Raw genomic sequence first — 57,671 nt, 5'->3', positions numbered from 1 at the left:
CCTGGGCGGGGGCCGGCCGCGACGAGGAGGCGGCGCGGCGGCCGGCCGTCCTGGAACACGGCGGGCTGCGGCTCGGCGTCGTCGGGGTCACCGACCACCCGCACGACTTCGCGGCAGGTCCTGACCGGCCGGGAGTCGCCTACGCGCACCTGGACGCCGGCGCCCCGGACTGGCTCCTGCGGACCGTCACCGCGCTGGACACGGACATCACCCTCGTCACGCCGCACTGGGGCCCGAACATGACCTCCGGCCCGGCCGACTACATCCGCCGGGCCGCGCAGCAGTTCCTCGCCGCGGGCGCCACCCTCGTCGCCGGGCACTCCGCGCACGTCTTCCACGGCGTCCAGGACCGCGTGCTCTACGACCTCGGGGACTTCATCGACGACTACGCGACGGACGACCGGCTGCGCAACGACCTCGGCCTGCTCTTCCTCGTCTCGTTCGACGGCACCCGCCCCGTACGCGTGGAAGCGGTGCCCCTCGCGCTCGACTTCTGCCGTACCCGGCTCGCCGACGCGGCGGAGACCGGGTGGATCACCCGCAGGTTCCGGCGGGCCTGCGCGGCCTTCGGCACGGACGTCGTGGAGGAGAACGGCCGCCTGGTGGTCGAGTGGCAGCCCGCGTAGCGACGGACCGGCCTGACCGCCTGCTTCCGCAGCTCGCGAAGCCCTACCATCGGGCACACCTTCGCTCCGGCGCGCAGGAGGTCCGGATGGCCGAGCCCCTTCCCCTGACCGCGCACCTCTACTTCGATGCCGAGACCGGCGAGGAGGAGCGCAGGTCGCTGACCGACGGGCTGGCAGGGCTGGGGCTGGAGACGTACAGCGCGACGCTGGGGGCCTTCAGGGGCGAGACGCTCACCTGGCTGGTGCTCGTCGTGCTGCCGCTCAGCGGCTTCCTGCAGAACGTCGGGCAGATCCTCGCCCAGGACGCCTGCACCGCGCTCAAGCGGATCCTGGGAGGCGCGCTGCGGCGCTCCCCGGGCGAGCCGCCCGCGCCGCCTCGCCCGCTCCTGCTGGAGGACACGCGCTCGGCCACCCGGATCCTCGTCGAGGCCGACCTGCCCGTCGCCGCCTATCAGCAGCTCCTCGAACTGGACCTGCAGTCCTGCACGGGCCGGACGCTCTCCTACGACCGGGAGCGCAACTGCTGGAGCGGGCCCGGGCCCCGGCCCTGAGTTCCGGCCCCCCGGGCGCGCGCCTGCCGGGTGGTGACCGCCGTCGCCACCCGGCACCGCCATGTCCAGCCCGCTTCTCCCCCTTCACAGGGCTCCCCTTCTGCCACGCCGTCCGCTACGTTCGCCTCGCGTACCGCGCCCCGTCACACCGACGACACGGCCCCTTCCCCGGCACTCGCTGCTCTTGGAACACCCGGCTCCAGCCCCGACTCCCCAAGAGGTCCTCACACTCATGCCTGAACTCAACCGGCGGCGATTCCTCCAGATCGCCGGCGCGACCGCGGGCTACGCCGCCCTGTCGAGCAGCATCGAGCGTGCCGCCGCCATCCCCGCCCGCCGCGCTGCCGGCACGATCCAGGACGTCGAGCACATCGTCGTCCTGATGCAGGAGAACCGCTCCTTCGACCATTACTTCGGCACGATGAAGGGCGTGCGCGGCTTCGGTGACCCGCGCCCGGTGTCCCTGCCCAGTGGCAAGCCGGTGTGGTACCAGTCGGACGGCTCCAAGGAGGTGCCGCCCTACCACCCGGACGCCGAGAACCTCGGCATGCAGTTCATCGCGGGCCTCAACCACGACTGGGCGGGCGGGCAGAAGGCCTGGAACCAGGGCCGGTACGACCAGTGGCTCCCCGCCAAGGGAACGGGAACGATGGCCTACCTGACGCGGCAGGACATCCCGTTCCACTACGCGCTCGCCGACGCGTTCACCGTGTGCGACGCCTACCACTGCTCGTTCATCGGTGCCACCGACCCCAACCGCTACTACCTGTGGACGGGGCACACGGGCAACGACGGCAAGGGCGGCGGGCCGGTCCTCGGCAACGAGGAGGCCGGCTACGACTGGACGACGTACCCCGAGCGGCTGGAGAGGGCCGGCGTCTCGTGGAAGATCTACCAGGACGAGGGCGACGGCCTGGACAAGGCCGGCTCCTGGGGCTGGATCGAGGACGCCTACCGCGGCAACTACGGCGACAACTCCCTCCTCTACTTCAACAACTACCGCAACGCCAAGCCCGGCGACCCCCTCTACGACAAGGCGCGCACCGGCACGAACGTCAAGAAGGGCGGCGGCTACTTCGACGTCCTCAAGGCCGACGTCAAGGCCGGCAAGCTGCCGCATCTCTCCTGGATCGCCGCGCCGGAGGCGTTCTCCGAACACCCGAACTGGCCGGTCAACTACGGCGCCTGGTACATCTCCCGGGTCCTGGACGCCCTGACCTCCAACCCGGAGGTGTGGAGCAGAACGGCCCTGTTCATCACATATGACGAGAACGACGGCTACTTCGACCACGTCCTGCCGCCGTTCCCGCCCGCCTCCGCCGCCCGGGGCGCCTCCACCGTGGACACCGCGCTCGACGTCTTCGCCGGGAACGCGCGCTACGGCCCCGGCCCCTACGGCCTGGGTCAGCGCGTGCCCATGCTCGTGGTCTCCCCGTGGAGCACGGGCGGCTTCGTGTGCTCGGAGGTCTTCGACCACACCTCGGTCATCCGCTTCATGGAGCGCCGCTTCGGGGTGCGCGAGCCGAACATCTCGCCGTGGCGGCGTGCCGTCTGCGGCGATCTGACCTCGGCCTTCGACTTCCGCCTCGCGGACGCGCGGCCCGCCGCGCTGCCGGACACCGCTGCCTACGAGCCGCCGGACCGGGGGCGGCACCCGGACTACGTGCCGAAGCCGCCGTCCGGCCCCTCGCTGCCCAAGCAGGAGAAGGGCTCGCGGCCCGCGCGCCCGCTGCCGTACGCCCCACTGGTGGACGGGGCCGCGACCGCCTCGACCGGGCGCTTCACCCTCACCTTCGGCGGGGGCGACGCAGCGGGCGTGTGCTTCACGGTCACCTCCGGCAACCGCACGGACGGCCCCTGGACGTACACGGCCGGAGCCGGCAAGAAGCTCTCCGACACCTGGAACACGGCCTATTCGAAGGGCGTCTACGACCTGTCCGTCTTCGGCCCGAACGGCTTCCTGCGCACCTTCCGCGGGCCCGGCAGGGCCGCCGGCCCGGAGGTGACCGCCCGCCACGACGCCCGCACCGGCGGCGTCAGCCTGACGATGACGAACGCGGGCGGCAGCGACTGCCACCTGACGCTCACCGACGCGTACGCCGGGAAGCGCGAGACCTTCACGGTGCGGGCGGGCGGCCGGCTGGTCCACACGGTGGACCTGCGCCGCAGCAAGCGCTGGTACGACCTGACCGTGGTGTCGGACACGGACGGCAGCTTCCTGCGCCGCTTCGCCGGGCACGTCGAGACCGGTGAGACGGGGATGAGCGACCCGGCCATCGCCACGGTCTGAGCCCGGCCCCCGTTCGCGCCGCGGAAGAGAGCGGGGTAGACATGGGATATGGCCCGAAACCGGGACCGCTCCTCGGGGCCCTCGGGCCGCTGGTTCACCGGTCGGCGCCGAGACAGCAGGCGTGAGCCGGGGCAGTCGCGCAACGGCTCACGGGCGCCGTCGGCCGGACGTCTCCGGTCGGTGGTGCGCAGCCGCAGCGTCGCCGGTCAGATGTTCCTGCTGCAGCTGCTGATCGTTCTGCTGCTCGTCGTCGCCGCGGTGGTCACGCTGGTGCTCCAGGCGCGGAGCGACAGATTCCAGGCGGCGCGCGACCGATCGCTCGCCGCCGCACAGGCGTTCGCCCACAGCCCCGGCCTGGTGGCGACCCTGCGCGGTCCCGATCCCAGCAAGGTGCTCCAGCCGCTGACCGAGGCCGCCCGCAAGGAGGCGGGCGTCGACTTCGTCGTCGTGACCGACCGGGACGGCGTCCGCTACACGCACCCCCGGCCCGAGCTCATCGGCCAGCAGTTCATCGGCACCATCGGCCCCTCGCAGGCCGGCCACGTCACCGTCGAGAGCGTCCACGGCCCCCTGGGCGAGGAGGTGCAGGCCGTCGTCCCGGTGCAGGACGACCACGGCAACGTCGTCGGCCTCGTCTCCTCCGGGGTGAAGGTCAGCGCCGTGAGCAGCGCGGTCGACCGGCAGCTGCCGCTCCTGCTCGCCGCCGGCGGCGCCGCGCTGGTCCTCGCCACCGGCGGCGCGGCCCTGGTCAGCCGGCGGCTGCAGCGCCAGACGCACGGCCTCGGCCCGGCCGAGATGACCCGGATGTACGAACACCACGACGCGGTCCTGCACGCGGTGCGCGAGGGCGTCGTGATCGTCGGCGGCGACGGCCGCGTGATGCTCGCCAACGACGAGGCGCGCCGGCTCCTGGGCCTGCCGCAGGACGTGGAGGGGCGGGCCGTCGCCGAGCTCGACCTCGAGCCCCGGATGGCCGAGCTGCTGGAGTCCCGGCGCGTCGCCAACGACGAGGTGCTGCCCGTAGGAGACCGGCTGCTGGCCGTGAACAACCGGCCGACGGACCGCCGGGGCGGGCCGCCCGGCAGCGTGGCGACCCTGCGGGACTCCACCGAGCTGCGCGCCCTCGCCGGAAAGGCCGAGGCCGCGCGCGAGCGGCTGAAGCTGCTGTACGACGCGAGCGTGGCCGTCGGGACGACGCTCGACGTCCAGCGCACCGCCGAGGAGCTCACCCAGGTGGCCTCTCCCCGGTTCACCGACTACGCCACCGTCGACCTCGCCGAGCCCGTCCTGCGCGGCGACGAGCCGCGGTCGGGGGTCGGCAGCGACGCCCCCGAGCTGCGGCGGGTGGCGCTCAGCGGCGTCCGCGACGACCACCCGCTGTACCGGGCGGGCGAGCTGCACCGGTTCGCCGCGCCCACCCCGCAGGCGACGGGCTTCCTCAGCGGGCAGGCCGTCCTCGTACCCGACCTGGCGGTGTCCTCCGGCTGGCGCACCCAGGACGTCGAGCGCACGCAGGCGATACTGGACTACGGCTTCCACTCCCTGATCACCGTGCCGCTCAAGGCGCGCGGCGTGCTCATGGGCATCGCCAACTTCTGGCGGACGGGTGACAGCGCCACCTTCGAGGAGGACGACCTGTCCCTGGCCGAGGAGCTGGCGGCACGGGCCGCCGTGTGCATCGACAACGCCCGGCGCTTCACGCGCGAGCACGCCATGGCCGTGACCCTGCAGCACAGCCTGCTGCCGCGCGGGCTGCCCGAGCAGAACGCCCTCGACGTCGCCTACCGCTACCTGCCGGCCCAGGCCGGGGTGGGCGGCGACTGGTTCGACGTGATCCCGCTGCCGGGGGCCCGGGTGGCCCTGGTCGTCGGCGACGTCGTCGGGCACGGCCTGCACGCCGCCGCCACCATGGGCCGCCTGCGCACCGCCGTACAGAACTTCTCCGCCCTCGACCTGCCGCCCGACGAGCTCCTCGGGCACCTCGACGAGCTGGTCGGGCGCATCGACATGGAGTCGGCGGGGATCGGCGGGGAGGACGCGATCGCGGGCGCGACCTGCCTGTACGCGATCTACGACCCGGCCACGGGCGTCTGCGCCATGGCCCGGGCCGGCCACCCGCTGCCGGCCGTCGTCGACCCCGAGGGCACGGTGGACTTCCCCGAGCTTCCCGCCGGGCCGCCGCTGGGCCTCGGCGGGCTGCCCTTCGAGGCCGGGGAGCTGCAGCTGCGCGAGGGCAGCAGCCTCGTCCTCTACACCGACGGCCTCATCGAGGACCGCAAGCGGGACATCGACGCCGGCCTCGCGATCCTCACCGCCACGCTCGCCCACGCCGGCCGGACTCCGGACGAAGTCTGCGAGGAGGTGCTCAACGCCCTGCTTCCCGCCCGGCAGCGCGACGACATCGCCCTCCTCGTCGCCCGCACCCGCATCCTGGACCCCGACCGGACCGCCGAGTGGGAGCTGCCCTCCGACCCCGCGGTCGTGGCGCGCGCCCGCGCCGAGGTCACCCGGCAGCTGACCGAGTGGGGCCTGGACGAGGCCGCGTTCACCACGGAGCTGATCCTGAGCGAACTCGTCACCAACGCCATCCGCCACGCCTCGGGCCCGGTCGGCGTCCGTATCGTCCGCGACCGCGCCCTGATCTGCGAGGTCGCCGACGGCAGCAGCACCTCGCCCCACCTGCGCTACGCCGCCGCGGAGGACGAGGGCGGCCGCGGCCTGTTTCTCGTCGCCCAGCTGGCGGAGCGCTGGGGGACGCGGTACACGCCGGAGGGCAAGGTGATCTGGGCGGAGCAGCCGCTGGCGTGACATGCCCGCTCACGCCGACAGGACGGGCTGGTGTCTCCAGCCCGTCCTGGGTTCTACCGGTGGTCGTACGCGGTCAGCGGCCGCGCAGGTTCTTCTTGGCCTTCTCCGCGGACTCCTGGACCTTGCCCGTCACCTTCTCGGCGCGGCCCTCGGCCTCCATGCGCCGGTCGCCCGTCACATTGCCCGTGGTCTCCTTGAGCTTGCCCTTGACCTGCTTGGCCTTCGCCTTGCCTTTGCCCATGACCGGGCCTCCCTGTGTGTGCAGTGAAGGGGTTTCTCCCGGAATCCACCCTGTGGCGGGTCCACGGGGTCCGCAACCGACGCGGCGAAGGCGGCGAGGACGAAGACCGCCTCTTCCGCGCGCGTCGCGGCGGCTGCCGTGGCGCGGGCGCCGAGGACGAGTGCCGTGAAGGACACGACGGTGGCGGGGTTCAGCAGGGTGATGCCCAGCAGGGTGACGTACGCGCGCAGCGGGCCGGACGGGGTTTCGTCGGCTCGCCCGGACGGCTGACGTCCGTGGTAGCGGCCGACGGCGGTGACGCCGGTGCGGGCGGCGAGTGCGCGCCGCTCACGTCAGGGCGGTGCGTGAGGTCATGGACCGATCGTGGCGGCGACGGGGTCGGCCGGGCAATGGATTTTCGCGTGGCCCGCGCCTTCCGTACGGGCGCCCCGGGCCCCTGCTCACTGCCGCAGCCGGGACCCGGAGCGCTCCAGCCAGAGGTCGAGCAGCGGCTCGTCGCCGAGGATCTCGACCCCGCGGTGGTGCCCGGCGCCGGGCCGGTCGCGTGGAAGTGCAGCGTGCGGCCGGGCCCGAGCAGGGAGGACCTGCCGGGTGCCGCTTCGACGGCCTCGGGGAGCGAGGCGAGCGTCATCCACTCGTCCAGGGCGTCGAGCGCGAGCTCCTCGTCGAGGTCGAAGCCGGCGCCGGCGGCGAGCGCCGCGTCGGCACGGTGGATCGCCGTCTCGTGGACCGTCCGGCGGGCCCAGAAGGCCGCGGACGGCGACCCGGCGGCGGTCCGTGCCGACGCGCGGGGCCCGGCCTCGCGCAGCGTACGCACGAGGCGGGCCGCGCCGTCAGCGAGCCGGCGGTCGAGCACGCCGCCGTTCCCGTCCGTGCAGCCGGAGACGTCGTCGAGCACAGGGCCGGGCGCGGCTTCCGCCGCCCTGGTGCGCACGATCTCCTCGACCCGGCGGTGGGTGCCGCCGACGTGGCGGAGCAGCCGGCCGAGGTCCCAGCCCGGGCACGAGGGGACGGGGGCCCTCATGTCGGCGCCCTTGACACACGACCTCAACAGGTCGGTCTGCGCGAGGATTTCGGCGCAGAAGCGGTCGAAGCTCAGGGGGCTCATGCGGCCACGGTACGCGCGGGACGGGAATCCCTACGACCGGGCGCGACCGGGCCGGGCCGCTCCCCCGCCCGGGGCGCTCCGCTCCCCCGCCCCGGGCTCCGCGCCCGGCTCCTCGGGGGTCAGGGGTTCCGCGTCGCGCCACTCCTCGGTCCGGGTGGGCCGTCCCGACCGGGTCAGCTCCTCCACTTCCTTCTTCAGCTCGTCGTCCCGCTTGGCGCCGTGCTTGCTGCTTCCCCGGTCCATCGTTCGTGCCTCCTGCTGATCAGGTGCTGGAACCCGTCGGGTGCCCGGACTTTTCCTGACTAAACCAGTCGCCGACCCCCTCCCGGGACCAAGATTTAGTTAGGTTAGGCTTACCTCACTTTCTGCAGGTGACGTGAGAACCGGGAGCCCTTTATGAGGCTGGGTCCGCTGACGGTCCGTACAGGAGAGGGCCGTCCGGCCCTCCCGGCAGCGGGCGGCGTACGGGCGGCGCGGGCCGCCGACGCGCCCGGGCTGTACGCCCTGTCGGAACCCTTCATGCGGACCGGTGCGCTGCGCCGCCGCACACCGCACGTCTACGCGGCACGGTTCGCCGAGTTCTTCGTGGCGGAGGACGTTCGGGGGACCCTCGAAGGGTGCGTGGCCCTGCGCACGTTCCCCGGTGACGGCCTGTCGGCCACCGGGGCGGCGGGCGTGCTGCACAACTTCTGCGTGCGGCCCGGCCGTCAGCGCCGCGGCATCGGCTCGCGGCTGCTGACGGCGCTGCTGCTCCACGCCTCCGACCGGTCGGTGACCGAGGTGTTCGCGGCGACGACCGGCGACGGCGAGGCCTTCCTCCGCAGCGGCTTCCGCGAGACGGACACCTCGCGGGCGCCGCGTACGTGGGTGGCCGCCCTCGATCCCGCCCGCGGCTCCCGCATCTTCGCCCGGCCGCTGCCCGGGACCCCGCTCTCCGAGGGGAGCGCTCCCGTTCAGCCCTGGCCGGCGCGCCACTGCCGGGCGAGCACGTACACCAGGTAGCAGCCGCCGACGACCCCGGTCAGGACCCCCACGGGAAGCTGCGTGGGGGCCAGCATCCGCTGCGCGGCGAGGTCGCTGCCCGTCAGCAGCAGGGCGCCCAGGACGGCCGACGGCGCGAGGTTCGGGCCCGGGGAGCGGGTGAGCCTGCGCACCACCTGGGGCGCCACCAGGGCGATGAACGGCACGGGACCCGCGACGGCCGTGGCCAGGGCGGTGAGCCCCACGCCGACCACCAGCGCCGCGGCCTTGACCCGCTCGACCCGTACGCCCAGCGCCGACGCCGTGTCCTCGCCCATCTCCAGCATGCGCAGCGGCCGGGCGAGGAGCAGGGCCGCAGGAGCCAGGACGGCGAGTGCGGCGGCCATCGTGCCCGCGTGCTCCCAGCCGCGGCCGTTGAGGCTGCCGGTGAGCCAGACCTGGGCGCTCTGCGCGTCGGTGAAGGACGCCTTCGCGATCAGGTAGGCGTTGGCCGAGGAGAGCAGCGCGCTCACCCCGATGCCGACGAGGACGAGCCGGAAGGTGGCCGCGCCGCCCCGCCAGGCGAGCAGATAGACGGCGGCGCCGGTCACCGCGCACCCGGTGACCGAACCGGCGGCGACCGAGGCCGTGCCCGCGCTCAGCACGAGGATGGTGACGAGGGCACCGGTGGCGGAGCCGACGGTGAAGCCGATGACGTCGGGGCTCCCCAGGGGGTTGCGGGCGACGTTCTGGAAGAGCGCGCCGGACAGGCCGAGGGCGGCCCCGACCAGAAGGGCCGTCAGCAGCCGGGGCAGTCGCAGTTCCTCGACGATGTACGTGTACGCGGGGTTGCCGTCGCCGGCGAGGACGTGCAGGACGTCGGGCACGGGGATGCGGAAGTCGCCGGTGGTGAGCGTCCACACGCCCGTGGCGGCCGCCGCCAGGAGCAGGCCGAGGCAGACGGCGGCGGCGCGCGGGTCCCAGCGCACGGAGAGGGCGGGGCGGCCCGGCAGCGGCAGGCGCAGGGCGCGCAGACGCAGGGGCCGCGAGGGCGCGCTCGGCGGCTGCTCCGCCGGACGGGGGCGCGCAAGCGGGGTACGGCTGGTCACAGTTCGCTGATCCTCTTGCGGCGGACGAGTGCGATGAACAGGGGCGCTCCGAGGAACGCGGTGACGACTCCGGCCTCCAGCTCCTGCGGGCGCAGCACGACGCGGCCGAGGATGTCGGCGGCGAGCAGCAGCGCGGCGGCGAGGACGGCGCTGTAGGGCAGGACCCAGCGCTGGTCGGGCCCGGCGATCAGCCGTGCCACGTGCGGAACGGCCAGTCCGACGAAGGCGATCGGGCCGACGGCGGCGGTGGCGGCCCCGCACAGCAGGGTGACGGCGAGCATGGTGGCGAACTGGGTGCGGCCGGGGTGGGCGCCGAGCGCGCGGGCGGTGTCGTCGCCCAGGGCCACGGCGTTCAGCGGCCGGGCCAGCAGCGCGGCCAGCAGCGCGCCCGCGGCCAGGAACGGCAGCACCTGCCGGATCAGGGCGCCGTCCACGCCGCCGAGGGTGCCGATCTGCCAGAACCGGAAGCGGTTGAGGGTGAGCGGGTCGAGCAGGATCAGGCCGTTGACGACCGCCGTGAGGACGGCGGTGACGGCGGTGCCCGCGAGGGCGAGGCGCACGGGGGTGGCCCGGGAGCGGCCGCGGGTGCCCAGCAGGTGGACGGCCGCGGCGGCGACGGCCGCGCCCAGCAGCGCGCACCACACGTAGGCGCTGAAGCTGCCGAGGTCCAGCAGGGCGGTCGCGGCGGCGACGGCGGCAGCGGCGCCGGCGTTGACGCCGAGCAGCCCCGGGTCGGCGAGCGGGTTGCGCGTGAGCGCCTGCATGAGCGCACCGGACAGGCCGAGGGCGATGCCGACGCCGATGCCGAGGAGGCTGCGCGGCAGCCGGGAGGTGCGCACGACGATCCAGTCGTCGTTGCCGGGGTCCGGGTGCAGGAGGGCGTGCAGGACGTCGCCGGGCGGGATCGTCTTGGCGCCGATGCCGATGCTCAGGACGGCGAGGACGGCGACGAGGGCGGTGCAGGCCAGCAGCCCGGCGGCCCGCCGCGCGTGCTGAGCGCGGCGGGCCGGGGGCCGCCCCCCGCCTGCGGCGTTGCGCACAGGACGGGGGCCGTCGGTGGTGGTGGGAGCGGCAGTGGTGCTCACGCGTGCTCGTGCTCTTCGTCCGAGTGGTGGTCGTGGTTCTCCACGCCGCGCTTCCAGTAACCGTCGATGTCCACCTGCTCCTTGGCCATGCCGAGGTCGCGGCGCAGGTAGCGGCGGATGGGCTTGAGGGTGCCTGCCTCGCCGGCGATCCAGGCGTAGCCGAGTCCCTCGGCGGGCAGTTCGGCGGCACGGATGGCCTGCTCCATCAGGTCGCCCGTGCCGGCCGGGGCGTCCCCGCGGTGCAGCCAGGTCATGGTGCAGTCGGCGGCGGTGGTGAAGTGCTGTTCGTCCTGCGGGCCGGGCACCTCGGCGAAGGCGAGGACGCGGACGCCCGCGGGCAGCATCTCCAGCCAGCGGCCGAGCGCGGGCAGGGCGGTCTCCTCGGCGGCCAGCAGGTACCAGTCGTGGACCATCGGCAGGATCTCGGAGCCGCGCGGGCCGAGGACGCCGAGCCGCATGCCCGGCTCCGCCCGCGCGGCCCAGGCGGAGCCCACGCCGTCGCCGTGCAGGACCATGTCGACGTCCAGCTCCTGCGCCTCGGGGCGGTAGTAACGGACGGTGTAGTCCCGGGTGATGGGCTCCACGGGGGCGTCCATCCAGGTGTCGTTGCTGATGACCGGCTCGACGGGCAGTTCGGCGCCCGGTTCGGCGAAGCAGAGCTTCACGTGGTCGGTGGGCGCCTGCTCGCAGAATCCTTCCAGCGCGGGGCCGCCGAACGTCACCCGCACGGTGGAGGGGGTGAGCCGGTCGACCCTGCGCACCTCCAGCAGGCGGTACTTGAGCGGATGGCGGACGATGCGCATGCGCGGCGGGAGCGTCTCAATGGTCATCGATCATCCCAATCTGGCCGGGGTGTGCCGCGGGACCGGCACCGCGTTGCGGTGGCCCCCGCGCGGGCGCGCGAGGGCCACCGGGCGTCACGTGTACGGCCGGAGGACCCCTCCGAACCGAAGTTAGGCAACCCTAACCTAACTCATCGTGTAGATGCCATCGTTCCCGCCACCCGGCCTCCGTCGAGTGCGATCACCCGCGGCAGCCGGGCGATGGTGGCGGGCCGGTGCGCGACGACGATGATCGTGCGGTCGCTGCGCATCCCGTCCAGGGCGTGCTCCAGCCGGCCCGCCGTCACCGGGTCGATGTCGGCGGTCGCCTCGTCCAGGACGAGCACCGCCGGGTCGGCCAGGGCCGCCCTCAGCAGCCCGACGATCTGCCGCTCCCCCGCCGACAGGCGCGAGCCGCGCACGCCCACCTCGGCGTCGAGGCCGCCCAGATCGCGGATCCACTCCTGAAGTCCCAGCTCGGCCACGGCCCGTTCCATCTCGGCCCGGCCCGGGGCGCTGTGCACCAGCTCCAGGTTCGCCGCCACCGTGCCCGTCACCATGCGGACTTCCTGCGGCACCAGCACCACGCGGCGGCGCAGCTCCGCCTCCGGGATCTCCCGCAGGTCGACGCCGGCGAAGCGCACGGTGCCCCGGTCGGGCGCGTAGAGGCCGCACAGCAGCTTCGACAGCGTCGTCTTGCCCGAGCCGGTCTCGCCGACCACGCCGCTGCGGTCTCCCACCGGGAAGCCCAGGGAGACGCCGCGCAGCACCTCCGTGCCGTCGCGGTAGGAGTAGCCGAGGTCCTCGCAGGCGAGTTCGCCGCGCAGGGGCAGCCCGGCGGCCGGGCCGTCCTCCCGGGGCGTCTCGTCCGCGGCCCGGTCGGTGGCCGCCAGCAGGTCCAGCAGCCGGGCCAGGCCCGTACGCGCCGTCTGCACCTCGCCCACGAGCTGCGAGATGTCCGAGAAGGAGTCGAAGAGGTTGCGGCTCGCCAGGACGAAGACCACGACGGTGCCGACGCCCATCGCGCCGCGCGAGACGGACCAGCCGCCGACGAGCAGCAGCACGACCAGGGCGAACCCCTCGATCAGGCCGACCAGGTCGATGCGGTTCTCCACCCGGATCGCGCGGCGGGCGGCGCCCACGGCCGCGGTGTTCTCCCGGTCGAACCGGCGCAGCCAGCCGGGCAGGCCGCGGGCGCTCTGCAGCGCCTCCCGTACGTTCAGGGTCTCGGTGAACGTCGCCGCGACCGTCGCCTCCGCCGCCGCCTTCCCGCCGAACGCGCGCGGCGCGGACCGCTGGAACCAGCGCATCACCAGCAGCGTCAGCGGCACGAAGACGGCGAGCTGCACCAGCGCCAGCTGCCACGAGTAGCCGAAGAGCACGACGAGGGTGAACAGGAGCGTGGCCGTCGCCGACACCAGCCGGCGCAGGTGCATGCGCACGAAGGAGGCCAGGGCGGCCACCTCGCCCGTGGTACGGCGCAGCAGATCGCCCGTGCGGTGCGACTCCAGGAACCGCAGCGGCGCCGACGCCAGGTTCTCCACGCACTTCTCGCGCAGGCTGCGCACCACGTTCTCGCCGGCCTTCGCCAGCAGCAGCTCGCCCGCGCGGGCGAGACCGAGCTGGAGGACCGCGAGGACGACGAGGACCACGGCGGCGGTCAGCAGCCCGCCGCGGTCGCGGTCGAGCAGGGCATCGGTCGCCTGCCCGATCAGCGGGGCGACGGCCACCAGCGCGGCGGAGTCGGCCAGCCCGACGACGAGGGCGACGGCGAGCGCGCGCCGGTGCGGGCGCAGATAGGGAGCGGCGCGACGCAGCACGCGCCGCTCGTCGGGCTGCTCATCGAGCAGAACCGGCTCAGCCACGGGGGCCCTCCGGGGTGGTGACGGGGACGGATGCGGGGGCAGGGGCGGGTGCGGCGGCGGGGCCGACACCGGAGCGGCCTTCGGCCTCGGGGTCGGGGATGCCGGCGGCGTCGGCATCGCCTGCTCGGGGCGCGGCCGTCAGTGTTATGACGCGGTCCGCCGTCTCCAGGACCGCGGTGCGGTGTGTGGCGAAGACGATGGTGCGGGCCGCGGCCCACGTGCGCAGGCGGTCGAGGATCAGTTGCTCGGTGGTGGTGTCCAGGGCGGACGTGGAGTCGTCGAGGATCAGCACCTCCGGCTCGCCGAGCAGCGCGCGGGCGATGGCCAGCCGCTGGACCTGACCGCCCGACAGGGCGGTGCCGCTCTCGCCGAGTTCGGTGTCGTAGCCGTCGGGCATCGCGGCGATCTGGTCGTGGATGCCGGCGGTTTCGCAGGCGGCGTGCAGGGCCTCGTCCGGCAGGTCGCGGCCGAGCCGCAGGTTCTCGGCGACCGTGCCGGACAGCAGCATGGGCCGCTGGGCGACGTACGCGATCCGGCCGCGGATGTCGTCCAGGGCGGCCTCGCGCAGGTCCGTGCCGCCGTAGCGGACGGCCCCCGTATCGGGGTCGTCGAGCCGGACGGGCAGGCGCAGCAGGGTGCTCTTGCCGGAGCCGGTGGCGCCGTTCACGGCGACGAACTCCCCGGCGCGGACGGTCAGGTCGAGCGGCGCGAGGACGGTGACGCCGTCGCGGACCGCGCTGACGCCGGTCAGCTCCAGGTCGCCGCCGGAGGTGAGCGCGACCGGCTCGGCGGGGTCGGTGACGGTGGCCGCGATGGACAGCGCCTCGTCGATGCGGGAGGCGGCCACGTCGGCCTGCCCGCGGGCGAGGAGCCGGTCGACCAGGACGCGGGTGGCGAGGGTGATGCTGGCCATCCAGGACGTGAAGGCGACCAGGCCGCCGATGGTCAGCCGGCCGTCGAGGACGGCGAGCCCGCCGAAGCCCACGCCGATCGCCACGGCCATCCGTGGCACGAAGGGTGCGACGGACGCCCAGGAGGCCTCGATCCGGGCCGCCTTGACGGTGCGGTCGGTGACGGCGGCGCTGGCCGCGTCGTGCCGGGCCACCAGCGGGCGGTGGCCGCCCGTGCCGCGCAGGCCGGTGCCGAGCTGGAGCAGGTCGGCCACGGCCTCGGCGCGGACGCCGTGCGCCTCGGCCAGGGCGCCGCTGGCCGCGCCGAAGCGGCGCGGGAAGTACAGGTTGACCCAGACCAGGAACGGCAGCATGCCCAGCGTCACCAGCAGCAGCGACAGGTCGAGCACGCCCATGCCGGTCAGGACGCCGATGAAGGTGGTGGCCAGCACGACCCAGATGGCCAGGCCGTGCACCCACTCGCGCACCAGGTCGGTGTCCCGGCCCGCGCGCATGGCCAGGTCGCCGTGGCCGCGGGAGGCGAGCGCGGCGCGGTCCAGGCCGGCCAGGTGCCGCAGCAGCCGGGAGCGCAGGTCGGCTCCGACCTTGGCGTCGGCTGAACCGGCCCAGTACTGCCAGCCGTAGAGCCCGGCGAACTGGATGCCCGCGGCGCACAGGGCGGCTGCGGCCCACACCAGCAGGGCGTGGTTGTCCTTGGCCGTGACGCCGTCGTCCAGCGCCTTCTGGATGCACCACGGGACCGCGAGGAAGGCGATCTGCCGGACTCCGGCGGCGGCCATGGCCGCGCCGACCGTCGCCCAGTGCGGCCGCAGGGCGCCGCGCAGCAGGGCGCGGGCCCGTCGTCGCCGTTCGGGCGAGAGGTCCCGTGGGCTCTGCTCTTCCTCCTCCGGGGCGTCCTCGGCGGGCGGGACCTCCTCGGCAGTCGGCGGGCCCGGGGGCTCGTCGGCGGTGCCGGGGTGGTGCTCCGGCTTGGCGTGTTGGGTGCTCACGACGTCAGGTATCCGCTCTCAGCAGGTCGGCTCGGCCGTGGCGGGCGGACCGGGTGGGTGCCCGGTCCGCCCGCCGCGGCGGGTCTTCGGGAGGGGCCGGTCAGGACCGGGCGACGAGGCTCGCCGGGCGCATGTCGGTCCAGTGGGCGTCGACGTAGTCGGTGCAGGCCTGCAGGGAGTCCTCGCCGTGGACGGCGGTCCAGCCGTCGGGGACCTCGGCGAAGGCGGGCCACAGGGAGTGCTGGTTCTCGGCGTTGACGAGAACGAAGTAGCGGGCGTCGTCGTCCTCGAACGGGTTGGTGGCGTTGCTCATGGCGGAATGCTCCTTTGTACGGGTGAGGTGATGGACGGGTGAGGTGATAGTGGGTCAGGAGGGATGAGAAGCCGCGGGTGCGGCCTCCCGGAAGCGGGCGGCGAGTTCGGCGACGGTGGGCCCGGCGAACAGGTCGCCGATGCCCGGTCCGGCCTCGCCGGTGCCGAAGGCCTCGCGGATGCGGTGCAGCAGTGTCATGGCCAGCAGCGAATGGCCGCCGAGCTCGAAGAAGCTGTCGTCGACCGCGACTTCGGGCAGCCCGAGGACGTCGGCGAAGACGTCGCACAGCGTCTTCTCCGCCACGTCGCGCGGGGCCCGGCCCGAGCCGCCGGCGGCCATGTCGGCGGCGGTGGGTGCGGGGAGCGCCTTGCGGTCGAGCTTGCCGTTGACGGTCAGCGGCAGCGCGTCCAGGACGACGAACGCCGACGGGACCATGTACTCCGGCAGGGACTCCGCCAGCGAACGGCGCACCGCGGCGGCGTCGACGTCTGCGGCGTCGGCGGGCACGAGGTAGGCGGCCAGGCGCTTGACGCCCGGGGTGTCCTCGCGGACGACCACGGCGGCCTGGGCGACCGGGGGCAGGCCCGTCAGGGCGTCCTCGATCTCCCCGGGCTCCACACGATAGCCGCGGATCTTCACCTGGTCGTCGGCCCGGCCCAGGAAGTCCAGCAGGCCGTCCCGGCGCCACCGTACGACGTCGCCCGTGCGGTACATCCGGGCGCCGGGCTCGCCGAAGGCCGCGCCGAAGGGGTCGGCGACGAACCGGCCGGCGGTCAGGCCCGGGCGGTCGAGGTAGCCGCGCGCCAGGCCGACGCCGGACACGTACAGCTCACCGGGGACGCCCACCGGCACGGGCCGCAGCGCCGCGTCCAGCACGTAGGCGCGCGTGTTCCAGATGGGGCGGCCGACGGTGGCGGTGTCGCTGTCGAGCGTGCCGCCGCCGAGCGTGTTGATCGTGTACTCGGTCGGGCCGTAGAGGTTGTAGCCCATGAGGCCGGGCGTCTCGCACAGCCGCGTCCACAGCGACTCGGGGACCGCTTCGCCGCCGAGGAGGACCAGGACGGGGCGGTGCCGGTCCTCGTCCAGCAGGCCGCATTCCACGAGCGCCTGGGCGTACGACGGCGTCACGTTGATGACGTCGACGGCCTGCTCCGCGCAGTAGGCTGCCAGGCCTTCGGCGTCGCGGCGCAGCGACTCGTCCAGGACGTGCACCTCGTGTCCTTCCACGAGCCACAGCAGCTCCTCCCACGACATGTCGAAGGAGAACGAGACGGTGTGCGCGATGCGCAGCGTCCGGCCGCCGGCGGAGGCGACGACGGGGTTGAAGATGGCCTCGCGGTGGTTCAGGAGCATGTTGGTCAGGCCGCGGTAGGGCGTGACCACGCCCTTGGGACGGCCCGTGGAACCCGAGGTGAAGATGACGTACGCGGCGGCGTCGGGATCCACCCGCGTCTCCACCGGCCCCTCCGGCAATCCGGCCAGCTCGGCGGCGACGGCAGCGTCGTCCAGCTCCACGCGCGGGACCCCGTCGACCTCCGGCATCCGGGCGCGCGCCGTGGAATCGGTGAGCAGGACGACGGGTGCGGTCTCCTCGACCATGTACGCGAGGCGGTCGACCGGGTAGTCCAGCTCCAGCGGCAAGTACGCGGCGCCGGTGCGCAGCACCGCGAAGAGCGCGGCCACCATGTCCAGCGAACGCGGCAGGCCCAGGGCCACCACCTTCTCCGGGCCCGCGCCCCGTGCCAGCAGCAGCCGGGCGAAACGATTCACCCGTGCGTCCAGCTCGGCGAACGACCAGACGCGGTCACCCGCCACCAGGGCCACCGCCTCCGGCGTACGAGCGGCCTGCTCGGCCAGCAGGTCCGCCACCGAGGCGTCCGGCAGCTCGTGCCCCGTGTGCGCCCACTCCCCCAGGACCGCGTCCCGCTCCTCCCGCGTGAGCACGTCGAGGGTGCCGATGCGGCGGGCCGGGTTCTCGGCCACCTGGGCGAGGAGGGACAGGAGCCGCTCCACGAGGGCCTCGGCGGTGGAGCGGTCGTAGAGGTCGGCCGCGTACTCGAAGGCGATGTCGATCTCTTCGGTGCTCGGGGTCTCCTCGAAGTTGAAGTCGAGCTCGAACTTCACGGCGCCCAGCTCGAACGGGAGGATGCGGCTCTCCAGCCCGAGGAGCCGGCGGGCCTCGCCGTCGCTGTTCCGGTACCCGAGCATCACCTGGAACAGCGGGTGACGGCCCGGGACGCGCGGCGGGTTGACGGCCTCGACCAGGCTGTCGAAGGGCAGGTCCTGGTGGGCGAAGGCCGCCAGGTCGTGCTCCCGGACGCGGCCGAGCAGCTCGCTGAACGCCGGGTCGCCGGAGAGGTCGTTGCGCAGCACGAGCGTGTTGACGAAGAAGCCGACGAGCCCGTCGAGCGCGGCGTCCGAGCGGCCCGCGACCGGGGCGCCGAGGGGGATGTCGTCGCCGGCGCCGAGCCGGTGGAGCAGGGTGGCGACGGCCGCCTGCAGGACCATGAACGTCGTCGTGCCCGTGGCGGCCGCGGCGTCGCGCAGCCCGCGGTAGACGGCCTGCGGCACCCGGGCCCGTACGGTGTCGCCGCGAAGGCCGGTGGCCGGGGTGCGCGGGCGGTCGGTGGGCAGGGCCAGCTCCTCCGGGATCCCGGCGAGCGCCTGCTTCCAGTACGCGGCCTCCCGGCTGTGCAGGCTCTGCTCGTCCGCGGGGTCGCCCAGCAGGTCGCGCTGCCACAGCGTGTAGTCCGCGTACTGGACGGGCAGCGGCTGCCAGGCGGGGGCGGTGCCGCCGGCGCGGCTGGTGTACGCCGTGGTGAGGTCGTCCACGAAGGGCAGCATCGACCACTCGTCCCCGGCGATGTGGTGGAAGAGCAGCACCAGGACGTGGTCCATGGGGCCGATGTCCAGCACGGTGACGCGCAGGGGCAGTTCGCGCGAGAGGTCGAAGCCGTGCCGGACGGCCGTCTGCACGTCGGCCTCCAGGGCCGCCTCCGTGGTGGTGACGACGTGCAGCGCGTCGGCGGGGGCCGGCGCGTCGAGGATGCGCTGGACGACGCGGCCCTCGTGCTCGGCCACGACGGTGCGCAGGCTCTCGTGGCGGGCGGTCACGTCGGCCACCGCGAGCCGCAGCGCGTCCGTATCGAGGACACCGCTCACCCGGACGACGAGCGGGACGTTGTACGTGGCGCCGGAGGCGTCGAGGTTCTGCAGGAACCACATGCGGCGCTGGGCGTGCGAGAGGGGCAGCTCGGCCGGGCGCTCACGGCGTACGAGTGCGGGCCGGTCGTCCGTCGCCCCGGCGGTGCGCTCGGCGAGCGCGGCCGGGGTCGGCGCCTCGAAGAGGTCGCGGATGGCGAGGTCGGTGCCGAGGGCCGTGCGGATCCGGCTGACGAGGCGGGTGGCCAGCAGGGAGTGGCCGCCCAGGTCGAGGAAGTGGTCGTCGGGGCCGACGGGGCCGGTCCCGAGCACCTCGCCGAACAGGGCGCACAGCTGCTCTTCCCGGGGGGTGGCGGGAGCGCGGCCGGTGCCGGTCGCGCCGAGGTCCGGTGCGGGCAGGGCCTTGCGGTCGAGCTTGCCGTTGACGGTCAGCGGCAGCGCGTCCAGGACGACGAAGGCCGACGGGACCATGTACTCCGGCAGGGACTCCGCCAGCGAACGGCGGACCGCGGCGGCGTCGACGTCTCCGGCGGTGGCGGGCACGAGGTAGGCGGCCAGGCGCTTGACGCCGGGGGCGTCCTCGCGGACCACGACCGCGGCCTGTGCCACGGAGGGCAGTTGTGCCAGCGCGTCCTCGATCTCGCCGGGCTCGACGCGGTAGCCGCGGATCTTGATCTGGTCGTCGGCGCGGCCGAGGAAGTCCAGCAGGCCGTCCCGGCGCCACCGTACGACGTCGCCCGTGCGGTACATCCGCCCGCCCGGCTCGCCGAAGGGGTCCGCTACGAAGCGGCCCGCCGACAGGCCCGGACGGTTCAGGTAGCCGCGGGCCAGGCCCACGCCGGACACGTACAGCTCGCCCGGGACGCCGACCGGGACCGGGCGCAGCCATGCGTCCAGCACATGGGCCTGCGTGTTCCGGATGGGGCGGCCGACGGTGGCGGTGTCGCTGTCGAGCGTGCCGCCGCCGAGCGTGTTGATCGTGTACTCGGTGGGACCGTAGAGGTTGTAGCCGATCAGGCCGGGCGTCTCCTTCAGCCGCTGCCACAGCGACTCCGGTACCGCCTCGCCGCCGAGGAGGACGAGCACCGGCCGGTGCCGGTCCTCGTCCAGCAGGCCGCATTCCACGAGCGCCTGGGCGTACGACGGCGTCACGTTGATGACGTCGACCGCCTGCTCGGCACAGTAGGCTGCCAGGCCTTCGGCGTCGCGGCGCAGCGACTCGTCCAGGACGTGCACCTCGTGTCCTTCCACGAGCCACAGCAGCTCCTCCCACGACATGTCGAAGGAGAACGAGACGGTGTGCGCGATCCGCAGGCACCGCCCGCCTGCCGCCTCCACCACGGGGTTGAAGATGGCTTCGCGGTGGTTCAGCTGCATGTTGGTCAGGCCGCGGTAGGGCGTGACCACGCCCTTGGGACGGCCCGTCGAGCCGGAGGTGAAGATGACGTACGCGGCGGCGTCGAGATCCACCCGCGCCTCCACCGGCCCCTCCGGCAGACCCGCCAGCTCGGCCACCACGGCAAGGTCGTCCAGCTCCACGCGGGGAACGCCGTCGACGTCCGGCATGCGGTCGCGTACGGAGGAGTCCGTGATCAGGACGACGGGTGCGGTCTCCTCGACCATGTACGCGAGGCGGTCGACCGGGTAGTCCAGCTCCAGCGGAAGGTACGCCGCACCGGCGCGCAGCACCGCGAAGAGCGCCGCCACCATCTCCAGCGAACGCGGCAGGCCCAGGGCCACCACCCGGTCCGGTCCGGCGCCGCGGGTGAGGAACAGCCGGGCCAGGCGGTTCACCTGCGCGTCCAGTTCGGCGAAGGTCCACACGCGTTCGCCCGCGACCAGCGCCACCGCGTCCGGCACGGCCGCCGCCCGCTCGGCCAGCAGGTCCGCCACCGAGGCCTCCGGCAGCTCGCACGCCGTGGCGGCCCACTCGCCCAGGACCGCGCCGCGTTCGGTCTGCGTCAGCACGTCGAGGTGCCGGACGAGCACGCCGGGGTCCGCGGTGATCTGTTCCAGGAGGGAGACGAAGCGCTCCGCGTGCTCCTCGACCGTCGTGCGGCCGAAGACGTCGGGGCGGAACTTCCATTCGAAGCTGAGCCGGTCGCCCGGGTTGGCCGCGAAGATCAGCGGGAAGTGGGTGGCGTCCACATCGGTGACGTCGTCCACGCCGAGGGCCTGTCCGATGCGGTCGCGCTCGTCCTGGTCGACGGGGGTGTTGCGCAGCACCTGGAGCGTGTCGAAGAGGCGGCCGGCTCCGGCGGCGCGCTGGATGGTGCCGAGGCTGAGCTGGTGGTGCGGCAGGAGGGCCGCCTGCTCGCCCTGGAGGCGGGCGAGGTAGGCGGCGACGGTCTCGTGCCGGTCGAGCCGGGCGCGGACCGGCACGGTGTTGAGGAACATGCCGATGGTGCGGTCGATGCCCGTCAGCTCCGCCGGGCGGCCGGAGACGGTGGTGCCGAAGACCACGTCCTGACGCCCCGTCAGTCCGGCCAGGAGCAGGCTCCAGACGCCCGAGAGGACGGTGTTGAGGGTCAGGCCCTGGGCCCTGGCGTAGCCGGTGATGCGGGAGCTGAGGCCGGCGGTCAGCTCGGTGACGTGCTCCTCGGGCAGTAGGGCGGCACGCTCGCGGGCCTGCGGGGCGATGAGCGTGGGCTCGTCGACGCCTGCGAGGGCTGCGCGCCAGGCCTCTTCACCGGCGGCGGTGTCCTGGGTGTGGAGCCAGGCGAGGAAGTCGCGGTAGGCCAGGGGCTCGTCCCCGGCCGGGCCGGGCTGCGGGAGGGTGCCGCCGGCCACCAGGGCGTGACAGCAGGCCAGGAGCTCCTGCAGGAACAGGCCGGTGGACCAGCCGTCCCACAGCAGGGTGTGATGGGTGACGAGGACGTGCTGGCGGCCGTCGGGGGTGAGGACGGAGGACAGGCGCACCAGGGGCGGGTCGGCGAGGTCGAAGCGGGTGCGGGCCTCGGCGTCCTGCAGCCGGCGCAGCTCGGCTTCGGCGGCCTCGGGGGCGAGGGTGCGCAGGTCGGTCTCGGTGACGGGCACGGTGGTTCCGGCCGGGATGAACTGGACGGGCCGGTCGAGTCCGTCGTGGAGGAATCCGGCGCGCAGGTTGGGGTGCCGGTCGAGGACGGCGGTGACCGCGGTGCGCAGGGTCTCCACGGGGACCGGGCGGCGCAGGGTGACGACGTCGCGGGAGGTGTAGACGTCGAGGGCGTCCTCGTCGTAGAGGGCCTCGAAGAGCAGGCCCTGCTGGAGCGGGGAGAGCGGCCAGATCTCGGTGACGCCGGGGACGGCGGCGCGGACGGTCGCGGCGTCCTGCGTACTGGGCTCGGGCAGTTCGGCGGCGGCCGCCGGGCCGGTGGTGTCGCCGGCGGGCGCGCCGTGGCCTGCTCGCTCCGCCAGTCCGGCGGGGGTGCGGGCTTCGAAGACGTCGCGCGGGCTGAGGGTGAGTCCTGCGGCGCGCGCGGCTCCGACGAGGCGGATGGAGACGATGCTGTCGCCGCCGAGGCGGAAGAAGTCGTCGTGGACGCCGGCGCCGGGGAGTTCGAGGACCTCGGCGAAGAGGGCGCACAGCGCGGCCTCGGTCTCGGTGGCCGGCTCGCGGTCGCCGCCGGCCGTGGTGAGTCCGGGGGCGCCGTCGGGCAGCGCCTTGCGGTCGGTCTTGCCGTTGACGCTCAGCGGCAGGGCGTCGAGGGTCACGAAGGCGGACGGGACCATGTACTCGGGCAGCCGGGCGGCGCAGGCCTCGCGCAGGGCGTCGGGGCCGGCGTCGGCACCGGGGGCGGGGACGACGTAGGCGACGACGTGCTGGGCGCCGGCCGCGGTGGTGCGCACGAGGACGGCGGCGTGCCGGACGGACGGGTGGGCGGCCAGGACGGCCTCGATCTCGCCGAGTTCGATGCGGAAGCCGCGGACCTTGACCTGGTCGTCGGTGCGGCCCAGGTACTCGACGGCGCCGTCGGCCCGGCGGCGGACCAGGTCGCCCGTGCGGTACATGCGCGTCCCGGCCGGGCCCTGCGGGTCGGCCACGAAGCGCGATGCCGTCAGCCCCGGGCGGCCCAGGTAGCCGCGGGCCAGCTGGACGCCGGCGAGGTAGAGCTCGCCCGGTACGCCCACCGGTACGGGGCGCAGGGCCGCGTCCAGCACGTGCAGCCGGGTGTTCCACACGGGACGGCCGATGGGGACGACTGCGGCACCGGGCTCGGTGCGGTGGTACGTCACGTCCACGGCCGCTTCGGTCGGCCCGTACAGGTTGTGCAGCTCGGTGTCCGGCCACAGGGCGGCGAACCGGTCCACGGCCGCGGCGGGCAGGGCCTCGCCCGAGCAGAAGACGCGGCGGACGCCCCGGAAGGCGCTGCGGATCGTCTCGTCCTGCTCCGCGGCGGCGGTGAAGGCGGTGAGCATCGACGGGACGAAGTGCGCGGTGGTGACGGAGGCCCGCCCGGACAGCGCGGCGAGGTAGTCGGGCTCGCGGTGCCCGCCGGGCCGGGCCAGGACGACGGCCGCGCCGCTGACGAGCGGCAGGAAGAACTCCCACACCGATACGTCGAAGCTGGCCGGGGTCTTCTGCAGGATCCTGTCCCCGGCGCCGATCCCGTAGGCGTCGCGCATCCAGTCCAGGCGGTTCACGATCGCCTCGTGCGTGACGACCACGCCCTTGGGCCGGCCGGTGGAGCCGGAGGTGTAGATGACGTAGGCGGCGTGCTGCGGGCCCGCCGCGGGCCGCTCCGGCGGGGCGGCGGCGCGGGGTGCGTCGGCGAGCAGGACGGGCACGTCCTGCAGCCAGGAGAGCCGGGGCCGCTCGGCCCCGGTGGTCAGCACGCACACGGGCGCGGCGTCGTCCACCATCCCCGCCAGGCGTTCTTCGGGGTGGTCGAGGTCCAGCGGCAGGTAGGCGGCGCCGGACTTCAGGACGCCCAGCAGGGACACCATGAGCTCGGCGGAGCGGGGCACGGCCACGGCGACGATGCGGTCGGGTCCGGCCCCGGCCGCGGCCAGCTCGGCGGCGAGCGCGCCCGCCTGCTCGTCGAGCTGACGGTAGGTCAGTTCGCGGCCCTCGTACACCACGGCCGTCGCATCCGGTGTCGCCGCCAGCTGCTCGGCGAACCGCGTGACCAGCGTGCCGCCGGGCACCGGCCGGTCCGTGGCGTTCCACTCCCCCGCCAGCGAGCGGCTCTCGTCGGGGAGCAGCAGGTCGAGCCGGGCCAGCGGCGTCTCGGGGGCGTCGGCGAACAGGGTGAGCAGGTGCAGGAAGCGGTCGGTGATGCGCTCGGCGGCCGCGCGGTCGAAGACGTCCGGGCGGTAGCCGAGCTCCAGGCGCAGGGTGTCGCCGGGCAGGACGCGCATGGTCAGCGGGTAGTGGGTGGCGTCGCGGGCGCCGAGGCCGGTGACGCGCAGGCCGCCGGTGGCCGCGGCCGCGCCGAGGACGCCGGAGACGTCGTCGCTGCCGGCGTAGTTCTCCACCACGAGCAGGGTGTCGAAGAGGGGGCCTTCGACGGGGGTCAGGCGCTGGATGCCGGCGAGGCCGAGGTGCTGGTGGTCCATCAGGGCGGCCTGCTCGGCCTGGACGGCGGCGGCTGTGGCGGCGAGCGTGGCGCCGGGTGCCAGGCGGACGCGGACCGGCAGGGTGTTGATGAACAGGCCGACCATGGCGTCGGCGCCGGGCAGGTCCGCGGGGCGGCCGGAGACGGTGGTGCCGCTGACGACGTCGGTGGCGCCCGTGAGGGAGCCCACGAGGACGCCCCACAGCGTGTGCAGGACGTTGCCGAGGGTCAGGCCGCGGGTGCGGGCGGCGACGGTGAGGGCTGCGGTGAGGTCCGGGTCGGCCTCGGCCTCGGCGTCCGCCGGTTCGACCGGGGTGCCGAGGCCGGCGCCGGGGGCGACCGGGTGGGCCTCGGTGATGCCGTCGAGGGCGGCGGTCCAGGCGCGCCGGGCGGCGTCGGTGTCGCGGCCGGCGAGCAGTTCGAGGTGGTCACGGTAGGGGCGCACGGGCGGCAGGGCGGCGAGGTCGCCGCGGGAGCCGACGAGGGTGAGCAGCTCCCGGACGAGGATCGGCATGGACCAGCCGTCGAGGAGCAGGTGGTGGCAGGTGACGACGAGCCGGGCGGTGTCCGGGCCGAGCCGCAGCAGGGTCAGCCGCAGCAGCGGCGGTTCGGCGAGGTCGAAGCGGTGGTTCCAGTCCTGCTCCATGGCGGCGCGGACCGCTTCGTCCTGGACCGGCCGGTCGGCGGCGAGCGCGGTGAGGTCGAGTTCGCGCAGCGGGGTGCCGACGTGGCGCTGGACGAACTGGACGGGGTCCTCTCCGTCGTCGTACCAGAAGCCGGCGCGCAGGTTGGCGTGGCGCTGCAGCAGCGCGTCGGTGGCGGCGGCGAGGTCGGCGGTGGCGAGGGGGCCGTCGAGGTCGAGGTGGGACTGGACGACGTAGACGTCGCGGGAGCCGTCGTCGTAGACGGCGTGGAAGAGCAGGCCCTCCTGCAGGGAGGACAGGGGGTAGACGTCCTCGAGCGCGGATCCGGCGCCGGGGTCGTCTGCCGGGTTCAGGTCGGTGGAGTCAGTCATGGTGGCGCTCTCGGTCGGGGAGTGGGCGGCGTGGTCGGAGGTCTCGGGGCGGCCGGTCACCGGCGCCTGCGCAGACGGGATTCCAGGCGGTCGATGCGGGCCTGGTCCAGGGAGACGAGACGGACGTCGGAGGGCGTGATGCCGCCTGCGCCGGGGTCTTCGGCGTGCCGGGCGAGCGCGTCGAGGGCGTCGAACCAGCGCGTGGCGAGGGCGGCGACCTGCTCGCCGGTGAACAGGGCGTGCGGCCAGCTCCATTCGACGGCCAGCTCGGGCCGGCCGTCGGCGCCGGAGACGACGACGGCGTCGATCTCCAGCGGGTAGGGGGCGGGCATGGCGGCGTCGGGGGCGGCGCCCTCGGCGACGGCGGCCCGCTCGGCGTCCGGGGCGAAGGCCCAGTGGCGGGAGCCGCCCGCGGCGGCTTGACGGTCGGTCCGGCCGCGGTAGTTGAACAGCAGCTGCGAGCCGGGCAGGGCCGCCAGGGCGGGTACGGTCTGGGCGTTGAGGTGGCGCAGGAGGCCGTGGCCGAGGCCGCGGTCGGGCACCGCCCGCAGCTGTTCCTTGACCTGCTTGAGGGCGGCCCCGGCCTGCCGGCCGCCGGCCAAGGCGTCGGCGAGGTCCACGGCGCTCACGTCCAGGCGGACGGGGTGGACGGTGGTGAACCAGCCGACGGTGCGCGACAGGTCCGGGGTGAGGCCCGCCGTGTCGCTGCCCCCGCGCCCGTGGCCCTCCAGGTCGATCTGCAGGGCGCCGGTGTACGCGGCGGGCAGGGCGGGGTTGCCAGTGCGGCGCCAGTCGGCGGCGGCCAGGGCGAGGGCGGCGAGGAGCACATCGTCCACTCCGGCCGAGAAGGCCTGCGGGACGGCGGTCAGCAGCGGCCCGGTGCGGTCGGCGGGCAGGGTCCTGCGCAGGGTGCGCAGGGTGGCCGTGGTGTCGCGGTGCGGGTCGGCGGCGGTGCGGGAGAGCGGGGCCTGCGGTCCGGCCAGCGCGGTGCGCCAGTAGGCGGCTTCGGCCGTGCGGGTGCGGGTGTGGGCGTGCTGCAGGAGCTGGGCGGCCCAGGCGCGCGGCCCGGTGGCCTCGGGTTCGAGGGCGGGTGCGCGGCCCGCGGCGCGGGCGGCGTAGGCGTCGGCGAGTTCGGGGAGCAGGATGCGCCAGGAGACGCCGTCGACGGCCAGGTGGTGGACGGTCAGGAGCAGCCGTCCGTCCGCTGCGGGCCCCGCGTCGCACCACAGGGCGCGCAGGACGGCTCCGGTGTCCGGGTCGAGTGCGGCGGCGGAGGCGTCGGCCTCCTTGGTGAGCAGCTCGTGCAGGGCAGCGGTGTCCAGGCCGGTGATGTCGGCGCTGCGCAGCACGGCCGGGTCGGTGACGGCGGGGGCGGCGTCGGCGGGCAGGACCTCCTGGGTCCACAGGCCGCCGGTGCGGTCCAGGCGCAGGCGCAGGGCGGGGTGGTTGCGGGCGAGGTCGGCGAGCGCCTCGCGGAGCGGCCCGGCCTGGAGCCCGGCGGGGACGGTGAGGAGGACGGACTGGTTGAACCGGTCGATCGGGCCGCCGCGTTCGCGCAGCCAGTGCACGACGGGCAGGGGCGGGAGCTCGCCGTCCTCCTCGACCGCGGGTGCTGCCGGGGCGTCTGCCGGTTCCTCGTCCTCGCGGCGGCCCGCGGCGGCCAGGGCGGCCGGGGTGGGGTGCTGGAAGACGTCCTTGGCGGCGATGGTGAAGCCGGCCTTGCGGGCTGCGCTGACGAGCTGGATGGAGACGATGCTGTCGCCGCCCAGGGCGAAGAAGTTGTCGTCCTCGCCGACCTCGGGCAGGCCGAGGATGGCGGCGAACACCCCGGCCATGGCGGCGGCCGGGCTGCCGCCGGGCTGCGCGGTGGCGGCCGGGCGGGCGGTGGCGCGGGCGGGCTCGGGCAGCGCCTTGCGGTCGAGCTTGCCGTTGACGCTCAGCGGCAGCGCGTCCAGCAGGGTGACGGCGGCGGGGACCATGTGCTCGGGCAGCCGCTCGGCGAGGGTGTCGCGCAGGTGCTGCGGCCCGGGGTCCGCGCCCGGGGCGGGGACGGCGTACGCAACGAGCTGCGGGGCGCCGCCGGGTGCCAGGGGGCGGGCGGCGACGGCCGCCTGGGCGACCTCCGGCAGGGCGCTCAGGGCTGCCTCGATCTCGCCGAGTTCGATGCGGAAGCCGCGGATCTTGACCTGGTCGTCGGTGCGGCCGAGGTATTCGACGGCGCCGTCGGCGCGGCGGCGGACGAGATCGCCGGTGCGGTACATGCGCTCGCCGCTGCCGAAGGGGTCGGCGACGAAGCGGGAGGCGGTCAGGCCGGGGCGGCCGAGGTAGCCGCGGGCCAGCTGGTCTCCGGCCAGGTACAACTCGCCGGGCACGCCCACCGGTACGGGGCGCAGGGAGGCGTCCAGGACGTGCAGGCGGGTGTTCCACACGGGACGGCCGATGGGGACGACGCCCGCGCCGGGCTCGGCCCGGTGGTGGGTGACGTCGACGGCGGCCTCGGTGGGCCCGTACAGGTTGTGCAGTTCGATGTGCGGCCACAGGGCGGCGAAGCGGTCGACGGCGGCGGCGGGCAGGGCCTCGCCGGAGCAGAAGACGCGGCGGACGCCGGCGAAGCCCGTCCGGATCGTCTCGTCCTGCTCGGCGGCCGCGGTGAACGCGGTGAGCATGGAGGGGACGAAGTGCGCCGTGGTGACGGCGGTGCGCGCCGCGACCTCCGCGAGGTGGTCGGGTTCGCGGTGCCCGCCGGGCCGGGCGAGGACGACGGCCGCGCCGCTGACCAGCGGCAGGAAGAACTCCCAGACGGAGACGTCGAAACTGGCCGGGGTCTTCTGCAGGATCCGGTCCTCGGGGCGGATGCCGTAGGTCTCCCGCATCCAGTCCAGGCGGTTGACGACGGCGTGATGGGTGACGACGACGCCCTTGGGGCGGCCGGTGGAACCCGAGGTGTAGATGACGTACGCGGCGTGCTGCGGCCCGGCCGCGGCCGGCGCGGAGGACGGTGCCGTACGGGGCCGGTCGGCGAGGACGACGGGCATGCCGTCCAGGTGCGGGAGCCGTCCGCGCTCGCCCTCGACGGTGACCACGCACACCGGTGCGGCGTCCTCGGCCATCATGGTCAGGCGCTCGGCGGGGTAGTCGAGGTCCAGCGGCAGGTAGGCGGCGCCGGACTTCAGGACGCCGAGGAGGGCGACCATCAGCTCGGCGGAGCGCGGCACGGCCACGGCCACGATGCGGTCGGGTCCGGCCCCGGCCGCGGCGAGCTCGGCGGCGAGCACGCCCGCCTGCTCGTCGAGCTGACGGTAGGTCAGGGTGCGGCCGGCGTAGACGACGGCGGTGGCGTCCGGCGTGGCGGCCAGGTGCTCGGCGAACCGGGTGACGAGCGTACCGGCCGGCACCGTACGCCCGGTGGCGTTCCACTCCCCCGCCGGCGCCCGGCTCTCGCCCGGGCTCATCACCTCGACGCGGTCCACGGGCCGGCCCGGCGCGGCGAGGGCCTGGTCCAGTACGTGCAGCAGCCGGTCGGCGAGCAGCTCGGCGGTGCCGCGGTCGTACAGGTCGGCGGCGTGGATGACGGTGAGGTCGGTGTGCGCGCCGTCGGCGGACTCGACGAAGGTGAACGCCAGGTCGAAGCGGGCGGCGTGCAGCGGGTCGGGCAGCAGCTCGGTGCGGGCGCCCAGCAGGGCGTCCAGGCCCGCGGCCTCCTTGCGGTGCTGGACCATCACCTGGAACAGCGGGTGGCGGCCCAGCGAGCGCTCCGGGCTGACGATTTCGACCAGGCGGTCGAACGGCAGGTCCTGGTGGGCGAGCGCGCCGAGCACGGTCTCCCGGGCCCGCTCCACCAGCTGGTCGAACGTGGGCGCGGCGGCGCCCTCGGGAGCGCTCAGGTCGTGGCGGAGGACCAGGGTGTTGACGAAGAAGCCGACGACGTTCTCCACGGCCTCGTCGGCGCGTCCGGCGACCGGGGTGCCGAGCGCGACGTCGGTGCTGCCGGCCAGGGCGCCCAGCAGCAGCGCTCCGGCCGCCTGGGTGACCATGAACGGGGTGACGCCGGTGCGGTGCGCGTAGTCGCGCAGCGCCCCGTGCAGGGCGCCGGGCAGCCGCAGCCGGACGGCGCCGCCGCGGCCGCTCGGCTCGGCCGGGCGCGGGCGGTCGGCGGGCAGGGCCAGCTCGTCGGGCAGGCCGGCGAGGCGCTCGGTCCAGTACGCGGTGAGGCGCTCGGCGCCCGCGGGGTCGTCCAGCAGTTCCTGCTGCCAGAGGGTGTGGTCGGCGAACTGCACCGGCAGCGGCGGCCGGACGGGGGCGGTTCCCCGGCGGCGGGCAGCGTAGGCGGCGTCGAGGTCGCGCAGCAGCACCCCTTCGGACCACTCGTCGCCGACGATGTGGTGCAGGGCCACGCACAGGACGTGGGTGGAGGCACCTGCGGTCAGCAGGGTCGCGTGGACCGGCGGCGCGGCGGCGAGGTCGAAGGCGCGGGCACCGGCCTCGGCGACGGCCTCCTCCAGCCGCTCCGGGGCCACCTCGCGCACCTCGAACGGGACGTCGGCCTCCTCGGGCGTCAGCACCTTCTGCCGGGGGCGGCCGTCGGTCTCGGGGAAGACCGTGCGCAGCGCCTCGTGGCGGGCGACGACGTCGGCGAAGGCGGCGCGCAGCGCCCCGGGGTCGAGTGCGCCGTCGATGCGCAGCGAGCAGGGGATGGTGTAGGCGGTGCTCGGGCCCTGGAGCTGGTGGAGGAACCACAGGCGGGCCTGGGCGGGCGACAGCGGCACCTCCTGCGGGCGGGTCCGGGCGGCGGGGCCGGGGCGGTCGGCGCCGGTGGCGTCGAGGCGGCGGGTGAGGGCCGCGGGGGTGCGGGCCTCGAACAGGTCGCGGACCGTGGTGTGCCGCTGCAGGGCGGTGCGGATGCGGCCGACGAGGCGGGTGGCGAGCAGCGAGTGGCCGCCGAGGGCGAAGAAGTCGTCGTCGGCGCCGACGGAGGGCAGGCCGAGGACGCTCGCGAACGCGCCGCACACCAGGGCCTCGCGCTCGTCGCGTGGTGCGCGCCCGCCGGTGCCGGCGGCGGCGAAGTCGGCGGCGCCGGGCTCGGGCAGGGCCCGGCGGTCGAGCTTGCCGTTGACGTTGAGGGGCAGGGCGTCGAGGACGACGACGGCCGACGGGACCATGTACTCGGGCAGGCGCGCGGCGAGCGCGGCCCGCAGCGCGGCGGGGTCGGCGCAGGCGGCGGGCGCGGGGGTGACGTAGGCGACGAGGCGCTTGACGCCGCTGTCGGTCGCCCGGGCGAGCACGGCCGCTTGGGCGACGGCCTCCAGGTCGTTCAGGGCGGCTTCGATCTCGCCGGTCTCGACGCGGAAGCCGCGGATCTTGACCTGGTCGTCGTCGCGGCCGAGGTAGTCCAGGGTGCCGTCCGCGCGCCACCGGACGACGTCGCCGGTGCGGTACATGCGCTCGCCGCTGCCGGTGAACGGGTCGGCGACGAAGCGGGAGGCGGTCAGCGCGGGGCGGTTGCCGTAGCCGCGGGCCAGTCCGGGACCGGCGATGTACAGCTCGCCGGGGACGCCGGCCGGGACGGGCCGCAGACGGGCGTCCAGGACGTAGACGCGGGTGTTGGCGATGGGGCGGCCCACGAACGGGGTGGGGCTGTCGTCCAGTGCGGCGCCGAGGGTGTCGACGGTGTATTCGGTGGGGCCGTAGAAGTTGTGGCCGATGACGCCCTCCGTCTCGCGGATGCGGTTCCACAGGGCGTCGTCGACGGCTTCGCCGCCGAGGAGGAAGAGGACGGGGCGGTGGCCGTCGCCTTCGCCCTGGCCGTCGCCGTCGCCGTCGAGCAGGCCCCATTCGACGAGCTGCCGGCCGAAGGACGGGGTGACGTCGAGGGTGTCGATGCGGTCGGCGCGCAGCCGGGCGGCCAGCGCCTGCGGGTCGCGGCGCAGCTCCTCGTCGTAGACGTGGAGTTCGTGGCCGCAGATGAGCCAGAGCAGCTGCTCCCAGGAGGAGTCGAAGGAGAAGGAGGCCGTGTGCGCGGCGCGCAGGCGGCGGCCTCCGGCGGCCTCGACGGCGCGGGCGAAGACGGTGGAGCGGTGGTGGTCGAGCATGTTGACCAGGCCGCGGTGCGGCACCTGGACGCCCTTGGGGCGGCCGGTGGAGCCGGAGGTGTGGATGACGTAGGCGAGGTCGCCGGGGGCGGGCCGCTGCGGCGTTACGCCCGCGATGCCGTCCGTGGTGCCGTCCGAGGCACCGTCTGCGACGTCCTCCGCGTACAGCGTCGTGAAGCCGTCCCCGGTCAGGACGGGCAGCCGCTCTGCGGTCGGACGGGTCGTCAGGACGGCGAGGGGGGCGGCGTCCTCCAGCATCAGGGCGACGCGCTCGGCCGGGTGGTCGAGGTCCACGGGCAGGTAGGCGGCGCCGGACTTGAGCGTGCCGAGGACGGCGGCGACGAGCTCCGCCGAGCGGGGCAGGGCCAGGGCCACGACCGTGTCCGGGCCTGCGCCCAGGGCGGCGAGGCGGCGGGCGAACGCATCGGCGCGGGCGTCGAGTTCGGCATAGGTGCGGTGCTCGTCGCCGCAGACGACGGCGGTCTCGGCGGGGGCCGCGGCCGCCCTGGCCTCGAAGGCGTCGACGACGGTGCCCTCGGGCACCTCGCGGGCGGTGGCGTTCCAGGTGTGCAGGAGGGTGCGGCGCTCGGCCGGGGCGAGGACGTCGAGGGAGCCGACGGTGGCCCCCGGGTGGTCCGCCATGGCGGCGAGCAGGCGCAGCAGGCGGTGTCCGAGGTCGGCGGCCCGGTCGGCGGTGAAGGCGTCCGGGCGGTACTCGACGGTGATGCGCGGTGCGTCGCCGGGGAGGGTGAGGACGGTCAGCGGGTAGTGGGTGGCGCCGCGGTTGCCGATGCCGGTGACGCGCAGGCTGCCCGGGCGGCCCGCCGGGTCGGCGGCGGTGAGCTCGTCGGGGTCGACGGGGTAGTTCTCGAAGACGAGCAGGGTGTCGAAGAGCGTGCCGAGCCCGGCTTGCGCCTGGATCCCGGCGAGGCCCGCGTACTGGTGGTCGAGCAGCCGCGACTGCTGCTCCTGGAGGCGGGCGAGCGCGGCGGCGACGGTCTCGTCCTCGTCCAGGGTGAAGCGGACGGGGACGGTGTTGCTGAACAGGCCGACGATCGACTCGACGCCGGGCACGTCGGCGGGTCGGCCCGAGACGGTCGCGCCGAAGACGACGTCCGTACGGCCGGTGAGGCGGCTCAGCAGGACCGCCCAGGCGCCCTGCACGAGGGTGTTGAGGGTCAGGCCGTGGCTGCGGGCGAGCGCGGTCAGCGCGGTGGCGGTCTCCGCGGGCAGCGGCAGGTCCACCTCGCCGGCGCGCGTGCCGCCGTCCGTGCCGGCCTCGGCGGCCAGGGTCTCGGCGAGCAGGGTGGGGGCGGTCAGGCCGTTCAGGGCCTCGGCCCAGGCGGTGGCGTGCTCGGTGTCGTCCTGGCGGGCCAGCCAGGCCAGGTGGTCGGCGTAGGAGGCGGCGGGCGGCAGGGCGGAGGCGTCGCCGCCGGCCGCGTAGGCGCTGATGATCTCGCGCAGCATGACGGGCGTGGACCAGCCGTCCATCACGATGTGATGGCGGGTCAGGACGAGGCGGTGGCGCTCGTCGCCCGTGCGCAGCAGGGCGCAGCGCAGCAGGGGCGGCCGGGTGAGGTCGAAGGGCGCGGTGGCCTCGGCGGTCTCGACGGCGTCCACGGCGGCGTCGAGGTCGCCGGCCGGGGTGCCGGTGAGGTCGTGCACGGTCCACGGGACGGTGACCTGCCCGGCGACGGTCTGCAGCGGGCGGTCGGCGCTGGTGTGGTCGAAGCCTGCGCGCAGGGCGGGATGGCGCTCCACGACGGCGTCGACGGCGCGGCGCAGGGCCGCTTCGTCCAGCGGGCCGGTGAGGTCCAGGCCGGTGACCGAGGTGTACAGGTCGTCGGCGGCGGTCTCGTAGAGGGAGTGGAAGAGGAGCCCGTCCTGGAGCGGGGAGAGCGGCAGGACGTCCTCGGTGCCGGGACGGGCGGCCAGGACGCGGTCGAGGGCGTCCTGGCCGATGCCGGCGAGCGGCACGTCGGAGGGGGTGAGCCCGCCGGCGCCGGGGCGCGCGGCGTAGGCGGTCAGGGCGTCGAGGGCGCGGAACCAGCGGTCGGCGACCGCGCGCACGGCGTCCTCGGTCAGGACGCCCTCCGGCCAGGTCAGGACGGCGGTCAGCTCGGGGCCCGCGGGCCGGTCGTGGACGAACGCGCCGATCTCCAGGGCGTGGAGGGCGGGCAGCTCCGGGTCGGCGCTCGCGGCGAAGGCGTCGCCCGCGGTGCTCCAGGGGCTGTCGTCGGTGGTGAACCGGCCGAGGTAGTTGAAGAGCAGCTGCGGGGCGGGGTACGCGGCGAGCACGGTGCGTGCGGCGGGGTCGAGGTGGCGCAGCAGACCGTAACCGGTGCCGTCGTCGGGCAGCGCGCGCAGCTGTTCCTTGACGAGGGCGAGCGCCCGCCCTGCGGCCTCGCCGCCGGCGGCGGCGTCGGCGAGGTCGATGCCGTCGAGGCTCAGGCGTACGGGGAACTCGCTGGTGAGCCAGCCGACGGTGCGGGCGGTGTCCGCGCCGGGCACGAGGTGGTCCTGGCGGCCGTGGCCCTCCATACGGATCAGCAGGTCGCGCTGCCGGCCGGCGAACGAGAGGGCGAGCCCGGTGAGCAGTACGTGGTCGACGCCTGCGCGCCGGGTGGCGGGCACGCGGTCCAGGAGCGGCGCGGTGCGCTCGGCGGGCAGGGTCAGGCGGAGAGTGCGGCTGGTGCCGACGGAGTCCCGGGCCGGGTCGACGGCCCGCTGCCCGAGCAGGGGCCCGGCGCCCGGGGCGAGGATCTCCTGCCAGAGCGGCAGCTGGGCGCGGACGGCGTCGCCGGTGGCGGCGGCGCTCAGGCCGTGGGCCCAGCGGCGCAACGGGGTGCTCGCGGGGGCGAGTTCGCGCCCCTCGTAGGCGTCGCGCAGGTCGGGCAGCAGGATGCGCCAGGAGACGCCGTCGACGGCAAGGTGGTGCACCGCGAGCACGAGCCGCCCGGGGGTGTCCGGGCCCAGGTCGCACCAGGTGGCGGCGAGGACGATACCGGCGACGGGGTCGAGCCGGTCGGCGGCGGCGTCCCGCTCGCGGCGCAGGGCGTCGTCGATCCCGTCGGCGGGGGCGGCGGTGAGGTCGGCACGACGGAGGACGACATCGGGACCGGAGCCGGAGGGGAGAACCTCGGTGGCCCAGTCCCCGGCGCCCGGGGCACCGTCAATACCGCCGTAGCCACCGGAACCGGGACCACCGACGACGCCCGGCTGCGCCGGGGCGGACGGCGGCCCGGAGAGGACGCCACCGCGGAAGCCAACCGGGGAACCTGCACTGGCCAGGCCGACAGCGGACGGCTCCGAGGCCGGGCTGCGGCGTACGGCACCGCCACCCGCGGAAGCGGGCTCCGGCGAGCCTGCCACGTAGCCGCGGGAGGAGCCGCCCGAGGAACCTGCACCCGCCAGTCCGTCAGCAGACGACGCCGAAGCCGGGTCACCGCCTACGGCGACGCCACCCGCCGAGGCGGACTCCGCCGAGCCCGCGACGCAGCCGCGGGAGGCGTTGCCGAAGTCGCCGGCGGCGGGGCCGGCCTCGCCGTCGGCGGTCGGCGAGCCGGAGCCGCGGGCGTCGCGAGCCCCGCCGGTTGCCTTGGCGCCGGCGGAGGGACCGCCGTCGGCGCCGCCGGAGTCCCGGTTCCCGGCGGACGCCGGCGAGGCGTGGTGGCGGTCGTCCCGGGACTCGCCCGTTCCATTGGCGTTCCCGGCGCCGCTCGCGCCGCCCGCGCCGCCTGCGCCGCCCGGCACCAGTCGCAGGCGCAGCGCGTCATGACGTTCCGTCAGGGCCGCGAGGGCCTTCGTGAGGCGCTCGGGGTCGAGGCCGGACGGGACCGTGACGGTCGTGGTCTGGGCGAAGCGGCGGATCGGGCCGCCGCGGTCGCGCAGCCACTCCGTGATGGGGGTCGCCGGCATCGGGCCGGTCGCGTCCTCGCGGAGGTCGGCGGGGGCGGCGGCGCCGTCGAGCCGCTCGGCGACGGCCGCCACCGCGGCGATCGTCTTGCGTTCGAAGACCACGCGGGGCGTGATGCCCCAGCTGGCCCGGCGGGCGCGGCTGCCCAGCTGGATGGCGGAGATGCTGTCGCCGCCGAGGGAGAAGAAGTTGTCGTCGGCGCCGGCGGCGTCCAGGCCGAGGATCTCGGCGACGAGGGCGGCGAGCACCCGCTCGGCCTCGGTGCGCGGCGGGCGCGATGCCGCGGCCGCCGCGGGGGCGGGCTCCGGCAGGGCCTTGCGGTCGAGCTTGCCGTTGAGGCTCAGGGGGAGCGAGTCCAGGAGCATCACGACGGGCGGCACCATGTGCTCGGGCAGGGTGGCGGCCAGACCGGTGCGCAGGGCCTCGGGGTCGAGGCCGGCGCCGGCGGCCGGGACGGCGTAGCCGACGAGGCGGCGCGCACCGCCGGGGGTGGCTTCGCGGGCGGTGACGGCGGCCTGGGCGACGCCGGGGAGCGCCTCCAGGGCGGCTTCGATCTCGCCGAGTTCGATGCGGAAGCCGCGGATCTTGACCTGGTCGTCGGTGCGGCCGAGGTATTCGACGACGCCGCCGGGGGCCCACCGGACGAGGTCGCCGGTGCGGTACATGCGGTGGCCGTCGCCGCCGTGGGGGTCGGCCACGAAGCGGGAGGCGGTCAGGCCGGGGCGCCCGAGGTAGCCGCGGGCGAGCTGGTCGCCCGCCAGGTACAGCTCGCCCGGGACGCCGACCGGCACCGGCCGCAAGGCCGCGTCCAGGACGTACAGGCGCGTGTTCCACACCGGCCGGCCGATGGGGACGACGCCCGAACCGGCCTCGGTGCGGTGATAGGTGACGTCGACGGCGGCCTCGGTGGGGCCGTAGAGGTTGTGCAGGGGCACGTCGGGCAGCGCGGCGTACCAGCGGTCGACGACGTCGCCGGGCAGGGCCTCGCCGGAGCAGAAGACCCGCCGCAGTCCCCCGCAGGACGCGGCCGCGGCGGGCTCCTCCAGGAAGGCGCGGAGCATGGACGGGACGAAGTGCAGGGTGGTGATGCGCCGGTCGGCGATGAGCCGGGCCAGGTAGGCGGGGTCCTTGTGGCCTTCGGGGCGGGCGAGGACGACGGTGGCGCCCTCGCACAGGGCCCAGAAGAACTCCCAGACGGAGACGTCGAAGCTGGCGGGGGTCTTCTGCAGGACGCGGTCGTCCCGGCGCAGCCGGTAGGCGTGCTGCATCCAGGCGAGCCGGTTGACGATGGCGCGGTGGGTGACGACGACGCCCTTGGGGCGGCCGGTGGAGCCGGAGGTGTAGATGACGTAGGCGGCGTCGTCCGGCCCGGGGGCCGTGACGTCGGTGCCGGGAGCGCCGTCGGATACGTCGTCGGCTACGTCGTCCAGCAGCAGCGCGGCCTCACGGGCGGCCTGCGGAAGGCGGTCGAGGACGGCGCGGACGGTGACGACGCGGACCGGGGCCGCGTCCTCGACCATGGCGGCGAGCCGCTCGGCGGGGTAGTCGGTGTCCAGCGGCAGGTAGGCGGCGCCGGACTTCAGGACGCCGAGGAGGGCGACCATCAGCTCGGCCGAGCGCGGCACGGCGACGGCGACGATCGTGCCGCGGCCCGCGCCGGCGGCGGTGAGCGTACGGGCCAGCGCGTCGGCCCGCGCCTCGAGTTCCCGGTAGCTGATCTCCTCGTCCTCGAAGACGACGGCGGTCGCGCCGGGCTCGGCCGCGGCCCGCTGGGCGATGAGCGCGGGGAGGGTGGCCGGGGGGACGGCGTGGCCGGTGGCGTTCCAGGTGTGCAGGACGTTCTCGTACTCGCCGTCGGCGAGGAGCCGGGCCCGGTCGAGGGTGAGGGCGGGGTCGGCGGCGAGGCGTCCCATGAGGTCGGTGCAGCGCTCGGCGTGCGCGGCGAGGGCGGCGGCGTCGTAGAGCGCGGGGTTGGCGTCGAACTCCAGGTGGAGGACGTCGTCGGGGCTCTTGCTGACCGACACCGACAGGTCTTCGACGGGCCCGGAGGCGAGGTTGACGGTGTGCCCGGGGATGCCGGCGAAGTCCAGGTCGAGGTCGAAGGGCTTGAGGTTGAGCATCGGCCCGTGGAACCGCTCGTCGCTGCCGACGAGACCGAGGTCGCGCCGGATGTCCTCGCCGCGGTAGTGCTGGTGGCGGCGGGCGCCCTTGAGTTCACCCGCGGCGCGCCGGATCAGGTCCGGGAGGGTGTCGGTGCCCTCGACGGCGAGGCGGACGGGCAGCACGTTGACGGCCATGCCCGGCACCCGCATGGTGCCCGGGGCGCTGCGGGCCATGAAGTGCATGCCGAGGACGGCGTCGGTGGTGCCGGTCATGCGGTGCAGGTAGGCGGCGACGGCGGCGGTGGCGGCCTCCGCCCAGGTGCCGCGGACGGCGGCCGCGCAGTCCAGGACGGCGGCGGAGCGCTCGGCCCCGAGGCTGGTGCGGTGGCGCAGGGACGTCCCGGAGGCCTGCGCGGTCTGCTCGGTCAGGCCGGTGACGCGGGGGCGGCCGGCGTGCCGGGCCGTCCAGTAGGCGCGGTCGTCGTCCGGCTTGCCGGAGGCGAGGTAGGCGGCGTCGGCCTCGGCCAGCCGGGCCACGGGCTCGAAGGGGGAGACGGGCACCTCCTCGCCGCGGACGAGGGCCGTGTAGACGGCGGCGACGCGCCGGGTGAAGAGGGCGACGCTGTAGCCGTCGATGACGAGGTGGTGGAAGTACTGGAACCACAGATGGTGGTCGGGGGCGACGGTCACCAGCAGGGAGCCGGTCAGGGCCGGAGCCGCGCCGGAGCCGTCGGTGGGCTCCAGGCGCGGCGGGCAGTCGAGCTGGTCGCGGACGAGTTCCACGGCGGCGTCGACCGGGGAGGCCGCGCCGGTGGTGTCGAGGCGGGGCAGGTGCCAGGCGGCGGCGTCGAAGGGGACCGGGAGCGCGACGGTGCGGCCGTCGCGCTCGGCGAGCCGGATGTGCAGGCCGTCGGCCTCGGCGAGGGTGCGGCGGAGGGCCTCCTCCAGGGCCGCGGCGTCGACCGCGCCCCGGAGTTCCACGTACTGGCCGACGTTGTAGCTGGGGTTGTCGGGGTCGATCCGCTGCGCCGCCAGCACTCCCTCCTGGGCTCGCGTGAGCTCCAGGATCCGTCCTGCGTCGCTGGTCACCTCTGACATGCCGGCCTTCCGGGTCGTTCGTGATACGGGGAGGTTGGGGGGTACGTACTGATACGGGAGTGAGGCGGGGGGGAGAGAAGCGGGAGAAGCCGGGGGCCCTGGAGGCTAGAGGCCCTTGAGGATCTTCTCGATCTGGTCGAGGACGTCGATCGAGGTCCCGTAGCGGTCGGCGGTGGCGTAGGTGACCGGCAGGACGCGGTTGTCCTTCGACGCCTTCAGCAGCTTCCAGGAGGGCTTGTCCTGAAGCTCCTTGACCTCCTTGGACACCTCACCGGTGGCGGCCGCCCGCGGTACGAGGATCACGTCGGCGTCCGACAGGACCTCGATCTTCTCCTGGGAGTAGGTCACCTCGTGCTCCTTGCCGTCGTCGGCCGCCTTGGCGAACTTGGCGCCGGCGTCGGCGAGGATGCGGCCCACCCAGGACGTACGGGTGTCGACGATGAACTCGCCGTTGCCGTAGGAGGAGGCGACGGCCCAGTTCACGGACTTGAGCTTGTCCCCGTAGGTGTTCTTGATCTTCTCGGCCTTCTGCCGGTAGTCGGTCTTCAGCTTGGTGAAGACGTCCTCCTTGCCGACGGCCTGCGCGATCTTCTCCTGTGCGTTGAGCAGGTCGACGGGCGTCTTGATGCCGAAGTAGAGCGTGGGCGCGATGCCTTCGAGCTTCTTGACGTTCCAGTCGAAGGCGGTGGCGCCCTCGACGACGATCAGGTCGGGCTTGAGCGAGGCGACCTTCTCGATGTTGGTCTCGATGCCCGAGCCGATCGAGGTGATCTTCTTGGCCCGCTCGGTCTGCGAAGGCAGCAGCTCCACGGGGTTGTTCTCGTCGATGGCGCTGGTGCCGACGGGCTCGACGCCGAGGTCCAGCAGGGCGCCGGTGGCGTAGGAGATACCGACGACGCGCTTGGGCGCGGCGGGCACGGTGACCTTGCCGTTGGTCGCCTCGATCACCCGGCCCTTGCCGTCCTTGCCCCCGCCCCCGGCCTCGGAGGCGCTCGAGCTGTTGCCGCCGCACGCGGTCAGGGTCAGCAGGGCGGCGGCACCGGCGAGGGCGACGGCGGTACGGCCGCGGGCGGCACGGGGGTTCATGGTTCTCCTAGGGCGGTGCGTGGGTGAGGGGGCGGGCGGGAGGGTCAGGAGGTGGAGGCGGAGGCGGACAGGTGCTCGTACCAGCCGCGGACGGTGGGGGTGGCCTCGATGAGTTCGGCGAACTCGACGGCATTGCCGCGAGCGCGCCACCGCTCGACGAGGGTCATCACACGGATGGAGTCGAGCCCGAGATCCTGCAGGTTCTCGTCGACGGGAACATCCACGGGCTCCTCGCCGAGCACGGCGGCGACGTCAAGACGGACAGAGTCGAGCGAGAGGGAGGGGGAGAGCACGGGGATCCCTTCGGGAGACAGGAAGGAGGGTCGGCGGAGCGGGCGAGGGACTTTCGCGGAGGGGGTACGGGGTGAACCGGGCCGGGGCGAGCGGGTTGGGCGGGGGCGCGGCGGGGCGGTGGTTTCGGGTGGCCGCCCGGGTCCTCGGCCGACCTGGGCGACCGGCGGTGGCGGACCGGGTGGTGCGAAGCCGCCTGGGCGATCTCCTCCGCCGCAACGGCGCGCGACCACGACGGCGGATCCCGGCGGTGCCCACCGGACCGGCCGCTTCGGCACCGCCGGTACGCACGGCGCGAGCGAGCTGATCGCCGTCGCGGCGGAGGCAGATGCCCCGGCCGGGCCGCCCGGACCGGCGGGGCCGGATGGGGGACGGCCCCGCCGCGCCGAGCTGACCGGCACACCTGCCCCGGCGCAAGGCAACCGATCCGGGGCGGCACGCACCCGTGGCTGACCCGCCGGCTCCGCCGACCCCGCACCGCCGTACACCCCGCACCGATCCTGCGGCTCAGCCGACTTGGACCGCCAGTTCGTCGGCGGCCGCCCCGGGCACCCCGGCCGCCCCGGCCGCCCGGGAACCCCCGTCCGCCAGGACACCGGCACCGCTGCCCGCGAGGGCACCCGCACCGCCGCCCGCGAGGGCCCCCGCGCCGCCCTCCGCCGGAACACCGCCCAGCAGCGAGTCGCGGATCTCCCCGGAGCGGACGGCGAGCGTGGACAGCAGGGTCGACGTGATGCCGTGCGTGTGCTCGGTGCCGCCGCCCTGGAGGTAGATGCCGGCGCGGATCCGGCCGGTGGTCATCACGCGGTGGTCGCGGTCGATCCGGAGCCGCCCCTGCTCGTCGGTGAGGCATTCCCCGGCGAGCTCGCCGAGGAGTTCGCGCGGGTCGGCGGGCCGGTATCCGGTGGCGAGGACGACCGCGTCGCAGTCGAGGGTGAAGTCCTCGCCCGAGGCGAGGGAGCGGATCACGGCGCGGGCTCCGCCGGGGAGTTCTTCGACGGCGGTCAGCCGGCTGGTGTTGAGGATGCGCAGCCGCTCGCGCCCCTGGACCTTCTCCTGGTACGCGGTGCGGTAGAGCTGTTCGATCAGCTCGCCGTCGACGACGGAGTAGTTGGTGTTGCCGTGGTAGTCCAGCAGCGCCTGCTTGACGTTCTCGGGGGCGTCGAAGAAGTGGTCGACGGCGGCGGGGTCGAAGATACGGTTGGCGAAGGGGCTGTCGTCGGCGGGGCTGTAGCCGTAGCGCGAGAAGACGGCGCAGACCTCGGCGTCGGGGAAGGTGCGGTGCAGGTATTCGGCGCTCTCGGCGGCGGACTGGCCGGCGCCGACGACGACGAAGCGGCGGTGCGGCCGCCCGGCGAGCTCCGCGGCGCGGAAGAGCAGGTCGCGGTTGTGCCAGACGTGCGGTCCGAGGGAGACGCCTTCGGGGAGGCGCGGGGTGAGGCCGGTGCCGAGGACGATGTTGCGGGTGCGGCGGACGCTCTCGTCGGCCGGGTCCTGCACGCTGCGGGAGACGACGTCCACGTACTCGGTGACGCCGTCGTTCCGTACGGGCTGCAGGGCGACGGCCGCCCGGCCGTAGTCGACGGCGGAGGCGAACTCGCCCGCGCACCACTCGAAGTAGTCGTGGAATTCGACGCGGGTGGGGAAGAAGGTCTTCTGGTTGATGAAGTCGGCGAGCCGGCCGCGCTCCTGCAGGTAGTGCAGGAAGGAGAAGCGGCTGCCGGGGTCCCGCATGGTGACGAGGTCCTTGAGGAAGGACACCTGCATGGTGGCGCCCTCGATGAGCATGCCCTGGTGCCAGCCGAACCGCTGCTGGCGCTCGAGGAAGCCCGCGCGGATCGCGCTGCCGGGGTTACGGCGGTTGTGCTCGTCGATCGCGATGGCGAGGGCCAGGTTGGCGGGGCCGAAGCCTATGCCGACCAGGTCCTCGATGGGGCCGCACCCCGTGTGTGCGGTGTCCCCGCGCCGTACCGACATGCTCATCCTTTCGTTGTGTTGCTCGTTCCCACGAGGCCGTCACCTGCCTGCTGTGCAGGTCAGGGGCGTGGTGGGGGCAACCCAAGAACTTGATGCTTAGGTTAGCCTAACCTAACTTTCCGGCCAGGTGGGGTGTCAAGTCGGGGCGTCAGGAGCCCAGAATCCCCGGCAGCGCCGCCACGAAGGCGTCCGCCTGCTCCTCGGTGAGGATGAGCGGCGGGGCGAGCCGCAGGGTGTCCGGGACCGGCGCGTTCACCAGGAACCCGGCTTCCTGAGCGGCGAGTTGGGCGCGCGCCGCCACCGGCTCGGTGAGGACCACGCCCAGGAGCAGACCCGCTCCCCGCACCTCGCGCAGCAGCGGATGGCCCGTCGCCTCGATGCCGGCCCGCAGCCGCTCGCCCACGCGCCGGACGTGCTCCAGCAGGCCGTCGGCCTCGATGGTGGCGAGCACGGCGAGCGCAGCCGCACACGTCACCGGGTTCCCGCCGAACGTGGAGCCGTGCTGACCGGGCGTCAGCAGCCCGGCGGCCCGGCCGAAGGCGAGGGTGGCCCCGATCGGCAGCCCGCCGCCCAGCCCCTTCGCAAGCGTCACGACGTCCGGCTCGACTTCCGCGGCCCGGTGGGCGAACCAGTGCCCGGTGCGCCCCATGCCCGTCTGGATCTCGTCCAGCACCAGCAGCGCCCCCGCAGCCTCGGTGATCTCCCGGGCGGCCCGCAGGTATCCGGGTGGCGCCGGGACGACGCCGTTCTCCCCTTGTACGGGCTCCAGGACCACCGCCGCGGTCCGCTCGCTCACCGAGGCCCGCAGCGCCGCCACGTCCCCGTAAGGGACGTGACTCACCTCGCCGGGCAGCGGCAGGAAGGGTTCCTGCTTGGTGGGTTGGCCGGTGAGCGCCAGGGCTCCCATGGTGCGGCCGTGGAAGCCGCCGACGGCGGTGACCATGTGGCTGCGCCCCGTCCGCCGCGCAATCTTGAACGCGGCCTCGACGGCCTCCGCGCCCGAGTTGGAGAAGAACACCCGGCCCTCGCGGCCGGCCAGTTCCAGCAGCCGCTCGGCCAGCCGTACGGGCGGCTCGGCCACGTACAGGTTGGACACGTGGCCGAGGAGGGCGAGCTGCCGGCCGACCGCCTCCACCACCGCCGGATGCCCGTGGCCCAGCGCGTTGACGGCGATGCCGCCGATGAAGTCGAGGTACGTGCGGCCGTCCGCGTCCTCGACGGTCACGCCCCGGCCGCGCACCAGCGCCAGCGGAGGCGTGCCGTACGTGTCCATCAGCGCGCCCTTCCACCGGCTCGCCAGTGCGGCGCCGCTTCGGCCGGGATCCTGGCCCTGGCCCTGGGCCGGGGACGGGGCCGGGGCCTGTCGCCCGCTCATGCGGAAACCCTCTCCCGGACGGCGCCGGCAGGCCCGGCGACGAGGGTCGCCGTAGGCGGTGGATCGGGGACGACGGCCGTGCCGACGCCCTCGCCCGTGAAGACCTCCAGCAGCAGGGAGTGCGGGACCCGCCCGTCCAGGACGTGTGCCGTGCGCACCCCGGCGCGCACCGCCCGCAGGCACCCCTCCATCTTCGGCACCATCCCGCTGGCCAGGCCGGGCAGCAGGGCCTCCAGCTCACCGGCCGTCAGACTGCGGATGACGTCCGTGCTGCGGGGCCAGTCCGCGTAGAGGCCCTCGACGTCGGTGAGGACGATCAGCTTCTCGGCACCCAGGGCCTCCGCGAGGGCGGCCGCGGCCAGGTCGGCGTTGATGTTGTAGATCTCGCCGTCCGCGCCCCGTGCGACGGGCGAGACGACGGGGATGCGGCCGCAGGCCAGGAGCGCCTCCAGGGTCTGCGGCTCCACCGCCACGATGTCGCCGACGAGTCCGATGTCGACGCGTTCGCCGTCGACATCGGCGTAACGCTTGGTGGCGGTCATCGTGTGGGCGTCCTCGCCCGTGAGCCCCACGGCGAAGGGTCCGTGACGGTTGATCAGTCCGACGAGTTCGCGCTGCACCTGCCCGGCGAGCACCATGCGGACGACGTCCATGGCCTCCGGGGTGGTCACCCGCAGCCCGGCCTTGAACTCCGACGTAAGGCCCAGCCGGTCCAGCTGCGCACTGATCTGCGGGCCGCCGCCGTGCACCACCACGGGGCGCAGCCCCGCATAGCGCAGCGAGACGACGTCCTGGGCGAAGGCGGCCTTCAGCTCCTCGTCGACCATGGCGTTGCCGCCGAACTTGATGACGACGGTCTTGCCGTGGAAGCGCCGGAGCCAGGGCAGGGCTTCGATGACGGTACGGGCTTTGTTGTTCATGAGGAGTACGCGCTGTTCTCGTGGACGTAGTCGGCGGTGAGGTCGTTGGCCCAGATGACGGCGGACTCGCCGCCCTCGGCCAGGTCGGCGGTGATGTGCACCTCGCGGGCGCGCATGTCGACGAGGTCGCGGTCGTCGCCGACGGAGCCGTTCCGGCAGACCCGGACGCCGTTGATGGCGACGTTGAGCTTGTCAGGGTCGAAAGCGGCGGAGGTGGTGCCGATGGCGGAGAGCACCCGGCCCCAGTTGGGGTCCTCGCCGTGGAGAGCGCACTTGAGGAGGTTGTTACGGGCGATGGAGCGCCCGACCTCGACGGCGTCGTCCTCGGTGGCGGCGTTGATCACCTCGATACGGATGTCCTTGCTCGCACCCTCCGCATCACCGATCAGCTGACGAGCGAGATCGTCACAGACCGCGCGGACGGCCTCGGCGAACACCTCCTGCACGGGCGTGACTTCGGCGGCACCCGAGGCGAGCAGCAGCACGGTGTCGTTGGTGGACATGCACCCGTCGGAGTCGACCCGGTCGAAGGTTGTACGGGTCGCGGCGCGCAGGGCTGCGTCGAGGCCGGGGGCGTCGATGTCGGCGTCGGTGGTGAGGACGACGAGCATCGTGGCCAGGCCCGGGGCGAGCATGCCCGCCCCCTTGGCCATACCGCCCACCGTCCAGCCGTCCCCCTGGACCACCGCCGTCTTGTGCACGGTGTCCGTGGTCTTGATGGCGATGGCGGCCTTCTCACCACCGTGCTCCGAAAGTTCGCCGACCGCCTTGTCGATGCCCGGCAGCAGCTTGTCCATGGGCAGCCGGACGCCGATCAGCCCGGTGGAGGCGACGGCGATCTCGCCGGCGCTGTGCCCCAGCGCCCCGGCCGCCTTCTCGGCGGTGGCGTGGGTGTCCTGGAAGCCCCCCGGCCCGGTGCAGGCGTTGGCACCGCCGGAGTTGAGGACCACGGCCGAGACCCGGCCGTTTTCCAGAACCTCCTGCGACCACACCACAGGGGCGGCCTTGACGCGGTTGGCGGTGAAGACGCCCGCGGCGGCCAGGCGCGGTCCGCGGTTGACGACCAGGGCCAGGTCGGGGTTGCCGCTCTCCTTGATCCCGGCGGCGATGCCCGCGGCCGCGAATCCCTTCGCTGCGGTGACGCTCACTGCTTCTCCTCGTTCCGGCCCATGGCCCGGACGTCCACGGGGTCGCACGGCACCAGCCGTGCCAGTACGGTCGCGATCAGCCGGCGGACGCTCATGGCGCCACCCCGGTGACGGGCAGGCCCAGCTCCTCGGGGAGGCCGAGGGCGATGTTCATGCTCTGCACCGCACCGCCGGCGGTGCCCTTGGTCAGGTTGTCGATCGCGCTCACCACGACGATCCGCCCGGCCGCCTCGTCCAGCGCCACCTGCACCAGCACGGTGTTGGAGCCGACCACGGCTCCAGTGGTGGGCTGTTGTCCTTCCGGCAGCAGGTGGACGAAGGGCTCCTCCGCATACGCCTGCGTGTAGGCCGACCGGAGCGCCTCGGCGGTCACTCCGGGCAGTGCGGGGGCCGAGCAGGTGGCGAGGATGCCGCGGGGCATGGGCACGAGGACGGGGGTGAACGAGACGCTGACGGACCGTCCGGCTGCCGCGGAGAGGTTCTGGGCGATCTCGGGCGTGTGCCGGTGGGAGCCGCCCACGCCGTAGGCACTGGCCGAGCCCATGACCTCGGAGCCGAGCAGGTGCGGCTTGGCCGCCTTGCCCGCACCCGACGTCCCCGACGCCGCCACGATCACCGCCTCCGGCCCCGCCAGCCCCGCCGCATACGCCGGGAACAGCGCCAGCGACACCGCCGTCGGGTAGCAGCCGGGGACAGCGATACGCCGTGCGCCCTTCAGCGCCTCCCGCCCGCCGGGCAGCTCCGGCAGCCCGTAGGGCCACGTACCCGCATGCGCCGAACCGTAGAACCGCTCCCACTCCCCCGCGTCCTTCAACCGGAAGTCCGCACCGCAGTCGACGACGAGGACGCCCGGGGCCAATTGGCCGGCCAGCGCCGCGGACTGACCGTGCGGCAGGGCGAGGAAGACGACGTCGTGCCCGGCGAGGACCTGCGGGGAGGTTTCCTCGAAGGCCCTTCCTGCCAGCGGGGCCAGGTGGGGCTGCACCTCCCCTACGGGCCGGCCGGCGTTGGAGGCGGCCGTCACCGCGCCGATCTCGACGCCGGGATGCCCCAGCAGCAGCCGCAGCAACTCACCGCCCGCGTATCCACTCGCGCCCGCCACAGCTGTGCGCACCATGTTCCGTCCTTGCGTCGTTCATTGCCAGGCAGGACGGAGCTGCACAGATGCGCACAAATCCGCCTGCCGAAGAAAGGCCGAGCCGGCATCGGATTCCGCACAGCACTACCACCGCCGTGCAGAGCAAGGCGGTCTCGAGGAGTGCAGGACGACACCCGAAGCGGGACTTAGCTTAGGCTAACCTAACCTGCATCGGGCAAGTGATCGACTTCGTTCGACGGAAAGATCACATCGGCGGGGTCACGCGGTGGCGGACCCGCACTTCAGTCGCACCGAGGCGTGGCGCAGAGCTGCCACTGTGAGGGCCACCACCCGCTGGGTATCCCGTCGTTCGGAGCCGCTTCGGTGATCTGCCAGTAGCGGTCGCGATTCCACTCACGGGCCGTCACCTTCAGCCGCCGGTCGGGCAGTTCCGTGACGGTGCTCGGCTGCCCCAGGCCGGCGTCCGTCGCGGGCACCTTGCCCATGGCCTCCGCCGGGCGCCAGACGCCGTCGGAGCTCAGCTGAGTGCGCGACTCCATGGAGCGGTCCGGCTTGCCGGAGGAGGACGCCATGGCTATGAGCGTGCCGTTCGACCTTTTGAAGAGCGTGAGGAAGCCGTGGTACGGGGACGGCCGAAGACCGAAGTTCTCCGGGGTGGACCACTGCCCGCCCGCAGGCCCCTGCACGGAGTGGCAGAAGCCTCCGTGGTCGAGCCAGAACACCTCCAGCCCGCCTGCCGCGTTCTCGACGGCGGTCACGAAGCTCGCCTTGGGGCCGACCGTGCCCGCACTGACCCGCTCCCAGGCCCCGTAGGAGCCTCCGGGCGCCGACTGCGCGCGGTGCCACACGAACGGCAGGCCTTGGGTGGCACTGGAGTCGTAGAACACCTGGAACTGATCGACGCGGCCGTCGGCGCGGGGAACGGAGACCGGGCTGCCGGACGCACCGGTGGCGTCCCCCTGCGCGCCGAGGTCCATGCTGCAGCCGCCCGACACCGCGGGGGCGGTCTGCGCCGCGGGGGCGGCAGGCGCGGCGACCAGAGCTCCCGCGCAGGCGACGGCGAGCGCGACAGCAGCACGAGTGACACTCCGGAAGGCTCTCCCCATGAGCGAACACGTACCCCACGCAGGTCACTTCACACACACGTTCGCGTTCCGCTCGCCCACCACGGGAGCACCACACCGCGGATGCGCCCCGGGCGTGCCCCGGGCGGCGGGCCGGACAGAACCGGCCTCGGCACGACCGGTCGCCCGCCTGCCCGCGCCGCCGGGCAGAACGCGACGTCACCACCGCTGCGGACGCCGAAGCCGGGCACGCTCCGGCCCGCCGTGCCCTGGCCGCACCCGCCCGGCAGGGGCCCGATTCCCGGGACGGACACCGCCACACCCGGGCATGACAACGGCACGTGCGACCGCACGGACTACGAGGAACAGGGGCCGGACGTCGACATGCCGTCCGCCGCGGCGTCTCCGCACGCGACGCGAGGACCGTAATGAAGGCCTGAACGAAGCCTGGGCGCCGGACCTACCACGCCCCGCAAGGAAGCGGAACCACCTCCTCGGCCCCTTGTGCGCCGGTGCGCAACCGTCGGCCGGAATGCACCTCTCCCACTTCCGCGGCCGCCGCCCGCCGGTGGCGGAGATGCACGGCGCGCACCGACGCTGGCCAGTGCGCACCCCGGCCGCGTGCACGGAGGCGTGGATTCGGCGCGGGCAGAGGAATCTGCCGGTCCGGGCAGGGGTGCAGCAGGCCCGGCCGCTCGCCCCGCTCCACGGACCCGTAGACCGGAGCCGTACCCCCGGCAATCCGCAAGAGCCGCTTCACGCCACCCGGACTTCGCCCCGGCCGTCCCGGCCGATGGGCCCACTCGGCCGGAAACTGCACTATCCGCCCCGCCACGGCCCGATGAGACTCGACCGGCGTAAGCACCGGGCCCCAACCCGGTACCCCGGTTCACACCCGATCCGATCAAGCCCGGTCACGTCCGGTCAAGTTCTGATCATGTGAGGAGTGTGTCGATGTACGCAAAGCTCACCGAGCTGGGCAGTCGCCTGCTCGGGAAGTTCGTGCCCGAGATCGATGCCGCGGCGGCCGAGCTCCTGGCCTGCGGTAACTACCCGGCCTGCTGGCAGTGCAGCGGCAAGTGCGGCTACAACGCACCCTGCTGGGCCTGCTGCAACTCCAACGGCTGCCCGACGATCGTCTGTCAGTGCTAGCGATCGCGAGCACAGCAGCGAGAACAGCAGTGAGAACAGTGCCGAGAACAGCACTCTCCTGCCGACCGGTTGAAAGAGCCGGCCGGCGATGACGAACCGCCCCGACCGGGAACGTCACGACGACAGCCGGAGGAGGAAAACCAGGTGGGCTATCTGGCGATCGGAATCCACTGTCTGATCGGCGTGGTCTTCTTCGCCTCGTCCCTCGGCAAGTCAGCGGGGCGAAGAGCGTTCGACCGGTTCGTGGTCTCGGTGGAGGGCATGCGGATCATGCCCTCACGCCGGGCCCGGTCGGTGGCCCGGGCCGTGGTGGCCGCCGAGTGCGCGGTGTGCGTGAGCCTCGCCGTGCCGGTGACGGCCGCCACGGTGGCGGGACTGGTGATCGCAGCGGGGCTGCTGGCGGTCTTCACGGCCGCCATCGCGGTCTCCGTACGGCGGGGAGTGCGTACGCCCTGCCGGTGTTTCGGCGCCTCGGCGAGCCCGCTGGGGCCGAGACACATCGTGCGCAACCTCGCCCTCACGGCCGCGGCGGTCACCGGCACGGCGGCCGTCGCCGCGCCCGGGGCGATCACTGCGGGCGGCGCCGCCGTGGCGGTGCTCGGCGGCCTGCTCCTGGGCGGGCTGGTCGCCGCGCTCGACGACATCCTCGATCTGTTCCGGCCCGCCCTACTGACTCCGAACCAATTCCGAACCGACTCCACGTGATCCCAGAGGAGACGACTTCCATGCCCGTCCTGATCGCGGCGGTGGTCCTGGTGGGACTGCTCTGTACGCTGGACCTGATCCTCACCCTGGGGGTGATCAAGCGGCTGCGGGACCACACCGCGATGCTGTCCAAGATGGCCGACGGCAACGCGCCCGGCAGACCGCCCGTCATCAAGGTCGGCGAAGAGGTGGGCGAGTTCCAGGCCGTCTCCGTCGACGGCGAGGTGCTGACCCGCGAGTCGCTGTCGGGCGACACCCTGGTGGCGTTCTTCTCCCCTAACTGCGGCCCGTGCCACGAGATGCTGCCGAAGTTCGCGGAGTACGCGCGGATGGTGCCCGGCGGCCGGAAGCAGGTGCTGGCCGTGGTGGTCGGCACGCCCGAGCGGGCCGAGGGGCAGGTCGCCGAGCTGAGCCCGGTCGCCCGCGTCGTGGTGCAGGGCAGCGAGCCCGTCATGACCGACGCCTTCCAGATCATGGGGTTCCCGACGCTGCTCGAGGTCACCTCGGACGGCGCCGGCAGGCCCGTGATCGCGCGCAACAACGTGAACGTGGATTCCCCCGTCGTAGCCGCATGAACGGGCAGGACCACGGCCGGCGGCAGGCGGCACCCGGTCCGGGCCCCGCACCGGACCCGGGCCCCGGCCCCGCACCGGGCCCCGCACCCTCCCCCGGGGCACCGGAAGGGCCGGGGCCCGGCCCTTCCGGTGCCGCCGGCTTCCCGCCCGCACCCTCCGGCGGCCTCCTGGTCACCGCCCGCCGGATCACCGCGGCCGCCGCGCTGGTGGCGAGCGCGGCGCCCGCGGCCCTCGCGTGCTACCTGGTGCTGACGCTGCTGGCCGGCGCCCTCCCCGTGGTCACCGCCTGGCTGACCAAGCTGATGCTCGACGGGCTGGGTTCGGGTGCCTCGCTCGGCACGCTGGTGGGCCTGGGCGCGGGCCTCGCCGCGGCCGGGACCGTCATCGCGGTCGTACCGCAGATCAGCCAGTACCTGCGGCGCGAACTCGACCGCAGGGTCGGACTGCTCGCCGACGACCGGCTGTTCACGGCCGTGGAGGGCTTCGCCGGCCTGGGCCGCTTCGAGGACCCGCGCTTCCTGGACCGGCTGCGGCTCGCGCAGAGCTCCGGCGGGGGCATGCCCAACCAGGCAGTCGACGGAGCCGTCGGCATCGCCCGCAGCGCTCTCACCATCGGCGGGTTCCTCGGCTCCCTCTCCCTGCTGAGCCCGTGGATGACCGCCCTGGTGGTGGGCGCCGCGGTACCCACGCTGGTGTCCGAGGTCGCGATGGCGCGGCGCAAGGCGCGCACGCTGTGGGACGTCGGACCGGTCGAGCGCCGGCAGATGTTCTACAGCGAGCTGCTGTCGAGCGTGGAAGCGGCCAAGGAGATACGGCTCTTCGGCACCGGTGCGTTCCTGCGGGGGCGGATGCTGGCCGACCGGCGTACGGCCGACGCGGCCAAGCGTGCGGTGGACCGGCGGGAGGCCGTCGTCCAGTCCGGGCTCGGGCTGCTGGCCGCGCTCGTCTCCGGCGGCGGACTGCTGTGGGCGGTGGGTGCCGCGCACGCCGGCACCCTGTCGGCGGGCGACGTCGTCATGTTCGTGGCCGCGGTGGCGGGCATCCAGGGCGCGCTGGCCACCCTGGCGAGCGAAGTGGCCCGCTCGCACCAGGCCTTGCTGATGTTCGACCACTACCTCGTGGTCGCGGGGGCCGGTCCGGACCTGCCCGTGCCCCTGCAGCCGGCCGCACTGCCGCCGCCGGCCCGCGGCATCGAGCTGCGCGACGTGTGGTTCCGGTACTCCGAGGAGCACCCGTGGGTGCTGCGCGGCGCCAGCCTGCACCTGCGCCACGGCGAGGTGCTGGCCCTCGTCGGGCTCAACGGCGCCGGCAAGTCCACGCTGGTGAAGCTGCTGTGCCGGTTCTACGATCCCGAGCGCGGCGCGATCCTGTGGGACGGCGTGGACATCCGTACGGTCGACGTGGCGGAGCTGCGGCGGCGTATCGGCGCGGTGTTCCAGGACTACATGCACTACGACATGACGGCGGCGGAGAACATCGCCCTCGGCGACCTCACGGCCCTCGGCGACCGCCCGCGGATCGAGGCGGCCGCGGAGCGCGCCGGCATCCACGCCAAGCTCACCGGCCTGCCGTACGGGTACGACACGCTGCTGTCGCGGAGGTTCTTCATGGAGTCCGACAAGGACAACCCGGAGACCGGTGTGGTCCTCTCCGGCGGCCAGCGGCAGCGGCTCGCGCTCGCCCGCGCGTTCCTGCGGGACCAGCGCGACCTGATGATCCTCGACGAGCCGTCGGCGGGGCTCGACGCCGAGGCGGAGCACGAGATCCACACCGCGCTGCGGCGCCACCGCGGCGAGCGGACCAGCCTCCTCATCTCCCACCGCCTCGGCGCGGTGCGCGACGCCGACGTCATCGCCGTCCTGGAGGACGGCCGCGTCGTGGAACAGGGCCCGCACGCCGAGCTGATCGGCTCAGGCGGCCGCTATGCGCGCCTCTTCGCCCTCCAGGCCGCGGGCTACCGGGCCGTCACCGATGCCGGGAGCGAGCCCGCGTACACCGGGGAGCCCCGGTGACGGCCGGGCCCGCGCTGCGGCGGCGGCTGCGCGGCGCGGCTGCGGTCGCGGCGGGCGCGGCGCTGGGTGCGGCCGTGTGCCTGACGCGCGGCCTGGTCGTGGTCACCGTCCGCGGCACGAGCATGGCGCCGGCCTTCCGGGACGGCGACCGCGTCCTGGTCCGGCGCGGCCCGCGGCCGGCCGTGGGCCGCGTCGTGGTGGCCGAACGGCCCGCGAGCGGCGGCATGTGGCCCCGGCCGCCGGTGCGCGCCGGGGCGGGCGCGGCCGGCGTCCACGGCCGCGACTGGCTGATCAAACGCGTGGCCGCGCTCCCGGGCGACCTCGTCCCGCTCGACTGCGTCCCCGCCCTGGCCACGGCGCCCGAGGAGCGCGTACCGCCGGGCAAAGTGGTCCTCCTCGGCGACAACGGCGGGGTGAGCTTCGATTCGCGGGAGGTCGGTTACTTCCCGCTGGAGCGCGTCCTGGGAACGGTGCTGCGCCGGCGGTGACGGGACGACGACAGGAGGCCGGCCTGCCGGATTTCCCCAGGAGTTGACAGTGTGCGCCGACCGCACGACAGTGCGGAAGAGCGACGGGGGAACGGTATGGCCCAGGACGACGACGGCGCACCGATGCGCTGGGACAGCGAGGCTCGCCGGGGCGCGGGCGGTTGGGTACCGGTGTCCGGGGGTTCCGCTCGGGCCGGGGGCGCGGCGGATGGCGGCGGTCCTGCGCCACCGGGTGCCCGCGGGCCGTCCGGGGCCGTGTCACGAAGATTCGTCCTGCCGGCGGCAGTCGGTGCGTTGACCTCGGCGGTGGTCGCCCTGGTCGTGGTCAAGGCCTTCTTCCCGGGCTCCGAGGCCGGCCCCGGGCCGTCGCCCGGCGATCCGTCGGCCTCGTTCGCGGCACAGAGCGCGACGCAGAGCGCGACGCAGAGTACGGCACGGACCGAGGGGCGGCATCCCTCCTCGCCCTCGCCGGCGCCGCCCGCCACGGGACGGGCCCCGGCCGCGGCCCTGGATGCGCTGCTGACGAAGAGCGCGGCGGACCGCGAGAAGGTCACCGACGCGGTGAACGCCGTCGAATCGTGTGTCTCCGCTGCGGCCGTCGCAGCAGCCGGAGCCGGCCTGGACGCGGCCGCCGTCCGGCGTGACGGGCTGATCGAGGACCTGTCGCGGATCGCCGTGGAGGAGATCGAGGGCGGGCAGGCCGCTGCGGAGGAGCTGCGGACCGCGTGGCGGCGCTCGGCGGAGGCCGACCGCGCGTTCGCCCGGTGGGCGCGGGATGCCGCGGGCTGCTCCTCCGGCAGCGTTCCCCACGGCTCCGCGTACGACCGCGGGGTGGCGAGCAGCGGCCTCGCGACGCAGGCCAAGCAGGAGTTCCTGCGGACGTGGGCGCCGATCGCCGGCCGGTACGGGCTGCCGGTACGCGACCACACCCGTATCTGACGACCCGGCAGCCCCCCTCCGTCCGCACCCTCCTTCCTCCGCCCCTGTTTCCCCTGTCCCCCTGTCCACCCCGACGGAAGGGTCCTCCCGACGATGAGCCAGCAGGATTCCCAGACCCCGCTCCGCCAGCTCATCGAGGCGCAGGCGGGCAGCCGCCCCGGTGATGCCACCGCCTACCTGCGCGGCGCGGCCCACCTCGACCGTGACTTCCGCGACGCGGTGATCGCGGAGCTCGCCGAGAACCCGTACCGCGTCCCTCCGCCCGCCTACGGGGTGGACCTCGTGGCCGTGCTCAAGGAGTGCTTGGTGGCACGGCGCCGGGCCGCGCTCCGCGGGGCGCTGATGCTCGCCGTTCCGGTGCTGTTGCTCCCGGTCGACGCGGTGGGCGTGTTCCTGTGCGTCGGCCTGGTACTGGTCGTACGCCTCCTCCGGCTCGCGGCCCGCGCGATGGCGAGTACCACGCAGCGCGTCGCCGGCACGGCGGCTCGCGACCGGTCCGGCCCTGTCACCCGCCTGCTGACGGGGCTCATCGGGCTGGCGATCGTCGCCTTCCTCGGCGCCCGGCTCCTGAGCGGGGTCGGCCCTCTGCTGTCGGAAGTCGTGCAGCCTCATCTCCCGGCGATACTCCTGGTCTTCGCCCTCTGGACGGCGATCGCGGCAGTGGACGCGTACCTCAGGACGTCCCTGCTGCACCTCCTCGCCACCGGCCGGGCCCCGGAACACCCCGACGGGCAGGGCTCCACCGCGGCTCGCATCGCACAGCTGAGACGCCAGCAGGCCGACCCCGACGTCATCTACAGCGACTACGCGCCCTTCGTGGGAGCGGGGGTCGAGGTGGACTCCTGGTCCTTCGCGATCGAGCTGATCCCCCGGACCGGCCGGGCCGTGCCCACACTCCGCTTCCCGCAGCCCGTGGCCGCCCCGGCGGGCACCGGTGCCGCGCCGGACGCCGCCGGCTTCACCGTCCCCGCGGTGCACGCGCGCATACGGGCCGAACTCCTGCGGCTCGGCGCGGGCGGGGAGTATCCCGGCGACCGGCTGCACGGCATCCACGTGGACGACTACGTGATGAAGGGCGGTCTGAGACTGGGCCCGGCGGCGGACTGGAGCGGCACCGGGCCCGGCACGGCGTTCGCGCGCATGGCGCCCTTCGCCCGGCGCTCGGCCGCCGAACGGCTGCAGCTCGCACCGGGCGTACCGGCTCCCCCGACCTGGTGGCCCGACAGCCTGGACCTGGCCGCCGAGGAACGGCTGCGGCACTATCTGACGACCCGGGTGGGCAGCTGGGAGGACGAGGTCGTCCTCACCGTCTTCAGCCGGGTGCAGCTGCAGGGCGGCCTGCTGTTCCTGGAGTCCCGGGCCTTCCTGCTGCCGCCGATCGCCCGCGCGTACCACGAGATCGACAAGGTGATGCCGCCGTCCGGCGCCTCGGACTGGCTCTCCCTGGCGGGCGACGCCCTGGCAGCCGCCTTCCGGCTGGCCGGGGACGCCCCGCGCGACCTCATCGCCATCCCGCGGACGGCAGCGCGCACCGCGCGGAGCCGGTCCTGGTACGGGCGGATGTGCCGCACCGACCGCGTCGTCGACCACGGGCCCCGGTACTCGGTCCGGGAGCTGGCCGCGGAGCCCGAGTACCAGCAGCTGTTCCAGGAGATGGACGCCCAGCGGTTCCTCAAGAGCATCAAGACCCGCACGCTGACGGCGGTGCGCGGCAGCCTGCGGGACGCGGGATACCGCACGGACGAGTACGACGCGCGCGCCAACGTCGTCTTCGACCGCTCGGTGCACGTGCACGGAACCGTCACCGGGAACGTCCAGACGGGTGACGGCGCGAACGCCACGCACCAGACCGTCACCACGCCCCGGCCCCACGTCGGCCCGAGCCCCGGCGGCGCTTCTTCAGGGAGTTGACACGATGACCTCCACCCGGCGGGACGGGAACGGGGACGCGCCCCGGGACCACACGCGCGGCATCGTCATCCACGGGACCTTCAGCGGCAACGCGCAGACCGGCGACCACGCCGGGGCGGAGTACGTCCACCACGCGGCGGGGTCCGGTGGCCGGGATGCGGAGTCCGCCGAGGTACGGGAGCTGCGGCAGGCCGTGGAGGCCCTGCGCGCCCAGCTCGCGTCTCTGCCGACCGGCTCCTCCGGCGGCGGCCTGCCCTCGCCCGCCGTCCAGGCCGCGCAGGCCGCGCTGGACGAGGTGGACGACGCGCTGCCGACGGCCGACGAGCCGGCGCGGGGGCGGATCCAGCGGGCGGTGTACGCGGTGACGGGGGCCCTGGCCTCGGCGGCGTCGCTCGCCGAGGGGGTCAGGGCGCTGCGGGAGGCGGCGGCTCCATGGTTCTGAGAGCCCGGCCCGGCCCGCCCGGCCCGTAGCCCTCAACGTCAGGTCCAGGGTTAGACATACCCTTCGGGGATGGTCGCACTGATGATCGCGGCCAGCTCGGTGAGGACGGTCTGCCCGGTCCCGTCACCGCCGTACTCCTTCGGCACGAACACCTCCACGAAGGCGGCGCGGTGATTGGCCACGCAGCGAACACTGCCGCCGGGCAGCTGCTCCACGAACCACCTGATGCCGCCGATCTCCCACGCAGGGGCGTAGCGGTCGAAGCTCTCGGAGCCCACCGTCAAGACCTCGGGGCGCGGTATCCCGCAGCGCAGCACGACCGCCGGATCACCCCAGCCCGCGGTGAACTCCGAGACGGGACGGGACGTCCCCCGCTCCAGCCCCGCCAGGGCATCGGGCAGCTCCGCGTGCAGCGCGCGGCAGTGAGCGGCCTGCTGTCCCGTCGGCCTGGGCACGGCACGGGCTGCGGCGCCACTCGTGGACGACGATCCGGCGGCGGCGAGCAGCGCCACGACGACGGGCAGACCGTATAACCGGCGGGTCCAAGGCTGCTGCACCGGGCTCTCCTTCGTATGCACGAGTGCGCATCCGTGCCCACCAATGAGGCTGAACAGCCCTGAAGTGGAACCAACCGCACCATCAGTGGCGTATTGACTGTCGACCAGGCCGTGCAAGTCACGCCATGCAGGACACAAGGAGAATACGATCTTGAAGAGCATAGGTGCACAGCCCTCTCGCCGCTCTGTTCTCACCCTCGGTGCCGGTACGGCGCTGGCCGCCGCCATGGCCACGGGCGGGACGGCCTACGCATCGACGCCCGCCGGGGACCGGATCTTCCGTCAGCTGCGCGAGCTGGAGCGCGAGCACTCCGCACGCCTCGGGGTGTTCGCCCGCAACACGGCCACCGGCAAGACCGTCGTCCACCGCGCCGACGAGCGCTTCCCCATGTGCTCGACGTTCAAGACGCTCGCCGTCGCGGCGGTCCTGCGGAACCTCGACCACGACGGCACGTTCCTCGCCAAGCGCATCCGGTACACGGCCGAATACGCCAAGGCCTCCGGTTACGACAAGATCACCGGCCGGGAGGAGAACGTCGCCAACGGCATGACCGTCGAGGAACTCTGCGGCGCCGCCATCTCCTACAGCGACAACGCCGCGGCGAACCTCCTGCTCACCGAGCTGGGAGGCCCGAGCGCCGTCACCCGCTTCTGCCGCTCGGTCGGCGACGGCACCACCCGGCTCGACCGGTGGGAGCCCGAGCTGAACTCGGCGGAGCCCGACCGGGTCACCGACACCACCACTCCCCGCGCCATCGGACGGACCTACGCGCAGCTCGTCCTCGGCAGCGCGCTCGACCCGGCGGACCGCAAGCGGCTGACCGGATGGCTGCTCGCCAACACCACCAGTGACCAGAAGTTCCGCGCAGGCTTCAAGGGCTGGACCGTCGCGGACAAGACCGGCGCCGGGAGCTACGGCACCAGCAACGACGTGGGCGTCGTATGGACCCCGAAGGGGGCGCCGGTCGTCGTCTCCGTTCTCACGACCAAGCACGAGCCCAAGGCGGCGGGGGACGACGCGCTCGTCCGCAAGGCCGCCGAGCTCCTGGCTCCCGTCCTCGCCTGACGGCCCGCGGCCGGGCCCCGCGCCCGCCTCAGGGCTGCGGGACGACCGCCACCGGGCACGGGGCGTGGTGCAGGGCCGCATGGGCCACATGCCCGATCCGCTGGGGGGCGTGCGGCCCGGAGGCGTGCCGCCCGACGACCAGGAGGGCGGCGCGTTCGCAGGCGGAGAGCAGCACCTGCGCCGCGCTCCCCAGTTCGACGTGCTCGACGACGTGGACCTGCGGATGGCGTTCCCGCCACGGCTGGAGGGCGTCGGCCAGCCGCTGCCT

At 74.4% G+C, this 57,671-nt stretch carries 35 protein-coding genes (2 of these 35 cut by a window edge); 14 read left to right on the top strand and 21 right to left on the bottom strand.

The features are described from left to right. The 4 genes from FGW37_RS29410 to FGW37_RS29395 all read left to right on the top strand — a co-directional run. On the top strand, positions 1-626 hold the 3' portion of the coding sequence (locus FGW37_RS29410; protein ID WP_179083847.1) for a CapA family protein. Its footprint begins 334 nt before the window's first position; only the last 626 of its 960 coding nucleotides appear in the window; its start codon lies off the left edge, out of view; its stop codon occupies positions 624-626. Between the two features lie 86 nt (positions 627-712). Continuing rightward, the gene (locus tag FGW37_RS29405) at positions 713-1,177 is read left to right on the top strand and encodes a hypothetical protein (protein ID WP_179083846.1); all 465 of its coding nucleotides are present in this window, start codon (positions 713-715) and stop codon (positions 1,175-1,177) included. A 232-nt stretch (positions 1,178-1,409) separates the two neighbouring features. Then, entirely contained in the window at positions 1,410-3,467 is a 2,058-nt protein-coding gene (locus tag FGW37_RS29400) for a phosphocholine-specific phospholipase C (RefSeq protein WP_179083845.1), read from the top strand. A 210-nt stretch (positions 3,468-3,677) separates the two neighbouring features. Beyond that, positions 3,678-6,275 carry a SpoIIE family protein phosphatase gene (locus FGW37_RS29395; protein WP_246430873.1) on the top strand — a complete coding sequence of 866 codons (2,598 nt, stop codon included), beginning with the start codon at positions 3,678-3,680 and terminating at the stop codon, positions 6,273-6,275. A gap of 73 nt (positions 6,276-6,348) precedes the next feature. Here FGW37_RS29395 and FGW37_RS29390 read toward each other — a convergent pair whose 3' ends face one another. From FGW37_RS29390 to FGW37_RS29380, 3 genes are all read right to left on the bottom strand, one after another. Next, a complete protein-coding gene (locus tag FGW37_RS29390) occupies positions 6,349-6,516 on the bottom strand; it encodes a CsbD family protein (RefSeq protein WP_179083843.1) in 168 nt (55 codons plus the stop codon). A gap of 190 nt (positions 6,517-6,706) precedes the next feature. After that, positions 6,707-7,624: a maleylpyruvate isomerase N-terminal domain-containing protein gene (locus tag FGW37_RS29385; protein WP_179083842.1), complete on the bottom strand. Its 918-nt coding sequence runs from the start codon at positions 7,622-7,624 to the stop codon at positions 6,707-6,709. 30 nt (positions 7,625-7,654) lie between these two features. Then, on the bottom strand, positions 7,655-7,867 hold the full coding sequence (locus FGW37_RS29380) for a hypothetical protein (RefSeq protein WP_179083841.1): 213 nt from the start codon (positions 7,865-7,867) through the stop codon (positions 7,655-7,657). 153 nt (positions 7,868-8,020) lie between these two features. Here FGW37_RS29380 and FGW37_RS29375 point away from each other — a divergent pair, with 153 nt between their 5' ends. Then, positions 8,021-8,626: a GNAT family N-acetyltransferase gene (locus tag FGW37_RS29375; RefSeq protein WP_179083840.1), complete on the top strand. Its 606-nt coding sequence runs from the start codon at positions 8,021-8,023 to the stop codon at positions 8,624-8,626. Here the strand turns inward: FGW37_RS29375 and FGW37_RS29370 are convergent. The 16 genes from FGW37_RS29370 to FGW37_RS29295 all read right to left on the bottom strand — a co-directional run bounded on the left by FGW37_RS29370 (position 8,578) and on the right by FGW37_RS29295 (position 47,598). After that, positions 8,578-9,693, bottom strand: coding sequence for a FecCD family ABC transporter permease (locus tag FGW37_RS29370; RefSeq protein WP_246430621.1), 1,116 nt, complete (start codon positions 9,691-9,693; stop codon positions 8,578-8,580). The two genes, FGW37_RS29375 and FGW37_RS29370, sit on opposite strands and share 49 nt — an antisense overlap. Continuing rightward, positions 9,690-10,778: a FecCD family ABC transporter permease gene (locus tag FGW37_RS29365; RefSeq protein ID WP_425506613.1), complete on the bottom strand. Its 1,089-nt coding sequence runs from the start codon at positions 10,776-10,778 to the stop codon at positions 9,690-9,692. Before FGW37_RS29365 ends, FGW37_RS29370 begins: the two co-directional genes overlap by 4 nt. Beyond that, the gene (locus FGW37_RS29360; protein ID WP_179083839.1) at positions 10,775-11,608 is read right to left on the bottom strand and encodes a siderophore-interacting protein; all 834 of its coding nucleotides are present in this window, start codon (positions 11,606-11,608) and stop codon (positions 10,775-10,777) included. Before FGW37_RS29360 ends, FGW37_RS29365 begins: the two co-directional genes overlap by 4 nt. 143 nt (positions 11,609-11,751) lie before the next feature. Then, on the bottom strand, positions 11,752-13,464 hold the full coding sequence (locus tag FGW37_RS29355) for an ABC transporter ATP-binding protein (RefSeq protein ID WP_179083838.1): 1,713 nt from the start codon (positions 13,462-13,464) through the stop codon (positions 11,752-11,754). After that, complete coding sequence (locus FGW37_RS29350) at positions 13,457-15,364, bottom strand: ABC transporter ATP-binding protein (protein WP_179083837.1); 1,908 nt, start codon at positions 15,362-15,364, stop codon at positions 13,457-13,459. The genes FGW37_RS29355 and FGW37_RS29350 overlap by 8 nt, the downstream gene beginning before the upstream one ends. A 100-nt stretch (positions 15,365-15,464) precedes the next feature. Further along, complete coding sequence (locus tag FGW37_RS29345; RefSeq protein ID WP_179083836.1) at positions 15,465-15,677, bottom strand: MbtH family protein; 213 nt, start codon at positions 15,675-15,677, stop codon at positions 15,465-15,467. 54 nt (positions 15,678-15,731) lie between these two features. Continuing rightward, on the bottom strand, positions 15,732-25,391 hold the full coding sequence (locus FGW37_RS29340) for a non-ribosomal peptide synthetase (RefSeq protein WP_179083835.1): 9,660 nt from the start codon (positions 25,389-25,391) through the stop codon (positions 15,732-15,734). A gap of 56 nt (positions 25,392-25,447) precedes the next feature. Continuing rightward, entirely contained in the window at positions 25,448-38,596 is a 13,149-nt protein-coding gene (locus tag FGW37_RS29335) for a non-ribosomal peptide synthetase (RefSeq protein ID WP_179083834.1), read from the bottom strand. A gap of 105 nt (positions 38,597-38,701) precedes the next feature. Next, on the bottom strand, positions 38,702-39,682 hold the full coding sequence (locus FGW37_RS29330; RefSeq protein ID WP_179083833.1) for an ABC transporter substrate-binding protein: 981 nt from the start codon (positions 39,680-39,682) through the stop codon (positions 38,702-38,704). Positions 39,683-39,726: 44 nt separating this feature from the next. After that, positions 39,727-39,975, bottom strand: a complete 249-nt coding sequence (locus tag FGW37_RS29325; protein WP_179083832.1) for a phosphopantetheine-binding protein — start codon at positions 39,973-39,975, stop codon at positions 39,727-39,729. 505 nt (positions 39,976-40,480) lie between these two features. After that, positions 40,481-41,950, bottom strand: coding sequence for a lysine N(6)-hydroxylase/L-ornithine N(5)-oxygenase family protein (locus FGW37_RS29320; protein WP_179083831.1), 1,470 nt, complete (start codon positions 41,948-41,950; stop codon positions 40,481-40,483). 148 nt (positions 41,951-42,098) lie between these two features. Next, positions 42,099-43,223, bottom strand: a complete 1,125-nt coding sequence (locus tag FGW37_RS29315; protein ID WP_246430872.1) for an acetylornithine transaminase — start codon at positions 43,221-43,223, stop codon at positions 42,099-42,101. A 98-nt stretch (positions 43,224-43,321) separates the two neighbouring features. Continuing rightward, complete coding sequence (gene argB, locus FGW37_RS29310; RefSeq protein WP_179083829.1) at positions 43,322-44,245, bottom strand: acetylglutamate kinase; 924 nt, start codon at positions 44,243-44,245, stop codon at positions 43,322-43,324. Then, positions 44,242-45,393 carry a bifunctional glutamate N-acetyltransferase/amino-acid acetyltransferase ArgJ gene (gene argJ, locus FGW37_RS29305; RefSeq protein WP_179083828.1) on the bottom strand — a complete coding sequence of 384 codons (1,152 nt, stop codon included), beginning with the start codon at positions 45,391-45,393 and terminating at the stop codon, positions 44,242-44,244. Before argJ ends, argB begins: the two co-directional genes overlap by 4 nt. 91 nt (positions 45,394-45,484) lie before the next feature. Beyond that, positions 45,485-46,510 carry an N-acetyl-gamma-glutamyl-phosphate reductase gene (gene argC / locus FGW37_RS29300; protein WP_179083827.1) on the bottom strand — a complete coding sequence of 342 codons (1,026 nt, stop codon included), beginning with the start codon at positions 46,508-46,510 and terminating at the stop codon, positions 45,485-45,487. A 263-nt stretch (positions 46,511-46,773) separates the two neighbouring features. Beyond that, positions 46,774-47,598 carry a PLL family lectin gene (locus tag FGW37_RS29295; RefSeq protein WP_179083826.1) on the bottom strand — a complete coding sequence of 275 codons (825 nt, stop codon included), beginning with the start codon at positions 47,596-47,598 and terminating at the stop codon, positions 46,774-46,776. A 912-nt stretch (positions 47,599-48,510) separates the two neighbouring features. Between FGW37_RS29295 and FGW37_RS29290 the strand changes: the two genes are divergently transcribed. The 8 genes from FGW37_RS29290 to FGW37_RS29255 all read left to right on the top strand — a co-directional run bounded on the left by FGW37_RS29290 (position 48,511) and on the right by FGW37_RS29255 (position 55,780). After that, positions 48,511-48,708, top strand: coding sequence for a hypothetical protein (locus FGW37_RS29290; RefSeq protein WP_179083825.1), 198 nt, complete (start codon positions 48,511-48,513; stop codon positions 48,706-48,708). A gap of 144 nt (positions 48,709-48,852) precedes the next feature. Then, on the top strand, positions 48,853-49,413 hold the full coding sequence (locus FGW37_RS29285) for a MauE/DoxX family redox-associated membrane protein (RefSeq protein WP_179083824.1): 561 nt from the start codon (positions 48,853-48,855) through the stop codon (positions 49,411-49,413). A 20-nt stretch (positions 49,414-49,433) separates the two neighbouring features. Next, on the top strand, positions 49,434-49,988 hold the full coding sequence (locus FGW37_RS29280) for a TlpA family protein disulfide reductase (protein ID WP_179083823.1): 555 nt from the start codon (positions 49,434-49,436) through the stop codon (positions 49,986-49,988). Then, the gene (locus FGW37_RS29275) at positions 49,985-52,000 is read left to right on the top strand and encodes an ABC transporter ATP-binding protein (protein ID WP_179083822.1); all 2,016 of its coding nucleotides are present in this window, start codon (positions 49,985-49,987) and stop codon (positions 51,998-52,000) included. Before FGW37_RS29280 ends, FGW37_RS29275 begins: the two co-directional genes overlap by 4 nt. Next, positions 51,997-52,488, top strand: a complete 492-nt coding sequence (locus FGW37_RS29270) for a S26 family signal peptidase (protein WP_179083821.1) — start codon at positions 51,997-51,999, stop codon at positions 52,486-52,488. Before FGW37_RS29275 ends, FGW37_RS29270 begins: the two co-directional genes overlap by 4 nt. A 294-nt stretch (positions 52,489-52,782) precedes the next feature. Continuing rightward, complete coding sequence (locus FGW37_RS29265; RefSeq protein WP_246430620.1) at positions 52,783-53,427, top strand: hypothetical protein; 645 nt, start codon at positions 52,783-52,785, stop codon at positions 53,425-53,427. Between the two features lie 93 nt (positions 53,428-53,520). Further along, positions 53,521-55,338 (top strand): hypothetical protein, encoded by a 1,818-nt coding sequence (locus tag FGW37_RS29260; RefSeq protein WP_179083819.1) that lies wholly within the window; start codon positions 53,521-53,523, stop codon positions 55,336-55,338. 4 nt (positions 55,339-55,342) lie between these two features. After that, positions 55,343-55,780 carry a DUF5955 family protein gene (locus tag FGW37_RS29255; RefSeq protein WP_179083818.1) on the top strand — a complete coding sequence of 146 codons (438 nt, stop codon included), beginning with the start codon at positions 55,343-55,345 and terminating at the stop codon, positions 55,778-55,780. A 50-nt stretch (positions 55,781-55,830) separates the two neighbouring features. Here FGW37_RS29255 and FGW37_RS29250 read toward each other — a convergent pair whose 3' ends face one another. Further along, positions 55,831-56,337, bottom strand: coding sequence for a DUF3515 domain-containing protein (locus tag FGW37_RS29250; protein ID WP_246430619.1), 507 nt, complete (start codon positions 56,335-56,337; stop codon positions 55,831-55,833). Between the two features lie 151 nt (positions 56,338-56,488). Here FGW37_RS29250 and bla point away from each other — a divergent pair, with 151 nt between their 5' ends. After that, on the top strand, positions 56,489-57,403 hold the full coding sequence (gene bla, locus FGW37_RS29245) for a class A beta-lactamase (RefSeq protein WP_246430618.1): 915 nt from the start codon (positions 56,489-56,491) through the stop codon (positions 57,401-57,403). Positions 57,404-57,431: 28 nt separating this feature from the next. On the opposite strand, the gene FGW37_RS29240 is transcribed toward bla, so the two are convergent. Continuing rightward, on the bottom strand, positions 57,432-57,671 hold the end of the coding sequence (locus FGW37_RS29240; RefSeq protein ID WP_179083816.1) for a universal stress protein. 660 nt of this gene lie beyond the right edge of the window; the window shows 240 of its 900 coding nt (coding positions 661-900); the start codon falls outside the window, past its right edge — the gene reads right to left on this strand; it ends in the stop codon at positions 57,432-57,434.

It is taken from the genome of Streptomyces rectiverticillatus (assembly GCF_013394065.1).
GTDB classification, from domain to species: Bacteria; Actinomycetota; Actinomycetes; order Streptomycetales; family Streptomycetaceae; genus Streptomyces; species Streptomyces rectiverticillatus.
The sequence above is the reverse complement of the archived record's forward strand: the minus strand, read 5'-3'. Positions and strand labels throughout refer to the sequence as shown.

Excerpts from the sequence above, each read along its gene's own strand:
- FGW37_RS29405 (WP_179083846.1), top strand. The coding sequence starts at position 713 with ATGGCCGAGCCCCTTCCCCTGACCGCGCACCTCTACTTCGATGCCGAG.
- FGW37_RS29400 (WP_179083845.1), top strand. The coding sequence starts at position 1,410 with ATGCCTGAACTCAACCGGCGGCGATTCCTCCAGATCGCCGGCGCGACC.
- FGW37_RS29395 (WP_246430873.1), top strand. The coding sequence starts at position 3,678 with ATGTTCCTGCTGCAGCTGCTGATCGTTCTGCTGCTCGTCGTCGCCGCG.
- FGW37_RS29390 (WP_179083843.1), bottom strand. The coding sequence starts at position 6,516 with ATGGGCAAAGGCAAGGCGAAGGCCAAGCAGGTCAAGGGCAAGCTCAAG.
- FGW37_RS29385 (WP_179083842.1), bottom strand. The coding sequence starts at position 7,624 with ATGAGCCCCCTGAGCTTCGACCGCTTCTGCGCCGAAATCCTCGCGCAG.
- FGW37_RS29380 (WP_179083841.1), bottom strand. The coding sequence starts at position 7,867 with ATGGACCGGGGAAGCAGCAAGCACGGCGCCAAGCGGGACGACGAGCTG.
- FGW37_RS29375 (WP_179083840.1), top strand. The coding sequence starts at position 8,021 with ATGAGGCTGGGTCCGCTGACGGTCCGTACAGGAGAGGGCCGTCCGGCC.
- FGW37_RS29360 (WP_179083839.1), bottom strand. The coding sequence starts at position 11,608 with ATGACCATTGAGACGCTCCCGCCGCGCATGCGCATCGTCCGCCATCCG.
- FGW37_RS29345 (WP_179083836.1), bottom strand. The coding sequence starts at position 15,677 with ATGAGCAACGCCACCAACCCGTTCGAGGACGACGACGCCCGCTACTTC.
- FGW37_RS29340 (WP_179083835.1), bottom strand. The coding sequence starts at position 25,391 with ATGACTGACTCCACCGACCTGAACCCGGCAGACGACCCCGGCGCCGGA.
- FGW37_RS29335 (WP_179083834.1), bottom strand. The coding sequence starts at position 38,596 with ATGTCAGAGGTGACCAGCGACGCAGGACGGATCCTGGAGCTCACGCGA.
- FGW37_RS29330 (WP_179083833.1), bottom strand. The coding sequence starts at position 39,682 with ATGAACCCCCGTGCCGCCCGCGGCCGTACCGCCGTCGCCCTCGCCGGT.
- FGW37_RS29320 (WP_179083831.1), bottom strand. The coding sequence starts at position 41,950 with ATGTCGGTACGGCGCGGGGACACCGCACACACGGGGTGCGGCCCCATC.
- FGW37_RS29315 (WP_246430872.1), bottom strand. The coding sequence starts at position 43,223 with ATGGACACGTACGGCACGCCTCCGCTGGCGCTGGTGCGCGGCCGGGGC.
- argB (WP_179083829.1), bottom strand. The coding sequence starts at position 44,245 with ATGAACAACAAAGCCCGTACCGTCATCGAAGCCCTGCCCTGGCTCCGG.
- argC (WP_179083827.1), bottom strand. The coding sequence starts at position 46,510 with ATGGTGCGCACAGCTGTGGCGGGCGCGAGTGGATACGCGGGCGGTGAG.
- FGW37_RS29295 (WP_179083826.1), bottom strand. The coding sequence starts at position 47,598 with ATGGGGAGAGCCTTCCGGAGTGTCACTCGTGCTGCTGTCGCGCTCGCC.
- FGW37_RS29290 (WP_179083825.1), top strand. The coding sequence starts at position 48,511 with ATGTACGCAAAGCTCACCGAGCTGGGCAGTCGCCTGCTCGGGAAGTTC.
- FGW37_RS29280 (WP_179083823.1), top strand. The coding sequence starts at position 49,434 with ATGCCCGTCCTGATCGCGGCGGTGGTCCTGGTGGGACTGCTCTGTACG.
- FGW37_RS29275 (WP_179083822.1), top strand. The coding sequence starts at position 49,985 with ATGAACGGGCAGGACCACGGCCGGCGGCAGGCGGCACCCGGTCCGGGC.
- FGW37_RS29260 (WP_179083819.1), top strand. The coding sequence starts at position 53,521 with ATGAGCCAGCAGGATTCCCAGACCCCGCTCCGCCAGCTCATCGAGGCG.
- FGW37_RS29255 (WP_179083818.1), top strand. The coding sequence starts at position 55,343 with ATGACCTCCACCCGGCGGGACGGGAACGGGGACGCGCCCCGGGACCAC.